Here is a 57,671-nt window from a genome sequence, read left to right as displayed (position 1 = left end):
TTGCAAAGGCAACAAATTTTGCACAGCCAAGTGAATCTTGGTCCTTGGTTAATTTCGCCAATTCTTTGATTTTTTCTCCCAAAAGTTTTACCGCATCAAGATTAATTCCAGATCTTGTTGAACCAACATTTACAGATGAACAAACATAATCAGTTGTAGATAAGGCATGAGGAATGGAATTTATCAAAATTTCGTCAGATTTTGTCATAGATTTGTGAACAAGGGCAGAAAATCCCCCAATAAAATCAACGCCAACTTCCTTAGCAACCTTATCCAAAACTTCTGCATAAGGCGTATAATCATCAATTTTTGAGCTTGCCGCAACCAAAGAAATTGGTGTTACAGAAATTCTATTATTAATTATAGGAACACCATAAATTTCTTGGGCAAGTTTTGTAGTTTTGATAAAATTTTCAGTTTCTTTCATCATCTTGTCATAAATTTTTTGGCATGATTTTTTATAATCACTATCTGCACAATCAAGAAGAGATATGCCCATGGTTATGGTTCTAATATCAAGGTGTTCTTGGTCGAGCATTTTTATAGTTTCAATAATTTGCTTTGTATCCATATTAAATCCTTGCCATCTTATCAAAAAGATCTTCGTTTTGAAGTCTTAGTTCAAGACCAATTTCTTCGCCCAATTTTGTCAAATCATCCTTTATTTTTTCAAAAGATTCGTTTGCATTAGTCAAATCAACGTTAATGATTCCCACAAAATTTTTCTCCATTATAGTTTGGTTAAAATCTAAAATATTCATATTATATTTATAAAGTAACTCACTTACCCTATACACTATCCCAGGTTTGTCGTTTCCAATTATGGTTAAAATTGCTTTCATAAAAATCTCCTTTTATTTTCTTACAAATATTTTAGCACATTAGCGAAAATATTGAAATTTATTTATAATTTTTGAAAATAATTTCAAAAAAATAAGGACTAAAAATAAAATCTAGAAAATTTTAACTTGCACTTTAAATTTTTTAAAAATTTATCGAAAGCAAATTTAAGATAAGATAATTTTGGACAAAAAAAATCCTGCTTTATGCAGGACTTTTTTTGAAAGATTCTAATTTTTGTTTTTTTATATTTTCGTGTTTATTTTTTACTTATTAATAGTTAAAGTTTGCAACTTCAAAGTATTCTTGTGGATGTTTACATGCTGGACAAAGTTTTGGAGCTTTTTTGCCTTCGTAGATATATCCACAGTTTAAACATTTCCATTTAACTGTTTCTTCTTTTTCAAATACTTTTCCACTTTCGATATTATCATGTAATTTTTGATATCTATCTCTGTGAGCTGCTTCAACTTTTGCGATTTGTTCCCAGCTTCTTGCGATTTCTTCAAATCCTTCTTCTCTTGCAACTTCTGCAAATTTTGGATACATATCTTCAGCTTCTTCGTTTTCTCCGCCGATCGCACCTTCAAGATTTGTTAATGTATCATGATATACAACTGGAAATGCTGTATATTCTGGATTTAATTCGATTGCATCTAATTTAAATTCTTCTTTTAAATATTTATAGAATACTTTAGCGTGTTCTTGTTCGTTTCTTGCTGTTTCTTCAAAAATTTCTTTGATTTGAACATATCCTTCTTTTTTAGCAATTTTAGCTGCTATTGTGTATCTCATTGTTGCTTGAGATTCACCTGCAAATGATGTAATTAAATTGCTAGCTGTTTTTGTTCCTTTTAATTCTGGCATATATGTACTTCCTTTCTACGTATTTTTTTACCGTTTCGTCTTTACACTTTATAGTATATCTTTTTATTTTAATTTGTCAAGAATGATTCTAAAGTTTTAATCATTCTAAATAGTGATTTTTATTATCATTATCAATTTAGAAATGTTTTCTATTATTGAGACTTTCTATTTTATTACTTTTAAAGTTTCGACTTATTTAGATTTCAAAATATTTTTGTAAGCAAACTATAAAATTATATTGCGCTATTTAAGGATTAAAGGTAAGCTTTTAGTTTTATAATTTTTTGCTTTTTAATTTTATTTAATTAATTATTTACTTTATTTATTAACTATATTAGCAAAATAAATTTCCCATATTATTCCTTTTTGGGTATAATTTATCCAAAGGAGGATTTGTAATGAAAATTGATTTTAATAATGTCGACTTATCAAATCTCAATTCTTATAAGGAAAAAAGTCTTGATGCTTTTTCTTCTTTAATGAACAAAGACGGAGAAGGCAATGACTTTTTGGGTTGGATTGATAGGCCAAATAACCTAGATATGGAAGAATATGAAAGAATTAAAAAAGCTAGCAAAAAAATCCAAAACAATTCTGATTGTTTGGTAACTATTGGTATAGGCGGATCTTATCTTGGTACTAAGGCGGTTGACTATGCTATGAAAGGATATTTTCCTAAAAATGATAAGACTGAATTAATTTATGCAGGTCATCAAATTTCTGGGGAATATTTGCATGAACTTCTTGATTATCTAAAGGAAAAAGAATTTTCTATTAATGTAATTTCAAAATCAGGTACTACTACTGAACCTGCTATTGCCTTTAGATTTGTTAAGGAGCTTTTGGAAGAAAAATATGGAAAAGAAGAGGCTAAAGAAAGGATATTTGTTACAACTGATAGGCAAAAGGGAGCTTTAAAAGATTTGGCTAATAAGGAAGGCTATGAAACTTTTGTAGTTCCTGATGATATTGGGGGAAGATTTTCTGTAATTTCTGCGGTTGGTCTTTTGCCTTTGTGTGTTGCCGGAATTGACATTGATAAATTTGTCGCTGGATTTAAAAAAGGAATTGAAAATTATACTGTAGATTCTTTTGAAGAAAATAAGGCTATTCAATATGCGGCTATTAGAAATATGTTAAATGAAGATGGCAAAGACCTTGAAGTTTTGGTAAATTATGAGCCAAAATTAAAATATGTTTCTGAATGGTGGAAGCAATTATTTGCTGAAAGTGAAGGAAAAGATGGTAAGGGAATTTTCCCAGTTTCTGTAAATAATACAACCGACCTTCACTCTGTTGGTCAAATGATTCAAGAAGGCAAGAGAAATTTATTTGAAACTGTTTTGAAAGTTCAAAATGCCAATAAGGACCTTACTATTATGGAAGATGAAGAAAATCTTGATGGTCTAAATTATCTTGCTGGCAAAAAAATGTCTTTTGTAAATGAAAAAGCAATGGAAGGGACAATAATTGCCCACGTTAAGGGAAATGTTCCAAATATCTTATTGACAATTGATGATGTTTCAGCTGAAAGTTTGGGAGAATTATTCTATTTCTTTGAAATAGTTGTTGGAGTAAGTGGATATATGCTAGGAGTAAATCCATTTAATCAACCAGGAGTTGAAGAATATAAATCTCAAATGTTCAAATTATTAGGAAAACCAGGATATTAAAAAAATTTAAAAATTTTATAATGTGTTTTACAAAAAAAGCTGTAGTAATCTACAGCTTTTTATATTATTATTTATCAGAATATTTCAATGCCCCACCCAAAATTCCATTTACAAAATCTCTTGATTCGTATATTTTGTAGTAGGTAAATTTTTTTTCTAGAAGGAGTTTTGCCCTTATCGTTAATTTATCTTGATTGTCATTGGACAATTTTTTTATATATGTTGCATGAACATTTGTGTCTTTGTTTTTTAAATTATCATATACATCGACATAGGAAATATTTGTTACATCAACCTCAACTTCCAATCCATCTTTCGTCCTTTTCTTACTTTTTACATCGACTTTTAAATTGGCAAAGTTGGCCTTCAAAAATTCTTCTTGTTCTTTCTTATCAGATGAATAAGATTTTTTCAAAATGTCCTCTACATTTGTAATCTTATCAAAATATTTTTCTTGTTTTTCATAATCCAAATTTTTAATTGAAGAAACAGCCCTTTTTATAGTCCTTTGTGGTGTATTTATAAATTTTTGATATAAAAACAATGGTATCATTAAAATTATAAAAACAAGTAAGAGCTTGATTAAGCTATCCCTTTGTTTTCTTTTTCTTCTATTTCGCCTCTTATCTTGGATTTTTTTATTATTGTATTTATTTGTGTTTTGTCTGTTTGGCTGGCTTTTTTCCAAAAAAGCCTCGCTTCTTTTTTTCCTTGTCATAATTTCCCCTAAATAATTTTCTTTTAAGCCTATATTATTATATAATCATAGTGGTGATACTATGAAAAAACAAAAAATAATAATAGCAGATCTTATAGCAATTATTTTTACCTTAATTACAATATACTTACCCTTATTTACAAATAAAATAACCTTTACACAAATATATTTTTTGTATATTTGCGCATATTTTTCAGTAATCTTTTCAAATCAAAAGGATAAAAAAGTTTTTTATTTTTTTATTCCCCTTTTGACACTAAGCCTTATACTTATTTTATTAGATAAAGTAGATATTTACAACATAAATGTAGTAAGAAAAAATTTTTTGACTATAATTAATAAAAATTACAAAATTTTACTAGGAATTTTTCTCTTATATATCATAGAAAGATGCTCAACTAAAATATTTGGCTCTTATTTTTCCATGGCAGTTGGAATAATAAGTCTAATTTTATTTTTGCTTATATATAACACAAAATATTTACAAGCTATCGAAAAATATCAAAAATACTTATTTTATATTTTTATTTATTTCTCCTTCGCAAGAATTCTTCCAGCAAAAGAAGTAAATAAGTACCTTTATATAATAACCCTATTGATATTTTTTATAGAAATCCTTGCCATAGACAAATATAAAATTTTTATAGGATTTCACATTTCAGTAGTTTTGATAATTTATTTAATACTAAAAACAAATATTTACGAAGTGAATTTTGAAAAATATTTTTTGAGCGGACTACTCTACCTATTCCCCTTTACGAAAATAATCCTAAATTCCTTCCTAAATCTAACAAGCCCACTGCTACAAATAGCAACAGGACTTGTGGTATTTTTCCTATCTCTTATTTTTTATCAAATAAGATTAGGTTTTTTAGATTATATATTTTTGGGAATCCATAAAAACAAAAAATAAGGGCATTCGCCCTTATTTTATATTTATTTTTTCTATTTTTTCTTTGTAATCACGTCTTAAAAAATATGCACAATATAGGCCTGCCAAAAATTCTGCTATTATAAATGAATACCAGATTTTATCAATATCTCCAGTTTTTTGTCCAATAAGATACATCAATGGCAACAAAATTATAAACTGTCTTAAAAATGGCTCAAAAAGTGCTATGCCTGCACTTGATAGGGATTGGAAAATTGATGCGCATACTATGGAAAATCCTACTGGCAAATATGAAATCGCAACAATTCTAATCATTGGTATTCCTATTTCTTTCATTTTATCTGTAGCTGAAAATAAATTTAAAATTGTCTCTGGAAATACCATAAATATTATCATACCAAAAATTATCATAAGGGTTGCCCACGTGATTGATAATTCTATTGATTTTTTTATTCTCTCTTTGTTTCCCGCCCCAAAATTGTAAGAAATTATCGGAACTATAGCGTTTGATATTCCCAAAACTGGCATAAATTCAAAACTTTGTAGTTTAAACATTACCCCATAAACTGCTATGGCTGATTGGCCAAATCCTGCAAGGATTGTATTTATAAAAAATGTTGCAAAGGATGTGATTGCATTCATCAAAGCTGCCGGAAGCCCTATTGAAAAAATTTCTTTAAAAATCAAATGGGACATTGAAAATCCTTTGAAAGTTAATTTTACTTCCTTATTTTTTACTAAATTTAATAAAAGTCCTATCAAAGCTCCCAAAATTTGCCCAGTAACTGTTGCAATAGCAGCACCTTTAACTTCAAGTCTTGGAAATCCAAAAAGTCCAAAAATAAAAATGGGATCTAAAATTATATTTATAACCGCCCCAATGACTTGGGTAACCATGGTATAAACTGTAAGCCCTGTTGATTGGAGAAGTTTTTCAAAAAATATTTGGAAAAATACCCCCAAAGAAAATAGGCAAACTATGTGAAGATAATCTATACCATAAGAAATAATTTTAGGATCATTTGTTTGCATTTTTATAAAAGGTTCAACAAAAAATATTGCAATAAAAACAAAAATCAAAGACATAAGTGCTGATAAAATTATTCCGTGAACCGCAACACTGCTCGCCTTTTTCTCATTTTTCATTCCCAAATACCTAGACAACAGTGCCGAAACACCAATGGATAATCCAACACTAAAGGCAATAATTATATTTTGAATTGGAAAAGAAATTGTTACAGCCGTAAGAGCTTTTTCTGATAATCTAGCTACAAAAATTGAATCGACAATATTATAAATTGCTTGAACAAGCATGGAAATTATAATTGGAAGACTCATTTCAAACAATAATTTTCCCTCAGGCATTTTCCCAAGTTTTTCTGATTTTACTTCTGCCATCAAAACTCCTTTCTTTAAACAAAAAAAACAGAAAAAATAACGGCAAAAGCCGCTATTTATTCTTCATTTTCAATTTGCTTTTCTCTTCTTATTATACTTTTTTCTACTGTTTTTCTTCTTTTTCTAGAATCATCTTGATCATTTATTAATGGATTTTGAGAAAAACTTAATCTTTCGTTAAAATCGTCAAGCAAGTCTTTATTAATATTATCTATTATAAAGCTATCTGACAATGCTTTTAGCATAAATTTTTTGTCTGGTCTTTTTTCATAGGATTCGCCAAATACCTTATCTTTTATAGCAAGCTCTATTAAATTTACACCTGAAAGATTTGTATAGTAGAAAGTTCTACCTTGTCTTACATTCATTTCCAAACAATAAATTTTTCCTGTCTTAGAATCTTTTTTGAAGTCAAAGTTAAATAAACCATAATAATCTATTTTTTCAACTATTTTTTTTGCAATTTCATAAAATTCTTCATCTTGATAGTCGATTTGAACAAGATGATTGCCAACCCACATATCTCTATGATCTGATAATAAATTTCTAGCTAAGGTCATTGAAACTTTTCCATCATTAGCTCTATATCCATTGAGGGAATATTCGCTTCCATCTACTCCATTTATATATTCTTGGACTATCATATTATGATCGTAGCCTTTTTCAAATATTTCCTTTAAAATATCTATTGCCTCTTGTTTTGATTTTATTTTATAACCCTTTTTCTTATTTTTAAGGTCTAAATCCAAAAATTGTGAATAATCATCAGCTTTTAAAAAAAGGTCGCCATCAAGATCCAACTGATCCAAATTATCCTTATTTATTAGTTGAGTTTTTGGATAAATGATATTGTTTTTATCTAATAACTTATAAAAATTTGATTTTTCTATAAGTTTTTCTCCCATTTCTTTGTTAGGGTATGGAATTTCGTAATCAAATTCTAATCTGTCAAGATTTTTTAAAAGCATTGACATATATTCTTCAGTTGGTACAAAAAAAACTAATTTTTCATCCTTGTGTTTCTTACCTATCTTATTTAAATGTTTTACAAAAACATCATCATCTGTTGAAAAATTCTTTTTTGTATTAATATCAGCAATCTTTGAATCGACAAAAGGTACTAATACTGCACTGCCAGCTACAATAGCTTTTTTTGAAAAAGCTTCATAGAAACTTCTTGCCACGGAGTAAGAATTGGAATCTGTTCCCAAGATTAAAGCATTAAATTTTTCCATTATTAATAAAAAACCTCCTAAATCATAAAGTTTTAAAATATTTTATTCAATATACAAAGAAAATAAGGGAAATAATCGTCATTAGACTTAAATCCAATGATTAAATTATAACCCTAATCTTCTAAAATATCTATTTAAAATATTGACTCTAAAGATTTATTATCTCTTTCTTCATCTAATTTTTCAATAAATTCTTCGAAAGATACGTCTTTTGTTTCTTCTCCATCCCTATTTCTTACTGTTAATTTTCCAGAATTTTCTTCGTTTTCACCTACTACTAGCATGTAGTTTGTTCTCATAAGTTGGGCTTGTCTTATTTTATATCCCACTCCCTCACTTCTGTGGTCAACTTCTACTCTGTAGCCAGCTTCTTTGATTTTTTTAGCCAAATCATCTGCGAAATCTGCAAATTTATCTGATACTGGAATGATTGCAATTTGTTTTGGATTTATCCAAAGTGGGAATCTTCCTGCAAATTGTTCTGTAACTGAACCAATAAATCTTTCGATTGATCCAAGAAGGGCTCTGTGAAGCATTACTGGTCTTTTCTTTTCGCCATTTTCGTCTATATATGTTAGGTCAAAGTTTTGTGGTAATTGGAAATCTAGTTGGATTGTTCCACATTGCCATGTTCTTTTTGCTGCATCTTCTAAGTGGAAGTCAATTTTTGGTCCGTAGAATGCCCCATCTTTTGGATTTATTGTATAATCAATTCCTCTTTCAATCAAAGCATCTTCTAGGGCTTTTTCTGCAAAATCCCATTCTTCAATTTTTCCCATAAAATCATCTGGTCTTGTTGATAATTCTATTTTATATTTAAAGCCAAATGTTGAATATAAAAGATCTGCAAGGTCGATCATTTTAAATACTTCATCTTTTACTTGGCTTGGAAGACAATAAACGTGAGCATCATCTTGAGTAAATGTTCTTACTCTGAAAAGTCCATGAAGGGCTCCTGACAATTCATGTCTGTGAACTTGACCATATTCTGCAAGTCTAATTGGAAGATCTCTGTATGAATGTGGTTCTTCTCCATAAACTAAAACTGATCCAGGGCAGTTCATTGGTTTAACTGCATAATTTTCCCCGTCAATTTTTGTAAAATACATATTTTCTTTGTAATGATCCCAGTGACCTGATCTGTGCCACAATTCTTCGTTCATAATAAGTGGAGTTTGAATTTCGCCGTAACCATTTTCAGCTAAAACATCTGTCCACCAATTTAAAAGCTCATGTCTTAAAATCATTCCGTTTTCTTTAAAGAATGGGAATCCTGGAGCTTCATCGTGGAAAGAAAATAAATTCATTTCTTTACCAATTTTTCTGTGGTCACGTCTTTTAGCTTCCTCTTGAAGTTCAATGTATTCATCTAATTGTTTTTTCTTTTCAAAGCTTATACCATAAATTCTTTGAAGCATTTTTCTATCAGAATCGCCTCTCCAATAAGCACCAGCTATAGAATTTAATTTGATTGCCTTGATTGATTTTGTTGAAAGAAGATGAGCTCCCTTGCAAAGATCAACAAATACATTATCGCCCATTTCATAAAGAGTAATAATTTCGTCTTCTGGCAAATCTTCAATTAATTCAACCTTGTATTCTTGGTTTTCTTTTTTGAAATATTCCAAAGCCTCATTTCTTGAAATTTCTTTTCTTACCATTTTCAAATCTTTTTTGGCAATTTCTTTCATTTTTTCTTCAATTTTTGGAAGATCTTCTGGAACAAATCTGTGTTCAAGATCTATATCATAATAAAATCCGCTTTCAATTGCAGGTCCAATTGCAAATTTTGCATCAGGCCAAATTTCTTTAATAGCAGCAGCCATCAAATGACTTGTTGTATGCCAAAAAATTTCTTTTCCTTCTTTGTCTTCAAATTTTATAACCTTAAAATCAGAATCTTCATTTATAGGTTCAGCATAGCCCATAACTTTTCCATTAACTACAGCACCCAAAGCTGATCTGAATAAGCCTTCGGAAATATCTTTTGTAACATCTCCAACACTTACGCCTTTCTCATATTCTTTTACACTTTCATCAGGTAATTTAATTTTTATCATTTTCTCACTCCTTAAAAATTTTTATCCACACTTTCTTAAATTTCAGAAAGATTTAGTAACAAATTTCAAATAAAGCACAACCATTAAATAAATTTATAAGATAGAATTTAAAATTTTTAAATAAAAAAGACACACCATCCCAAAGGACGATGTGTCGTGGTTCCACCTTAATTTATACTCATTAATGTTTTAAGGCAGGTCATGCCTTTCGTATTAGCGAAAATATCAGGGGTGGTCTTGGGGATAATCTTAATCAAAAGCTCTCAGCAAACACTTTTTCTCTGTAAAAAAAGTAAAATCCTTACTCTTCCCGTCATCTATCTATTTTTTCTTATAAATCTATGTTACTAGCAAAATATTTTTTTGCAAATTTATTTTTAAAAAATTTTATTTTTAAATTCTTTTAAAAATTTTTTCAGATTTTTTCAATAAAAACAAAATAATTTTCATTTGCCTATGAATTTTTATTTAAAAATTAAGAGAAAATTGTTAAAATTTTCTAATATGTGATATAATACTTATAAGAAATAAGAAAGGAATTATTATGGATTTTACACCTTCTCCAATTAAAAGAAAATTTATAAAAGATGAAGCCTATGACCTTATTTCAAAAAAAATCATTTCTGGCGAATTAAAACCTAAATCAAAAATTCGTATAAATGAATTGTCTGAGGCCCTGGGGATTTCTAGAACTCCTGTTAGAGAGGCTATTTTAAGGCTTGAAGATGAGGGGCTTATTTTGTCAAAGGCAAACAGATGGACAATGGTTGCTCCTATCGATGTTGATGAAACTTTAAATATTTATCCTATAATTTCTAGTTTGGAAAAACTTGCTTTGGAGCTTGGATTTGAAAATATTAATGATGAAATGATAGAAAATCTTGAATATATTAATGAAAATATTAAAAAAGTTCAAGACAAAAAAAATCATATAAAAATTTTAGAATTAGACCAAGCTTTTCACAAAGAAATTATTGATCTTGCACAAAACAAAGAAATCGAATCTTTGCTTGATGGTTTAAAAAGAAAAGTTTCTAGGGTGGATATTTATTTTTTTGAGGATGATAGCCACAAGATGTCAAGTTTTGATGAACACGCAGAAATTATCAAATTTTTGAAAAAAAGAGATTTGGATAAGGCTTTAAAGGCTGTTGAAAAAAACTGGGCAACCACTATGTCAAGTCTTGAAGATATTGATTTTTCAAATGATGAAGATGAAGAGCTGTTCTAAATTATTTGTTTCATTTTAACTAATTGATATGATTTAATTTTTATTGGATTTATGTTTTAAAATAATATGGAATTTTTAAATTTTACATATTGCCTTTTCTTATTTTTGTTTTAAATTTTTGTAAAATGGCTATAAATAGGATAGGAGGCTTGTATGAAAATTAATGGCGACAATTTAGTTTCTATATCCACTGCTAACAAAAATTTTTCAAAAATTGCAAGGCTTGCTGACAAAAAAGGTTCTGCTGTAATTTTGAAAAATAACAAGATTAAATATATTGTCCTTCCTTACAAGGAAGTTAAAAAAGAGGAAATTTTTCCTGATGAAAATATTGAGGATCTTGCTCAAAGACTAATTGAAAAAATCAAGGACGAATACAATATTCAATTAAAACTTGATATTGAAAATAATTAAAAAAATTAGAATTTTCTTAAATTTTTAGGAAAATTCTTTTTTTATAATGATAAAAGGAGTTTTTATGTTAAAATTTATGAAAAAATTCCCAGGAGGGCTTTTGCTTATTCCTATGTTGATTTCTGCAATTTTTTATACTTTTTTTCCAAATTTTTTTAATGTTGGTACAGTTTCTGGGACTTTTTTTACAAAAAATGGGATAAATTATATTCTCGGTTTGATTTGTTTTTTGTCTGCAACTTCTCTTGATTTGAAAAATTTGAAAAATATCATCAGAAAACAAGGCTCTATCCTTTTATTAAAATTCATTATTTCTCTTATTTTTGGAATTTTGTTTGTTAAATTTTTTGGACTTGATGGAATTTTTGGAATTTCTGCTCTTGCTTTTATCACTTGTATTTGTTCTTTAAATCCTGCTTTATATCTTGCTCTTTCTTATGATTATGGGGACAAGGATGATATTGCAGCTTTTTCTCTTGCAGAAATTTTGTGTATGCCCGCTTTTCCTATTTTGATTTTTTCAATTTCAAAAAGTTCTGTAATTGATTGGACCCCTCTTATTTCGATTTTAATTCCTTTGATTTTTGGTATAATTATTGGAAATTTTGACCGTCAAATGGCTGAATTTTTTTATCCTGCTATTAATATTTTGACTCCTTTTATGGGCTGGTCTTTTGGTTCTGGTATAAATTTAATTAGCGCTTTCAAGGCTAGTTTTCAAGGGATTTTTATAAGTATTTTATTTTATATTTTAACTTTGCCTATATTATTTTTCTATGAAAGAAAAATTTTAAAGGAGAATGGTATAACAAGTATAGGAATTTCATCTATTGCTGGTCTTTCAACTTCTGTTCCAGAAATTTTGGCTAATAGCGACCAAAGTCTTTCAGCTATTTCTCAAACTGCAACGGCTCAAATCGCTCTTGGTGTTTTACTTACAAGTTTTTTTACTCCTTTTATTATGGGAAAATTTGCAAATAAACTTATGTGTGATAATGAAAATTAAAGATAATTTCTATTTAAATTTTTAAGTGATATAATTATATAGAAAAATAAAATAGGTAGAGTAGGGTTAAGGCGTTAAGTGCTAGAAAATGGGATGTTGTTTCTAGACGAAAGATTTTAACCTGCATCCGCTACATCATTTCCTATGATGGCAGACTACCAAATAGGAGGAAAAATGAAAAATTTAAAGAACATCAGAACTTTGATTTTGCTATCTTTTTTTATGGCATTATCAATTGTAGTTTCAAGATTTTTTTCTATAACTACAGTAAGTCAAAAAGTTGGACTGGGTTTTATTGTAACGTCAGCTATGTGCTCGATTTTTAATCCATCACTTGCTGTTTTTGCATCAATAATTATTGATGTAATTTCAAATTTAATTTTCCCAACAGCTGGAGGATTTTATTTTCCCTTTGTTACAACAAAAATTGCCACAGCCCTAATCTATACTTTCTTTTTTTATAGAAAAGAAATCACAAGAAAAAATATTGTATTTGCTACGATTTTAAACTCTCTTATAACCAGTTTATTTTTAAATACCCTTTGGACTAGCCAACTTACTGGCAATCCATTTATGGCACAATTTGCTGTGAGAGTTCCGACGATGGCAATAAATTTCGTATTTCACACCATAGTTTTGTTAATAATTTTGCCAAAACTTGCAAAAATTTTAAGAATAGAGATAAAAAAATTGGGAGCACAACCAGAAAATGCTCCTTACTAGGAGAAATTTATGAAATTATTTAAAATAATAAGTTTAATATTGGCAATTGCCTTTATATTTTTTGGATTCAATATTTATTTTAAGAAAAAATATAATTTTATAAATAACTTTGAAAAAGATTATAAAAACGGATTAAAAGATGAAAAATATGCAAAAAAAGTAGGATTGATTGAATTAATATTAGGAATAAGTTTCTTTATATTATTCCTAAGTTTATAGAAATTTATGCAAAGATTAAAGCAAAAAAAGACAGGAAGCGCAATTCCTGTCTTTTTAAATGCATATAACTTGTTAACTTCTATACACTTTCATTATACAAGTTAAAATTAGAAAATCCATTTTGAAATTTCCTATTTTTTAAATAATTCTTGTGATAAAATATAAATGATGTTTTGCTAACATCTCCATAATTTAAAAAGGAGGTGAGTATTATGCATCTTAAAAATATATTAGTTTCAATTATTCTTAGCGTTATAGCAAATTTTATCTATGATTTTATTTGCAAATGGCTTGACGATAAGAATTAAGCAAAACATTAAGCCACAAAAAAAGACAGGAGTGCGATTCCTGTCTTTTTTAATGCATCTTATACATTAGTTTCTTTACACTTTCATTATACAAGCTAAGAATTTAAAATCAATTATTTTTTTAAATTTCCTATTATTTTTGAATTATATCCAAAGTTTCAGCGTCAAGTTCTACATCGTCTCCGCCAACAACGTCGATTTCGTAAACTGTTTTTCCTTCATCATTTACATCTAATTCATAGGATTTTACAAATCCCTTGTTGTTTTCAAGTGCTTTTTTAATAGCTTCTTTTGAATCTTTTATTTTTGTAAGATCGATAGCTTTTTTATCACTAGAATCATCTTCTTTGTCTTGTTCTTTTGACAAAATTTCTCCGCTATCAGCATCTATTTTTGCTTCATATTCATCATTTCCATTAAATCCTTTGATGTCATAAGCATATTTTCCATTATCTTCATCAAATTCAAGAGATGAAATTTCTATCTCATCCGCCTTAAATTCTTCTTTAAATTTTTTAACAGCATCATCAAGTGAGATTTTAAATTCTTTATCTTCAATTCCTGTTGTCATCTCATCTTTTTTGTCTTCAGCCTTGTCTTTAACTGAATTTACTTCTTCTGAAACTGCTGCTTTTGTATTGCTTACAGCATCTTTTGCGTCTTCCTTTGCATTTTTTGCATTTTCTCCAGAACAAGCTGAAAGTAAAAGAGCAAGGGCAAGAGCAGATGCTCCATATTTTAAATTTTTATTAAATTTCATTTTTTTCCTCCATATTTTAAAATTTATACAGTCTTAATATACTGCTTTTAAAAAATTAAACAAGTTTTGATATTTTTTTAATAATATTTATTTGCTTTTCTATTTTATTGATTTATATTTTAGAAAATAAAAAAGCAGGTCATTTTGACCTACTTAATTAATGATTGGGGATTATAAGATGTTTCATAATAGAATTTATCTGCTCTCGCATAAGAAATTGTATATTCTATCATTATATTTTCTATATCAAAACTTTCTCTTTGAATTTTTAAACAAGGACTCTGGCTTTTCATATTTAAAGCTTTTGCCTTTTCATTTTCTACGCTTGATACTGAAAAACTTTCCTTAACTTGGTAGATTTTTGTATTAAATAATTCATCAAATATATCATAAAGGGCTTTTTTTGATAATAATTGTTTATTTATTTTTGAAAATCTTTTGTAAGGAATAATTGTTGTTTCATACATCATTGCTATGTCATCAGCAAGCCTAAGCCTATCAAATTTAATTATCTTGTCATCTTTTTCCAATTTTAACAATTTTTTTAGCTCGCTATTTGCTTCTTTTATTTCAAAATTTATAACAATTGATTTTGGCTTTTTGCCATTTCTTTTTGTTTGTTCAGTAAAAGAATAATAATTTGAAAGATTTTGCCTATTTTGTTCTCTAACAAAAGTTCCTTTTCCTTGAATTTGATAAAGCATGCCAGAATTTACCAAAGAGCCAACTGCATTTCTTACAGTTGTTCTTGATACATTGTAGTCTTTACAAAGTTGCCTTTCTGATGGGAGCTTGTCTCCTTTTTCCATAAAGGAAATTTTTGTGATCAACTCATCTATGAGTTTTGAGTAAAGAGCTGACATAATTTTTTATTCTCCTTAATTTTTATAATCGTGGATTGTAACGCCCTTTACAACCCTGTTTACTGTGTGTGTTCTTGATGGATTATCTGGAGTATTTCCTACTCTAAGGCTGGTTACTAAGGCAATTATTTGTCCAATAATTATATAGGCAGGGCAAAGATATACATCATCTAATCCATCCTCTTCAAATATCAACTCATAATCCCTATCTAATTTTGAATTTGAAATTCCTATTATTTTTTTTGCTATTTTATCATTTGCTATTTCATCTAAAATATCTAAATCATATAATCTTGTGTAAGGATTTGATGAAACAAAAGAAATTACAAGAGTATTTTCATCAACAAATGATTTTGGACCGTGCCTAAATCCCATTGATGATTCCCAAATTGTTGCTACTTCTCCAGCTGTTAATTCTAGAATTTTTAATCTTGCTTCTTTTGTTAATTTTCCCAAAGGACCTGATCCAAGATATACAACCCTATTAAAATCAAAATTTACTAAATTTTCAATTTCTTCCAAGTTATTATAAATTTCTTTTCCAAGTTTTGAAATTTTTTCTACGATTTCTTTTTTATTTTGTGTTTTTGTATCAAAAATCAATAAAGTCGCAAGCAACATTGATGAAAATGAATTTGTCATAGCAAATCCTTTATCATTTGTTATTTCTGGTTCCAAAAATACATAAGAATTTTCATCATCTTTCAAAGCTTGAGCAAGTTTTCCTTCTTTTGCACAAGTTATAGGCAAATTATAAAAATCATCTACGATTTGCTTGCCCAGTTTTACAGCTGCAAGAGATTCTGGGGAATTCCCACTTCTTGCAAAAGAAACCAAAAGTGTTTTTTTATTTTTTTCAAAATGTAGGTAAGGAGCTGAAACCAAATCTGTTGTTGCAACTGATTCGAATTCAAATTCTCCATGAGTTTTCAAATAATCAAGGGCAATGTTTCCAACGTATTCACTTGTTCCTGCCCCTGTAAAAATAACCTTACAATCTTTGCCAACTTTTTTTAAAAAATTTTCTATATCATTTTTTCTTTTTTCGTATAAATTATAAACTTCAAGCCATGTATCTGCTTGATTTAAAATTTCTGTGTAAGTGTATTTAAAATCTTTTTCTTCCAACTTACTTTCATCTAAAAGCATTACGCCCTCCTTCATTGGTAGTAACCATCATATAAATAATATTATATCTTCTCTGGTACTTTATTCAAGACCAATTTAATTGATTTATTAATAATTATCTTAATTTATTTTTCAAATTTTTATTTTTCAATTTTTTCAAATATTGAAACAGCTGTTTCTTTTAAAACTTCATTTAAGCTTTGAATATTTTCTTTTCCTTGTTCTTTAAGCCATTGTTTTGATTTTTCTGTATCTTTTGCATATATATCAACGCAATCTTTCCATGTAGCTCTACCGCACAAAACTCCATTGAAATTTGAGCCTGCTTCTTTGGCAAAAACCAAAGTTTCTTTGAAAAGTTCTGCGCTTACTCCACCTGATAAGAATATAAATGGAATACTTGTTGCATCAGCTTGGTCTTTAAAAAATTTCTTAGCTTGGTCTTTGCTATAAACAAAATTTTCCCCATAGCCTTCTACAAAATTCATATTAACTGGTGTTTCTACTTTCAAAACATCGACCTTATACTTAGGATTATCAAATTCTTTCATAGCTTCAATTACTTTTTTTGGTCTAACTTTTGCATATTTTTCATCTTTTTCATTATCAAGTGTATAATCATAAGTTACAATTTCCAAAAAATATGGAAGTCCTAAGCCTTCTGCCTCATAGCCAACTCTTTCAACCCAAGCTTTTTTTACATCATTTATTTTCTCATCTTCGTCAACATCATAATACAAGAGAACTTTTAATGCGTTTGCTCCCATTTCTTTTGCCCTAAGTCCTGACATAAAATCAATTAATTTAGGAAGTCTGCCTACTTCATATTCATCATATCCAGTTTGCTCGTAGCTTATAATCAAACCCGCATTTTCATCTTTTGCATCAATAGCAGTTTTTCCATAAATTGGATCTAACAAAATTGATGATGAAAAAGGAGTAAGCTCTTTTGAAACTTGTCTTTTAAATTCAGAAATTCCTTCAACATTATTCAATGATTCATTTGCTTTATTCATCATTTTTTCCATAGAACCTCTTTGGTCTATGGCAAGAGCTGCTATTACTCCATCTTCATTTGCTAATTTTTTTAGATTTTCTAATTTTTCTTTTGAAATTTTCATATTAACTCCTTAATTTCTATTTTTTCTTTGTATTTATCAAAATCATTTATATTTATGTGGGCAATTTCCTCATTTAGAACATTCAAAAGTCCACAAGTCATTGATTTTTTTATAAAATCTTCATCATCTTCTTTATTAAAAATTGCAGATAAGGCTCCAGCCAAGGTCGAATCGCCACTTCCAACAGGATTTATAGCTTTAACCTTTGGAACTTTCGCTTTGTAAATTTTATTTTTTATTTTAAATATAGCCCCATCTTTTCCTTGAGAAATAATTACATAAGGAATATCTTTAAGTGGAGATTTTTCAAATATTTTTCTTATTTCCTCTTCATTTTTTGGAAAATCTTTTTCAATAATATCTTTTATTTCTGTTTCATTCGGCTTTATTAAATCAGGTTTGATTTTTCCTCTAACAATTTCTTTCAAAGTATTGCCAGATGTATCAAGCGATACAAATATTTTATTTTCTTTTGCAAATTTTATAATTTTTTGATAAAAACTTGCATCAAGACCTTTTGGCAAAGAACCAGATATATTTATTATTTCAATATTTTTTGATAATTTTTCAAGATGAGCCAAAAATTCTTTTTCCTTTTCCAAGCCAATCTTTGGACCTTTTTCTAGAATTTCTGTTTGCTTATTATCATGAATTATCGCAATACAATTTCTAGTTTCATCATCAAGTTTAATAAAATCATGGGATATTTTTCTTTCATCAAGCCTTTTTTCAATAAATTCCCCAAGTTTTCCACCAACAAAACCAGAATTTATTACATTTTCTCCCAATTCATTCAAAACATAAGAAACATGAATGCCCTTGCCACCTGCATCTTTATTTACAAGCTCAACCCTATTAACATCATCAATTTTGAGATTTTCAATATTATATGAAATATCAACAGAAGGATTTGCCGTTATACTTAAAATCAAATCATCTCTCCTTTTTCATAAAATTTTTTTGCCAAAATCAAAGAACCAATAGAAGGATTTGCAAAAGGCTCTACAATCTCCACCCTATCATCAGCATATTGTTCAATCTTATCAAGCAATCTTTGACCCAAATTAAAAACGCCACCAGAATATGAAACCTTAACAGCACCTTTAAAATCCAATTTTTTGATAAGAGTATTTATAACAAGGCTAGACTCTTTTGCAACATCATCCAAAAGATTTAAAGCATAAATATCATTTTCATCAATTGCCTTAGAAAAAATTTTAGAAAGACTTGCAAGCTCATCTCTTTGCATATTATTCGCCAAAGTAATTATTTCAAAATCATCAGAGATTTCCAATTCATTTTTCAATAGATCATAAATCGGACTTTTTTCATATCTACCATCAGAAATTTTTGTAAAAATATTTAAAATTTTAAGACCAATATAATATCCACTAGCCTCATCTCCAAGCAAAGGTCCCCAGCCACCACACATCATACTGTTTCCATTATTATCAACACCAAAACCAATTGAGCCAGTTCCAAGAACCAAATTAATACCAGCATTCGCATTCAAAGAGCCTGCCCAACCATTTAAACAATCATTTCCAACTTTGAAATTTTTAGAGCCCAAATTTTTTTCAAGACTTTCAAGAATAAAAGATTCATCTTCCTTAAATTGACCAAAGCCCGGCATAGCCAAAAAAGTAAAATCAATATCAGAAATTTCTATTCCAGCCTTTTTTACTAAAATTTCAATTCCATTTTTTAATCTTTTAAAAAATTCATCTCTAGAAATTTGCTTTAAGTGAATAGTTTTTTCCTTGTGCTCATATAATTTTTTATTAACTTCAAGAACAAAAGCCGTTTTTGTTCCACCGCCATCAATCCCCAAAAAAACTTCTCTCATATGATACCATCCTTTTTAAAAGTTTTTCATTGGTAACTACCATTGCTAATATTAGTATATATAAAATAAAGACCAAGGTCAAGGAAATAAATTTAAATTCAGGATTTAAAAATAATTTTTAATTATAAAAATCTCAAATTAAAATTTTCTAACCATTAAAAATTTTTATAATTTCTTTTTTTCAATTTATCGTTTTCTTTAATTTGAAAAATTTATTTTTCTTGTAAGAATAATTTTTGATTGGATTTTTATTATTGTAATTTGTTTTTTTATTAGTTTGCTTTGACTTTTTTATGCTTAAATTAGCTTTTAAAATTATTTTTTTAATTAATTCTTGACATATCAATTAATTTTATATAAAATAATGGTAATTACCAGATAAATATTTTGATTTATTTTTCTGGTTTTCTAGAAAATATCCTATTTTTATAAAATTTTTCTCACTTTAAAATTTTGGCAATTATATTTCAAATTTAGAGAATAATTTTTTTAAAATTCGGGAAAATGTTTCTAAAAATTTTTAAAATTATTTCGATAATTTAAGAAAGGAGGATTATGTTAGGTGAAATAGCAAGGACATCCTTGGTTTTATTGATTTTTATAGCTATTTTTGTACTAATCAGTCAAATATTAAGCCACAGAAATCTAAAAAAGAAAAAGAAATATTTTGAAAGCTTACACAAAAATCTTAAACCTGGCAAGGAAGTTATGTTGACTGATGGTATTTATGGAAAAATTGTTTCTTTGAAAGAAGATTATGCTATCATCAAAATTGCCAAGGATGTTGAAATTAAAGTTAGCCGTTACTCTATTAGTGAAATACTAAATTAATTTGAAAGGAAGTTTTATTATGCCTAATATTGTTCTAACTAGAATAGACAATAGACTATTACACGGACAAGTTGCTACTCAATGGACAAAGGTTATTGGCGCAAATCTTATTCTTGTTGCAAATGATGATGTAGCAAATAATAAAATGAGACAAAATCTTATGACTATGGCTGCTCCTAATGGTGTTGCTACTAGGTTTTGGACTCTTCAAAAGACAATTGATACTATACACAAGGCTGCTGATAGGCAAAAAATTTTCATAATATGTGAAAGCCCAAAAGACGTTCTAACACTTGTTGAAGGCGGTGTTCCTATTAAAGATCTTAATATAGGAAATATGCACATGGCTGAAGGCAAAAGACAAGTTGCAGGAGTTGTTGCTGTTGACGACAGCGACGTTGAGGCTTTTAAAAAACTTAAAGAAAAAGGTGTCAATCTAGAAATTAGAAAGGTACCTACTGAATCAGCAGAAGACATTAATAAATTATTTTCATAAAATATCTAGGAGGATTGTATGAACTTTAATATATTACAAATAATTTTAATTTTTCTAGTTACTTTTGTAGTAGCTATTGACCAATTCTCTTTCCTAGAATCATTATATCAACCTATAATTACAGGTCCTGTTATAGGAGCTATCTTGGGAGATATGCACACAGGACTTATAGTTGGGGCAACTTATCAATTAATGACAATAGGAAATATGCCTATAGGTGGAGCTCAACCTCCAAATGCAGTTATAGGCGGAATAGTTTCTGTTATTTTTGCCGTAACATCAGGTCTTGAACCTAATGCAGCAGTAGCTGCAGCAATTCCTTTTGCACTTTTAGGTCAATATGGTGTTACAATTATATTTACTTTGATGAGTCCAGTTATGGCAAAAGCTGATCAATATGCAAAAGATGCAGACCCTAAAGGAATCGAAAAAATCAATTATTTCGCAATGATTCTTTTGGGAAGTATTTTTGGTATTATAGTAGTTTTATTCTTTATAGCAGGATCTTCATTCGGTGCTAAACTTGCAGCTATGATTCCAGAAACTCTAATGCACGGTCTTGGAGTTGCTGGTGGTATGATGAAATTTGTAGGTTTTGCAGTTTTATTAAGACTTATGGTTTCAAGAGATCTTTGGGGATTTTTCTTTATCGGATTTGCCCTTGCAGTTATTGTAATGGCTAACGAATCCCTATCTGGTTCAGCTCTATTAATAATTTCATTAATAGGATTTGCACTTGCTTTCTGGGATTACCAAGTTCATGTAGGATTAAAAAATGTAAGTGCATCTGCAAATTTTGAAGGAGGAGAAGAAGATGGAATATAATGATATGAATTCTTATAAAGATACCAATCCTAGTCAAAAACTAGATCAAAAAACATTAAATAAGATGGTATGGAGATCATTATTTCTTCAAGCATCATTTAACTACGAAAGAATGCAAGCTGGTGGATGGTTATATTCAATTTTGCCAGGTCTTGAAAAAATTCACACAAATAAGGATGACCTTTCTAAATCAATGGCTCACAACCTAGAATTTTTTAATACCCATCCTTTCCTTATAACATTTGTTATGGGAATTATCCTTTCACTAGAAGAAAATAAAGTAGAAATTCCAACAATAAGAGCCGTAAGAGTTGCAGCCATGGGACCTTTGGGAGGAATAGGAGATGCCTTATTCTGGTTTACCCTTGTACCAATCGTTGCAGGTATTTCTTCAAACATGGCCTTGCAGGGCTCAATTGCAGGTCCTATACTTTTCTTTGTAGTATTTAATATATGCCAATTTGCTATAAGATTTTGGTTGATGAATTGGTCATATAGGATGGGCGAATCTGCCATTGATGTTTTGACGCAAAACGCTAAAGAATTTACTAGAGCAGCATCAATTCTTGGAGTATTGGTTGTAGGAGCTTTAGTAAGCGTATATGGCGATACTTCAATAGCACTTGAAGTAGATAATGGTACAACAAATGCACCTGTTCTAGTAGATACAGTTGTTAATAACGATGAGTTATCAGAATATGACGAATTATTATATAAAGACAAAGATAAAAAAGAATTAAATGATGGAGCAGTTATAAGAGATTTAGGAAATGGAAAATCCGAAATCGAATTTAACACTTACGAAGAACAACCTGTTAAAGTTAAAATTCAAGAAGTTTTAGATGGAATAATTCCAGATCTTGTACCCCTAGCTATAACTTTGTTGCTATTTTTCTTATTGACAAAGAAAAAATGGACTCCAATTAAATGTATTGCCTTCTTATTAATCCTCGGTGTAGCTGGTGCCTATATTGGAGTATTTTAATGGCTAATGCAGTTATAGCAACAAGTCATGCATCTCTTGCCAGCGGAGTTTATTCCGCTGTTAAGATGATTGCAGGAGAATTTGAAAATTTAAAAATACAAGAATTTAAAGAAAATGATAATCTTGATGAATTTGACCAAAAATTAAAAGAAAATTACAAATCATTAAAAGATTATGATAATGTTATAGTTCTTGCCGATCTTGCAGGAGGAACTCCATTTAATAGAGCTGTAATGACTTTGGGAGATCTTCCAAACGTAAGAGTTATAGCAGGTTTAAATTTTGCAAGTCTTTATCAAGCTTTAAATTCTTCTGGAAATCTTGATGATAGCGTTGAAGAAATAATTAATATCGGAAGAGAATCAGTAATACAATACAAAAACGAAAACGAAATTGAAGACGATAATTTTGAAGATGGAATATAAAAATTACATCAACTTTAATTAATATTTTAAAACCTAGTTATAATATTGTCTTAAAATTTTAATAAGCGCGTAAATTTATTAAAATATTTTCAAAAAAATAGGTGTTAGCAAAATAAATGCTAACACCTGTTTTTGTTTGTAGGAAGTTACTCTTAAAGAGGATTATCTTATTGATACTATTCTGTTTTTGTTATACAAATTATTAATTTAAAAATTCTTTTAGAAACTCCTCTAGATTTTCAGCTTGCATTGATTTTAATATTTTATCATTATTTGTTAAATATTCACTTAAAATCTTATAAAAGTTTTCTACTATTTCATTGTCTATTAATTCATTTATGTTTATTAAAATAACAATATTAACTTTTTGATTTTTCCATTTTATAGAATTTTTATTTATAAGTACAGATATAAAATTTTCATTGCATACTGAATTGAGAGGATGAGGGATTGCAACTTTATTTTCAAAACATGTAGAGGCTAATTCTTCTCTATCTATTAATTCTTTATAATAAATTTTGGAATCGATCCCCGTTCTTTTATTCACTTTTTTCGATAAAAAATCTAATATATCTTTGTGGTTACAATTTTCTTTAATATTAAAAAATAATTCTCTATCAAATAAACATTTAATGTTATCAAAAATATTTTTATTTTTCAGTATCCTTAATATTTGGCTAATATCTTTTTTATATAGGTATGCACTTACTTCTACAACTGGAATATCTGTATATAAATCCAAAGGAATAGTTGTTACTATTAAATTATATTTTTTTATATTAATTTCTTTTAATTTCAGATAATCGCTAGTATCTAGAATATTTATATATTTGGAAAATTCGTGTAAAAATCTATATTTTAAAACTTTTGCTGTAGCTTTGCCACTAGCACAAACCAAAAGAACATTCTTTTTATTTAAATTCTCCCTCTTTTCAGCAATAGCCGCACTAAAATGCAAGGCAATATATCCTAACTCATCTTCATCTATATTTATTTTGTATTTTTTTTGAATATAATATTTACTAATTTTTGCACATTCCAAAGCAATATGATCTTTTTTTATATCTTCTAATAGCGGATTTTTAAGTTTTATACCGATTTTTCCTCTTTCGATCATAGGCCCTAAATGTGCATTTAGCGATGACTTTAAATTTACATTATCAACTAAATTAATATTCATAGCTATTTTTATTTTTTCTAGAATATAATCTATTAATTTTTCTAATTTTAAATCATTGGTATTTATAGAATCTGTATTTGTTGATAAATTTATATCTATATAAAACAGTTCAGCTTCATTGAATTTTATCTTATAAAGCCTACAAATCTCATTATAAATTTCTAAGCTAACTTTACTAATTTCCTTGTTTTTAGATTTTATATTGTCATTATCTATCTCTTCAATCTCTCTTTTTTCACTAACTCTATATAAACTTATAATCAAATAAATTAGAAAATTATTATATTTTACAAGATTAGTAACAAAGTTATATTTTTTAAAAGTTTTGAAAACCATACTTTCAATAGAATGAATTGTGTCAATTGAAAAATCTGTGATTTTAGATAAAGTTTCGTAATCCTCTTTTGATATAAGACCATCAATGTTATTAGCCAAAAATTTTCTAATATTTATTTCTGATCCTATGATTTTCATTCCATAATGAGGTTTAGAAACTATTTTCAATCTGTAAGCAGATAATTTTTCTTTTAAAATTTTAAGGTCCATATTAAGTTGTGATTTGCTTATATAAAGTTCATCTAAAAAGTCATCTGATTTAATATAATCACATTTCATTATTAATTTAACTGCAATATAGTTTATTCTATAGTCTTGTGAATTCATTTCATCTTCTATAGCATATTTAGGCCATATATCTTGGATAAAAATAGAAAATTTTTCTTTATCATTTATTACAAATTTATATCCAACTCCAGATTTTGATTCAATATATGCTCCATTATCAAAAAGTAAATTATTAAGTTGCTTAATATCATCCCTAATTGTTTTTGAGCTATAATCTATCAAAGTCGCCAAATCTTTGGCAGTATATGGTTTAAAATCTTCGGTTAGAATTTCAAATATTTTTTTTATTCTACTTTCTCTCACATAACCACCTCAAAATTTTATAATCTCTACTTCTTTAAATAAATTATAGCATTAGCTAAATTAATTGAATATACAGATAAAGTTTACAAGCACCCTCCACTTATGGAAATGTTTTACAACGACAATTATAAATATTTATAATATCATATATTTAAACAATTAATAAAATTATTTTTTGTTAAAAACGATATCCGCGGTTTAAAATTTAGTTTTAAGAAAGGAATAATATGTCTAGAGAATATGTTACATTAAAAGAAATTTATCAACAACCGGAAATGTGGAAAAAAACTTTTGAAATCATTAAAGCACAAAAAGAAAAAATTTATAACTTTATAAATTTTTCAGAAAAAAAAGTAAGAGTTATTTTTACAGGTGGAGGAACATCAAACTATATAGGTGATGTAATAGCAAATTATTTAAACAAAACAAGCTATGGAAAATTTGAATTTTATTCATATCCATCTCCATCAATAATGTCAAATCCTAAAGACTATTTGATTGATGAGCCCACACTTTTAGTAAATTTTGCAAGAAGTGGGAATTCACCTGAATCGCTTGCAAGCGTCAATCTTGCAAATCAACTTATATCTGATATAAGACACTTGTTTATAACTTGTTCAAAAGACGGAAATTTAGCAAAAGATGCTAAAAACGAAAAAAATGCCCTTGCAGTAATTCTTGATGATAGAACAAATGATAAAGGCTTTGCGATGACAAGTTCTGCTACATCAATGCTTCTTGCTGCATTAATTATTTTTGATAAAAACTTTAATGAAAGCATCTTAGAAGAAATAATTAAACTTGGAAATAAATCTTTATCCTATGATGAAATTATAGAAAATATTGTAAAAGAAGATTTTAACAGAGTAGTCTATTTAGGAAGTGGAGCTTTATCATATATGACTACTGAAGCAAGCCTCAAAATTTTAGAATTAACAGCAGGAAAAATAGCAACTTTACACGATTCATCAGCAGGATTTAGACATGGTCCAAAATCATTTTTAGATGAAAAAACTATAGTTTTTAACTATATATCAAATGACGATTACACAGCAAAATACGATATAGATATTATTAATGAAATGAAGTCTGAAAAAATCGTTAAAAAACTTGTAGGAATAGGAAGCTCTAGGTTCAAAGAAAGTAACTTATCCTTTAATATAGAAAACAATATTCCAGATGCTTATTTGTCTATTGTATATTTAATTTTAGGTCAATTATTCGCCTATAAAACAGCTATAAAAATAGACAATGATGTAGACAATCCTTCAGAATCTGGAACAGTAAATAGAGTGGTAAAAGGTGTAATAGTCCATCCTTTTGAATAGTGAGGTATAAGTAAATATGCTTTTAGAAAAAGATTTAATATTTACTGAACAAAATTTTAATAATAGAATGGAGATTTTCAAGTTCTTAAACGAAAATTTAATTAATCTTGGATATGTAAAAGATAGTTTTTTAAAAGGTCTAGTAGATAGAGAAAAAAATTATCCAACTGGACTAAAAACTTCAGTATGTGGTATTGCAATTCCCCATACTGATTCTATCCATATAAAAGAAGAAAAACTCTCTATTCTTACTTTAAAAAATTCAGTAAGTTTTGAAAACATGGATGGGTCCGAAGATGTTGATGTGAAGATAGTTATTATGATGCTTATAAAAGGTGGAAATAACCAAATTGAAATGCTACAAAAACTATTTACACTTTTTACAGACTCAAAAAAAATAGAATATTTAAAGAATTTAGTTAGTGAGGAAGAAATAATAGATTTTTTTAACAAAGAAGGGATTAAATAGGTAATTTTATGAAAACAGTAGTTATAGCTTGTGGTGCAGGTGTTGCTACATCAACAATGGTAAAGATGAAAGTTGAAGATATTTTAAAAAAGAACAAAATTAAAGCTAATATTATTCAAACAAGACTTTCAGAATTACCTGGTTATGATAATAAGTCAGATCTTTTTATAACCACAATGAAAGTTGATCAAAAAAAATACAAAACTCAAGTTGTTCAAGGAAGCTCATTTTTATCAGGAATAAATCAAGATAAGACTGAAAAGGAAATAGTAGATGCTTTAAAATAATAAAATAAAAGGAGAAATTTATGGAATTTTTACAAAATGCATTGGCCTATATAGTGGATCTAGGATCATATATATTTGTTCCAATACTAATGATGTTATTAGGACTTATTTTTGGTCTTAAACTACTCGATGCAATTAAATCGGGAGCAACTGTAGGAATAGGATTAATTGGTGTTAGTATCGTAGGAGGCTTGGTAGCAGATTCTCTATCTCCTGTAATTGATGCTTTTGTTAAAAGATTTAACTTAAATCTTTCAGCAATTGATATAGGCGGAGGACCTGCAGCCGCAACAGGATTTGGTTTTTCTTTATCAGCAATAATTATACTTGTGATTGTAATTGTAAATATATTATTAGTCGCTGGAAAATTCACAAATACAGTAAATGTCGATATTTATAATTTCTGGTATTACTGTATCACAGCAGGATTTGTATATGGATTAACAAAAAGTGCAATATTTTCTATAATAGCAGCAGTAAGCCATGCTGTTTTAGGATATGTTTTTGCAGATCTAAACGCCAAAAAAACTGAAGAGGTTATAGGTATTGAGGGTGTTTCTATACCACATGGTTTCGCGGCAGCATCAGCACCTTTATTTATGCTACTTGATAAAATATACGATAAAATACCTTTCTTTGATTTTAAAGATGAAGATGAGTTTGAAGAGGAGAAAGATAACAAATTATTTTCTTTAATATCTACAGTCTTTGGAGATCCTCTATTCTTAGGTCTGTTGATGGGATTAATATTTGGAATTTCAGCTCAATATAATGTAAAGGGTATTCTAGATGTTTCAATAAAAACTGCCGCTATACTAAAATTATATCCAACAATGGTTAATTTAATCGTTCAAGGTCTTATGCCAATTTCTGGTCAAGCTCAATCCTTTTTTGCTAAAAATTTTAAGGGAAGAACTCTTAGCATAGGTCTTGACTCCGCTGTAACAATAGGTCACACATTAACACAAAGTGTTGGAGTTGTTATGATCCCAATTTTTATGATATTGGCAGCTGTTCTTCCAGGAAATAGAACCTTACCACTTGGTGAAGTTCCTTTTGCAGCTTTCTATGTTTGTTTTGCTACAATCGTTCATAGAGCAAACAAAAGAAGAACTTTCGTTTCAGGTATTTTATTTATTCCATTAGTTTTATGGATTTCCACTTGGGCTGCGCCATTATTTAATCAAATGTCTATAAAACAAGGATTAGATTTGGTAAGTCAAAATCAACAAGCAACTACTATGGCATTAGGTAACTTATTTATCTTCATTCCTACAAAACTTGCTTCTATGAAAGTAATAGGAATTGCTTTACTTCTAGGTATTGATGCTGTGGCTTTATATATAAACAAACAATACTTAAAGAAAAACAATTTGGTCTAGGAGGAAGAAATGTCAATTAATTTGGGAATTGTAGGAGCAGGAATTTATGGAACATATCATATATTAACTTTTAAAAGTTTAAAAGAAGTTAATAAATTAGTTATATGTGACATGGATAAAAAAACTTTGGAAAAAGCAAAAAACAAATATGGCTTAGATGGTTATCTTTCTGTAAAAGAAATGATAGAAAAAGAAAAACTTGATGCTATATCAATTTGTACTCCAGACCCATATCACTTTGAACCATTAAAAGATGCAATAAAAGCTGGAGTTAAACATATTTTTTGCGAAAAACCAGTAACTACAAGTGTAGAGCAAGCAAAAGAAATTGAAAAATTAGCAAAAGAAAATAATGTAAATATTTATATTGATTTTCATAAAAGATGGGATCCAGCATACAATGCAATAAGAAATAAGATATTAGCCGAAAATGATACAGTTATTAGAGGATATATGTCACTTGATGATGTAATAGATGTTCCAACTAAATGGTTTAATTGGGCAGATAAATCATCCCCAACCTGGTTTGTTGGAATCCATTGTATAGATTTGATGAGATATATAACAGGCTCTGAAGTTAAGTCAGTATATGCTAGAGGAACAAAAAAAATTTTAAAATCTAAAGATATAGATTCTTACGATTCTATATCTGCTATTCTAAATTTTGAGGACGGATCAAATTGGACTTTAGAAAATTCTTGGACTCTTCCAAATTCTTTTCCAAAATCAAATGATGGACAACTTATAATCCTTACAGAAAAGCAATATTTTAAAAATGAATCCTATAGAGGACTTAAAACTTATGATCAAAATAAAGAATCCTTGCCTAATTATATTTTTATGAATTTTGAGAAAAAGGAGGTTTCAGGTTTTGGTCTTGAGCCTATGATTGATTTCATTTACACTGTAGAATATGGAAAAAATTATAGATCCTTACTAGAAGATGGTATCAAGGCAACCCAAGTTGCAGAAGCTATTCATAAATCTATCGAAAGTGGAGAAGTTATAAACTTATAGATTTAAGTATAAAGTTATCCACTTTAAAATTGTTGTTTTCCAATTAAAATATCTCCCACATATCATAAAATTTATTATGATGTGCGGGAGATATTAATTTTTTTATTAAATTGAGTATTTTTTCTCCCCATTTAAATAGGTTGCTTTTAAATTTAAATCGTAATCTAATAATATAAAATCTGCATCGTAGCCTTGTTTTATTTTTCCGCATACATTATCTATTCCTACGGATTTTGCTGGTACTAATGATGCCATTTGTACTGCTTCAAATACATCTACTATATCCCAATTTACTACATTTTGAACTGCTTCTTTTAATTTTAAAATTGAGCCTGCTAATGATCCTGATTCTAATCTTGCTGTTCCATTTTCTACTTTTACTGGAAATTCTCCTAATTTATATGATCCTTCTGGCATTCCTCCTGCCATCATGCAATCTGTTATTAGGGCAATTTTGTCATAGCCTTTTTTATTTATTAAAATTTCTGCTGCTGCTGGATTTACGTGATGACCATCGCAAATTAATTCTGAAATCGCATCTGAATTCATAGCTGCTCCTACCATACCAGGATTTCTGTGATGAAGTCCGCTCATTCCGTTAAAAGTGTGAACAAATATATTTGCTCCATCTTCTACAGCTTTTATTGCTTCATCATAAGATGCATCGGAGTGGCCTAGGGCAACATAAACTCCCATGGCATTTGCTTTTTTTATAAATTCTTGTGATCCGGCTCTTTCTGGAGCAATGGCAATTTTATTTATAAGTCCATCTGATAATTCTTTCCATTTTTTCAATTTTTCTATATCAGGATCGGACATATATTTTTCATTTTGGGCTCCCTTATATTTTTCTGTAAAAAATGGGCCTTCCAAAAATATTCCCCTAACTTTTGCACCCTTTACATCCTTATATTCTTCTCCCACAACTTTTACAGCTTCATTTAATCTTTCAGTTGAATCTGTAAGAGTTGTTGGCAAAAATGATGTAACACCTGTTTCAAGCAAACCTTGAGAAATTATATCCAATGCTCCTTTTTTGGCATTCATTATATCCTCATTTTTGTAGCCGTGAATGTGGGTATCCACAAGTCCTGGAGCCAAAATTCCTTCCAAATAAGTAAAATTTTCTGGCTCATTTTTGGAAAGTGATTTTACCTTTCCATCTTCCACTTCTACAAATAAATCTTTTTCAATTTTGTCTTCTAGTATTACATAATCTGCTTTGTAAATCATAAATTCTCCTTTTCTTTTCTACTTTTACAATACCGAAATGAATAATTTTTTCAATTTATTTTTTTATAAGTTTTACAAAAAACTTTTCAAAAATATCATGAAATTTTTTTTGATAAATTTTGAAAAATATTTGTAAATTTTAAAATCAAATATTTAATATTTTTATTGCAAATCATTTGCATTTATTTTTTTTCTGTAGTAGAATTAAAAATATTATAATGCGAATCATTTGCAAGAAAGGAGATTATATGAAACACAAAAAAACAAATTTATTGGCGGTTTTTTTAATTTTTGGATTTATTTTTTTATTTGGGGGATGTCAAAAAGAAAATATTTCAAAAAAAGAAGATTCTTCTAATAAGAAATTAATTTATACAAGCTTTTTTCCTGTGGAGGAGCTTACAAAAAGAATTGTTGGCGATAAATTTATTGTCAAATCTATTATTGATAAAAGCCAAGAGCCTCATTCTTTTGAGCTAAAAACTGAAGATATTAAAAATATTATCAAGGCTGATTTGGTAATTTATAACGGAGCTTCTATGGAAACTTTCATTGATGATTTAAAAAATTCTTCTGATAATAAGGAAAAATTTGTTGATCTTTCTAAAAATTTAACTTTACTTTCTTCAGCAAAGGATGGAAAAGTTTCAAAGGATAAGGTAAATCCTCACACTTGGCTATCTATAAAAAATGCCATGACTGAGCTTGAGGATATTTATGAAAAAGTTGTTGAAATTGATCCTAAAAATAAAAATTTCTACAAGAAAAATCTTGATGAAAACATTGCAAAATTCAAGCAATTAGACAAAAAATTTGCTGATGAGCTTAAAAATGTTGATGAAAATAAGAGGTATTTTGTTGTTTCTCATGCTGCTTTTAATTATTTGGCTGATGATTATAATTTAAAACAAGTCGCAGTTACAGGAATATCTCCTGAGGATGAGCCTTCTGCTAAGCAACTTAAAACTATAGCTGATTTTGTGAAAAAACATGATATTTCTACAATATTTTTTGAAGGAAAGGCTACCCCAAAAGTTGCTGAAACTTTGGCAAAATCTACGAATACAAAAACGTCGACTTTATATACTATGGAAAATTTGACTAAAGAGGAAGCTGAAATGGGTTATTTGAAATTGATGGAAAAAAATTTAGAAGCCTTGAAAGAGTCTTTTTATGAATAAGTTTGCAATAGAGATTAATAATTTAAGTTTTTCTTATGAAAATGAAAATATTTTGGAAAATTTATCTATGCAGGTTGAAAAAGGAAAATTCGCCTTGATAATTGGTGAAAATGGCGCTGGAAAAACAACTCTTATCCGTTTAATTTTAAATCAATTAAAGGATTATAGGGGAGAGATTAAAATTTTTTCTGATTTGATAGAAAAGTCTAATCACTACAAAGATTTAGCTTACATTTCTCAAACTTCTGTTCAATCTTATAAACTTTTTCCAACAAATGTTAAGGAAGTTATTCAAAACCACATAAAATTTTTGAATAAATCTTACGATATTGATAAGCTCTTGAAAGATTTTGATTTGCTTGATGTGAAAAATCATGCTCTTTCTGATTTGTCTGGAGGACAAATCCAACGACTGGCTTTGATTTTAGCTTTTATAAAAGATGCAAAGCTGCTTATTTTGGATGAGCCTACGGCTGCTATAGATATGAAATTTTCTAGGGATTTTTATGAGCGTTTGAAAAATTTAACAAACAACGGAAAAACTATTTTGATGATTAGCCACGATTATAAACTTGCATCTATTTTTTCTGATGAAGTTTTTCATTTGTCTGATAAGAAAATTAGGAAAATCGACAAAAATAAATTAAAGGAAAGTTTGGGAGATTTTTATGTTTAATATTTTTGAATATGATTTTATGCAAAAGGCCTTTGTGGCTGGAGCTTTAATTGCTATTATCCTTCCTTGTATTGGTCAATTAGTTCTGATAAAAAGACTTTCGATGATTGGGGATACTCTATCCCATTCATCTTTGGCAGGTCTTAGCATAGGTCTTGCATTTGGCATAAGCCCAATTCTTTCGGCTATGATTTTTTGTATATTTGCTGCTTTTTCTATAGAAATTATTAGAAATAAATTAAAAAATTACCAAGAAGTTTCAACAGTAATTATACTAGCAGCATCAATTGGAATTGCTGGAATTATGGCTGATTTATCCGCAAGTGCAAATGCTATTTGTTCATATCTTTTTGGCTCAATTGTTACAATTTCTCAAGAAGAATTTTATTTGTTAATTGGTTTAAGTCTTTGCTTTTTAATAATTTATTTTCATTTTTACAATGATTTTTACCTTTTGCTTTTTGATCCAAATTCTTCTCAAATTTTGGGCCTTAGAGTTAAGCTATTGAATTTTACAATAAGTTTTTTGACAGCGATAGCTGTAGCAATTTCTGCAAAAACAATTGGCTCTTTGATAGTTTCCTCACTTTTGGTTATTCCATCAATTATGGCAATACAAATTTGCAAATCTTACAAAAATAGCTTAATCCTTTCCATAATTTTTTCCTTGGTTTTTGTATTTGCAGGACTTATGCTTTCTTATATTTTTAACCTAAGACCTGGTTCAGTTGTAGTTTTAATAGCGGTATTTAGTTTGATTTTAGTACTTTTAATAAAAAAATAGGAGATTATATGAAAAATAAAAAAATAATTGCCCTTGCTTTGGCAACATCTTTCGTTTTGACTTCATGTTTTAATAAAAATAACGAAAAAATCCAAGACAAAAAAGAAAAAAAAGCAAGCGTAAAAACAGAACAAAAAATAAAAGAAGACAATACTACAGAAGTTTTGGTCGATTCAGAAATTAAAAAAGATGACATAGTCAAAGTTGTAAAACACGGCGACCATTGGCATATTTTTACAAAAGACGGCAAAGAACACATCTCTTACAAAGATCCAAAAGATTTTGGAAAAGATGGAGGAGTTGATCTTGTAGATGTAGTCGATACAAACAAATTAAAAAACAAAAATGTTATTGCCATAAAAAAACATGGCGATCACTGGCACGTTTATACAAAAGATGGTGGCGAATATTTAACATACGAAAATCCATCAGGGCTTTTCCCAAATATAAAAATCGGAACATACACAGGAAACCATAGCACAAATCCTACAAGTCAAGCAAAAAACAAAACAAACAATTCGCAAAAACTATCAGGAGATAAGGTTGTAAAAATATTACAACACGGCGATCATTGGCATATCTATACAGCAAATGGAAACGAATATATTTCATATTCAAATCCAAGCACTTCTTATCCACACATAAAAATTGGAATATATACTGGAAATCATTCAAACCAAAATACCAAAACAAATAAAAAACTTGCAAATGCAGGAAACAATTCGAAAAACAATAGAAAAAATAAAAATAATAAAAACGAAAATTCATCAAGCAAGGAAAAAGATAGACTTGAGAAAATAAAAAATTTAAAATTAATTCCAATCTTAGGAAAGGGAACTATAAACAGGTATGACATAGTAAAAATTCTTGTTCACAATGACCACTACCACATTTATGATTCAAAAAATAGAGAGGCAATAACCTACACAAATCCAAAAGATTTATTCCCTAAGGCATACTTTGGCGAATATGGAAATAAAAATCATACAGAAAACAAAAAACCAGAAAAAAATAATCCTGAAGTTAAGCCACCAAAAGATAAAAAAGATGAAAATAAAGATGGAAAATGGCCAAAAGGAATTACCAAAATAATCGATCACAAAGATCACTGGCATTTGTACAGAGGCGATGAAGAAGTTGGAGTAGTAAAAGAAAATCCAAGACATATTTATCCAGACGCAGAATATATAGTAGAAAAAAACGAAAGCGATGATATTGCCGTATCAGACGATGAAATTTTCGAATATAAAGATATAAGAGCCGAATTAATAGAAGGAGTAATTCCATACCTTGAAGGCGACCTATCAAAATTTACACATTTTGGAAATCTTCCAGAAAATGAAGCAGTATATGGGTCAAACGGAGTAAGAGAAAATATTTTTTATTGGCATCATCAAAATCATTATCATGCAAAAACAATAAAACAAATCATCCAAATGCAAAAAGACAAAAAATTTGGTCCATACACAGCCAAAGATGTTGTAAAAACAATAAAATACAAAATAGAAAACCCAAACACAAACCTAGAATACAAATCAAAAATAAAAATCGAAGATATAAAAGAATTCTTGAAAAACCACTATAAAGTAGACTCATCAGATATTTTAAATATAGGAGATTCAATAGTTCAAGTATTCATACAAGATCAAACCCTAAACTTCTATACAAGAGATTTTGAAATGAAAAATGGAAAAATTACCTACAAAAAAGATTTACCAAAAGTTTCAATCAAAAAAGAAACAATAAAAGAAGAAAATAAAGAAGAAATTGAAACAAAAGAAATTACCGAAAATAAAAAAATAGAAAATATTGAAAAAAACGAAAATAGCAAAGAAGAAAAAAATAACAACAACGATAAGTCAAATAGCCCAGAAAACAAAAAGGAAAAAGACCAAACAAATACAAATCAATCAAAAGAGATAAATCCAACAGAAGAAATAAAAAAAGAAAATCCAACCACTAGCGAAAATAATCATTAAAATACTTAGAAAAATTTAAACTATAAAAATATAACACTTATCCAGATTGATTTTGTTAATACACTTGCACATATTTAAAATTCATAGCTATGACCCATAAAATGCCCTCTTTCTGCCAAATCCATCAAAGAGGGCAGACATTTATCAAGATAGCTAGTTTTTATTAACTATAAAAAATCATATAAATTTAATTTTTCCTAATCAACATTGAAAAGAAATAAAAAACAGGCTGATCTTAGCTTACTCCCAAATTATATGGGATAGGTCAAATCAACCTGTTTTTTAAAAATATTCTATGATTTTTTTCTTTCCTCTTCGATTTTTTCTATTCCCTTTAAAATTCTTTCAGCAATTTTATTTCTTGATTCACTCATCCTAAAGGAAACAACCCTTCTAAGAGCTTTTGGACTGTACATTTTTTTCTTTCTGTAGAAACTATCCACTCTTTGAGTCATTTTTTCTTGGAAGTTTTCTTCAATTTCATCTAATTCTTTTTGGAAGTTAGTTAAGTTTATTACTGTGAGAGTTAAATCTGATGAATGTATTCCAATCAAAATAAAAGGCAAAATTATTACAAAAATTTCCGGCAAGAGCAAATACAAATTCTCTGCCATAGGAATCAAATAATTCATAACCAAAATTCCAGCAAGACCAAAACCAACAGAAGTTGGCACAGAAGTTCTTCCATTTAAATTCAAAGGCACATCCGTATAATCCCACCATCTTGCATGAAATAATTTCTCAAGAATATAGGAAGTAGGATATTCCAAAATCATGGAAACAATAAAACCCACAACAAAAATTTGAAGCGAAGAAAGTCTTTCCAAGACTCCACCATTTACCAAATCATAAGCAAAAAGAGCAAAAATTGAACCAAAACCATAAATCGGACAAAGAGGTCCATACAAAAACCCCCTATTTTGCCATTTTTGATTTTGAGCAGTGCAATAAATACTTTCCCAAATCCAACCCAAAACGGAAAAGAAAAAATAAAAAACTATATACCTATTAATTACCATAAACCACCTATCCCTAATTCCTAAATCTTTTACTAATATTATAAGCGATTTAGCAAAAAAATAAAACGAAAGAAATTTTTTGAAATTTATTTTATAGTTTTATTATAAAAAAATATTAGAAACAATAAAAACCAAAACAAAAAACACTACTATTAATTTTAATTAGCAGTGTTTTGTAAACTTTTCACCTTATGATTTTTTTGGAATTTTTCGTCTACTTTATTAAATGTTTAATCCAAACTAAACTTAAAAACCCTTCTGTTTTCTCTCAAAAAATTTATAATTCCTATTAGCTCATTTTCGTTTTTATTGTGATATTGTACTTCTAATATCAGCTTATCATCTCTATAATTTATGGATTTTTCGCTGAATTTTATATTTTCTTTTTTGAAGTACTTATATATTTTTTCTATGCTCATAGGATTATCTAAAACTATATCTATGGTATAGGGCCTTTTTATAAAACTAAAGATCCCAAATTCTTCTTTTAAAAACAATTGTAAAATTAATATTAATATGCTTGAGCTTATTCCTATAATATACATTCCAGCGCCGATGCTCATGGCTATTATTGCTGTAGTCCATATTCCTGCCGCTGTGGTAAGTCCTGATATATAATCTTTTTTTATAAATATAAGACCTCCGCCGAGAAATCCTATACCTGATACTATTTGGGCTGCAATTCTTTCTGCATCGTAATGGCTTGAATCTGAAAAGCCATATTTTGAAACTATCATTGCAAGGGCTGCTCCCAAAGCTACTATTGTATGTGTTCTTATTCCTGCAAATTTTCCTTTAAATTCTCTCTCAAGACCTATTATTACACCAACTAAACAAGCTAAAAATAATCTTAATATTAGTATTTTTATAAATTCTAAGTCTTCCATTTAGCTTTTCCTACTTGTTTTCGAAAAAATCTTTTGTTTGTTTTCTTACTTCTTTTACTAAAACTAATAGGGCAAGGATATTTGGAATTATTACAAGTCCCATGGCTATATCTTGAATTGTCCAAACCATAGTTATTTTTCCTAAACAACCTACTATGCAAAGAAATGGATAAATGAATTTAACTTTGCTTGTAAATTTTTCTCCGTAGGCATAGGTAAATGATTTTGCGGCATTAAACCATTGTCCCATAAGGGTTGTAAAACAAAATATCAATAGTGCAAATATTGCTACATAAGATAGGGGTTTAAATACTGTTCCTATTGCACTAATTGCCATGTTTGATGCTTGTATTGTTTCTCCGTCTATTGGTATTTGTGATACTCCTATTGTTATTGCTGTAAGTGAGCAAATAATTATTGTATCTAAAAATACTTCTGTAACTCCAGTAATTCCTTCTTCTACTGGATGATCTACAATAGCTGTACCGTGAGCAAATGGTGCTGTTCCTTCTCCTGCTTCGTTTGAATACATTCCTCTTGCTATACCGTATTGCATAGCTCTTGCTATAACAAGTCCGCCTACACCACCTGCGGCAGCTTTGAAAGAAAATGCTCCATCAAAAATCGCCTTAAAAACTAAAGGAACGTTTTTAATATTTACAATTATAACTAATAAACATAATACAACATAAAGAATAGACATAATAGGTACAAGGCTTGTTGCAACTTTTGCTAATCTTTTAAGTCCTCCAATTGCTATCATAAATAATAAAATTGTCAAAATAATTCCTGTCAATAGATTATTGACTTTAAAATTATCTGCAAGGATTGTAGCAATTGTATTTGATTGAACAAGATTTGCTCCCATCATTTTTATAGTCATCAAAACTGCTATTACAATTCCTAAAGCTGGAGCTTTTAATCCATCTCTTATGTAATACATTGGACCTGATAAGATATTTCCGTCTTCGTCTTCTCCTCTATAAATTTGTGAAAGAACGATTTCTCCGTATTTTAGTGCCATTCCAAAAAATGCAGCAAGCCACATCCAAAATATAGCACCATATCCACCAGCAACAATTGCTGTCGCTACACCAACTACATTTCCTCCACCAATATTTCCAGCTAAAGTTACCATCATAGCTTGAAATGTAGACAAAGAACCTTCTCTTTTTTCAATATTTCTTTCCTTAAAACTTTTTACCAAAGTATTATGAATAATAAATTTAAAATGTCTAACTTGTACAAATCCTGTTGCTATTGAATAAAGTATACCAAGGCCTAACAATACAAATACAAGCCAATTTCCCCACAATATCTTATTAAATTTTTCTAAAAATAGTTCTAAATTCTGCATAAAATCTCCTTATTTATTATTTTAATAATTCATCAACCCTATCAGGGAAGTCAGTAATAAGACCATCAAAACCCATTTCAACAAAATCTTCCAAATTATAAGAAAGTTTTGAAGAAAGCCACGCATTTACAAAAATTCCTTCATCATGAAGCTTTGAAACAAGATCTTTGTCAACAGTATTTACCAAAGGATGAAAATAAAAAATTCCATTATCTTTTAAATATTTCACAGGATTAGCCAAAACAGATTCTTCCAAAAATCCTAATTTTAATGTGCTATCGATTTCCTTCATTTTAAGAACAGATTCATGATTAAAAGATGAAATAATTATCCTATCACAAACTTCATATTCTTTCATAAGCTCATATAATTTTTCTTCAATTCCATCATAAGCTATCAAGCCATTTTTAATTTCAATATTTGTAATAAGATTAGTATCCTTTACAAAATCAAAATATTCTCGAAGAGTAGGAATTTTCTCATCAATTCCGTCATATCCATAGGCTGCATTTAGTTTTTTTAATTCTTCTAAATTTAAATCCTTAACAAAAACGTCACAGCCACAAGTTCTCAGCAGATTTTCATCGTGTATTATAACCAAATGTCCATCTTTTGATAAATGAACATCAAGTTCAATGCCATCTGCTCCCGCATCTAGAGCTTTTCTAAAAGCAAGCATAGTATTTTCTGGATACTTTGCCTTAAAGCCCCTGTGTGCATAATTTAACATAAAACCTCCTTATAGACGCAAAAAGCCCAGAAACAAATCTGAGCTTTTCTCCATCATATAAAATTACTTTTGTATTATAGCATATTAGTTTTTATTTGACAATACTTTGTTATCAAAAATATAATAACATTATTCAAACACAAAAAAATAAATGAACCTATACAAAAGACTTCTTAGCCTTGTATAGGTTCACTTTTTATAATTTTATTTTAATCCGAAATTTTATCAGGATTTTTTATTTTTTTAATTCTTACAATTTTAATTCGAGTTTCTTCAATATATAAAATTTTAAATTCGTAATCTTTGTAGATTACCGCTTTTTCACAGCCTTCATCTGGAATAAAGCCAAGTTTATCGATTATAAAACCACCTACTGTGTCGTATTGGTCGTTTTCTTCATCAATATCTAGTCCCAAAAATTCATTTAAATCTTTTATTGATGTCGAACCTTTTACTATATAGGAACCTTTGGTTGAACTTCTAATATCTGGTAGGTCCTTGTCGAATGTATCGTCCATATCTCCAACAATTTCTTCAACCAAATCTTCCATAGTGACAAGTCCCGAAAATCCACCGTACTCATCTATCAAAATCGCCATGTGAGTGTGATCTTTTTGCATTTGAGAAAATAATTTATCAATTTCAATTTTTTCTGGCACAAAAAAGGCTGGTTTTATTAATTTTCTAATATCAACACTTGCAATTCCCACATCAAGTGCCTCTAAGAGATAATCTTTGGTATAAATTATCCCCAAAATATTATCGACTTCTTCATCGTAGACTGGAATTCTTGAATGTTTTAATTTAATAAATTCATCCAAGTATTTTCTTTCCCTATCTTTTATATCGATCATAAATACTTCAGGCCTTGCAGTCATTATCTCCTCTGCCCACACGTCGTCAAATTCCATAATCGAATGAATCATTTTTGATTCTAATGGTCTTAAAACTCCTTGGTCTTCTCCAACTTGGACAATGGATTTTATTTGCTCTGCCGTAACTTCTTTTTCAATAGCCTTAGACTCAATTCCAAAAATATTCATAATGATATTTGTAATTTTATTTATAAAACTTACAAAGGGCCTTGTCAAAAATAAAATCAATTTTGCAAATCCTCTTGTCTTTTTGGAAATAGTATAGGGATTTCTAATTCCAATTCTTTGAGGAATCATATTTGCAAAAATTCTTTTTATAACTACAAAAACAATTACCATAAGAATCATTATAAGCATTTGCATAAAATCTGATTCTCTATTTAAAAAATTTTTCAAAGAATCTTTTATATTTAATAAAAGAAAGGCAATTGTAATAATTGATAAAACTCCGTCTTGAAAATTTTGACTTTGCATAAGTCTTTGTTGGTCTTGAGATAAAATCAAAACATCTTTAGCTTTACTATCTCCATTTTCTACCATCTCTCTTAATTTTTGATGATTTAGGGAAGTTAAAGATGAAAAAATCATATTAACCAAGGCATTTAATAAAATAAGTGCCAAAACTATTAAAAAAATTATTAAATTCGCGTAGGGTCCTTCCGTATCCATTTGTTTCTCCTTCAAAATTTATTTATTAAAAGGACGCTTAACACGTCCCTTTTTTCTTTATTACTAAACTATGAAATTTTCTCTTTTCAAGACTTAGGCTTCGGATATAATATCTTTAACTTTCATAAGTCTTGAGATAGTTGCTCTCTCATTTTCTTCTAGCTTAGCTCTAATATATTTTATTGTTTCTTCCAAATCTGGAATTGTCCTATATTCTAGGGCGTTTACCCTTCTTCTTGTTCCTTCAATTTCATCTGCCATAAGTTGAGTTGATTTTTCAAGTTCTGCCAAAGTTAATAGTTTATCCATAACCTTATTTAATCCTTTTATGGCAAGGTCCAAATCAGCTGATGTTTGGGCAAGTCCGTAAGGATACATGGAGGCATTTTCGTTTCCTCCCTTGTCAATTTTAAATTCCATTTGTGGAATTCTTACACTCATGACATTTTTTACCTTTATATCAACCCCAATTTTTTGTGTTGGAAAACTTACTGCTTCTTCCAAAAATTCTGGGCTCATAAAAGATGATGCCATCAAAAATCCTTTTGATGAATCTTTCAAATCAGCTTCAACTTCTTCACGAAGTCTTTTATTTTCTCTGATTTTTTCAAGAAATTGTCTCATTAGCTCATCTTGTTTGTCTTTTAAAAGTTTATATCCTCTTTTGGATGTGGCAAGTCTTTTCTTTAGGGTATTTAAATTCATCCTGGTTGGAGTTACATTAAGCCTTGTCATAGCCTAAGACTCCTTTTTGTTTTCTTCTTTATCCAAATATTTATCGATTAATTCATCATCGATTCTCTTTAGTTCAGATTTTGGTATGATTTTTAATAATTCCCAACCAAGATTTAGGGTATCTTCTATAGACCTATTTGTGTAGAATCCTTGATTTATATATTTTTCTTCAAATTGTTTTGCAAATTCTGCAAAGGCAAGGTCAGCTTTTGAAAGGGCAGAATCTCCAAGGATTTTTTGAAGCTCTCTTGCGTCAACTCCAGATGCATAAGCTGCATAAATTTGGTTCATGGTATCTGCATGGTCTTCTCTTGTTTTTCCTTCACCAATTCCCTTATCCTTAAGCCTTGATAGGGAAGGAAGAATTGAAACTGGTGGGTTTACTCCTTGGTTATACAATTCGTTTGATAAAATAATTTGTCCTTCTGTGATATAGCCTGTCAAATCTGGGATTGGGTGGGTTATATCATTTTCTGGCATGGTTAAAATTGGAATTTGGGTAATTGTACCTGGTTTTCCTTTTAATTTTCCAGCTCTTTCATAAAGGGTTGCAAGGTCTGTATAAAGATATCCTGGGTAACCACGACGGCCTGGAACTTCTTTTCTTGCTGCTGAAACTTCACGAAGAGCTTCTGCATAGTTTGTCATATCTGTCATGATAACCAAAACTTGCATATTCTTTTCAAACGCCAAATATTCTGCTGCTGTAAGTGCCATTTTTGGTGTTGATAAACGTTCAATTGCAGGGTCATCTGCAAGGTTTATAAACATTACTGACCTATCCAAAGCTCCTGTTTTTTCAAAATCTTGTCTAAAAAATTGAGCTTCTTCAAATGTAATTCCTATAGCTGCAAAAACAACGGCAAAGTCTTCGCTATCATTTAAAACTTTTGCTTGTCTTGCAATTTGGGCTGCAAATTTATTGTGTGGAAGTCCTGAGCCTGAAAATATTGGAAGTTTTTGTCCACGAACAAGGGTATTTAATCCATCGATTGTTGATACTCCTGTTTGGATAAATTCTGATGGATAATCACGGCTTACAGGATTTATTGCAACTCCGTTTACATCTCTTTTTTCTTCAGGAATAATTGATGGGCCATCATCGATTGGTCTTCCTAGTCCATCAAAAGTTCTTCCTATCATATCTTCGCTTACGCCAAGTTCTAGTGGTCTACCTAAAAATCTTACTGATGTTGATTTTAAGTTAATTCCAGAAGATCCTTCAAAAAGTTGGACAACAGCATTGTTTTCGTCAATTTCTATTACTCTTCCTCTTCTTCTTTCTCCTGTTTGAAGTTCTATATCAACTAGCTCTTCATAATCAACTCCACTAACATCTTCGACAAGCATTAGGGGTCCAACTACTTCTGATACGCTTTTATATTCTTTTAGCATTATTCATCCTCCCCCTTTGCTACAGCTTCTTTGCATTCTTTGTCGATTTGTTCTTTAACTTGGTCGAATTCTTCCAAGTTTTCATCTTTTATCAATTTTAATCTTGTGATTTTTTCTTTTACTTCAAGCTCTTCAAGTCTATCAAGATTTGCCCCATCAGATAGAGCTTCTAGACTTTTGTCATAGAAATAAAGAATTGTATCAAGCATTAAATCTTGTTTTTCCATTGGACAGAAAGCATCTGTTTCGTGGAAGGCATTTTGTTGCAAGAAATCTTCTCTTAGTGATTTTGTTACATCAAGTTTTAACTTATCGTCATCACTTAGTCCATCACGACCGATTAGTCTTACAATTTCTTGTAGGGATGATTCTTGTTGAAGAAGACTCATTGCTCTCATCCTGTTTTTTGAGAATTTTTCATCAACAGTTTTATCTATATATGAATCCATCTTGTCTTGGTAGAGTGAGTAAGAATTTAGCCAGTTTATAGCTGGGAAGTGTCTTTGGTAAGACAAATCATAATCAAGTCCCCAGAATACTTTTACTATACGAAGGGTTGCTTGGGTTACAGGTTCAGATAAGTCTCCACCCGGAGGAGAAACTGCTCCTATTACTGAAAGTGATCCTTCTTTTTCTACTTGTCCGTTTACTATAACTTTTCCACTTCTTTCATAGAAATCTGCTATACGGCTTGCAAGATATGCTGGGAATCCTTCATCTCCTGGCATTTCTTCCAAACGTCCACTCATCTCACGAAGGGCCTCTGCCCATCTTGATGTAGAATCTGCCATTAGGGCAACTGAATATCCCATATCTCTGTAATATTCTGCCATGGTAATTCCTGTATAAACACTGGCTTCTCTGGCTGCTACTGGCATATTTGATGTGTTTGCTATAAGTACAGTTCTTTTCATGATTGATTCGCCAGTTTTTGGATCTATTAGTTCTGGAAATTCGTCAAGTACGTCGGTCATCTCGTTACCACGTTCTCCACAACCTACATAAATTACAACGTCAGCGTCGGCATATTTTGCAATTTGGTGTTGGATAACTGTTTTTCCTGATCCAAATGGTCCCGGAATTGATGCAGCTCCACCCTTTGCAACTGGGAAGAAAGTATCAATAACTCTTTGTCCTGTTATAAGTGGTGTGTCTGGATCAAGTTTTCTATTAAATGGTCTTGGAGATCTTACTGGCCATTTTTGAATCATATTTAATTCTTTATCGCCATTTTCTGTTTCAATTACAGCAACTGTTTGATCAACTGTAAATTCTCCATCCTTTATTTCTTTAACTTTTCCCTTTATTCCATTTGGCACCATAATTTTATGGTTAATTACTGAAGTTTCATCAACACTTCCTAGAATATCTCCAGGGATTACTTCTTCTCCAACTTCTTTTTCTGCTTTAAATTCCCATAATTTTTCTCTATTTAGTGGTGGGGCTGTAACTCCTCTTTTTAGGAATTCTCCTGCCAATAATTCAAGTTTTTCTAGTGGTCTTTGGATTCCGTCATACATTCTTTCAAGTAATCCAGGTCCAAGTTCAACTGATAGTGGAGCTCCTGTTGAAACTACTTCATCTCCAGGTCCAATTCCAGTTGTTTCTTCGTAAACTTGAATATTTGCAACATCCCCTCTCATCTCTATAATTTCTCCGATGAGCTTATCTTTTGAAACTTCGACCACATCATAGATATTAGCATCAGATAATCCCTTTGCTTCTACAAGTGGACCTGATACTCTTGTGATTTTACCTTTATTCAAATTTGGTCTCCTTTTAGTTCAAAATGTTAGCTCCAACAGCTTTTTCTACACTCTTATTTATATCTGCCATTCCAAGTCCAAGATCTTCTTTGTTGGATGGTATAAGTATAATTGCTGGAGTCATTTTTTCTCTGTATTTGTCTATAGTATCTTGGATTTTTGCTGCAAAATCTTCTGTAATAAATATTATGCCTACATCTTCTTGGGCAAGTTTATTTACAAGTTTTTTTGCATCTTCTCCATCTACTGCTGTATATACGTCAACTCCCAATGCCTTAAACATTAGGACAGAATCTTTATCTCCTATTACGGCTACCCTATACATACAAATCACGCAACCTTTCTTCCATAAATTCACGAGAAAGTGAATTTAGTTTGGCTGTTAGGATAATTCTCAAGTTTTTAATTTCCATTTCACGACTTATAAGATAACCCATAATTACTTCTGGACCATAACTTACTTTTTTGCTTTCTTTTGCAAAATCCATCAAGTGATTATCGATTATTTTTTCTATTTTTTGCATAGCCTTATACAAATCATCTTCTTCCAAAGCATTTTTTACTTGTGGGTAAATTTTTTCTTTGAAAAATAAATTTGAATATGAAGTTTTTTCTGCATTTAGTGAATCTCTAAAGAGATTTTTTTCAATGTTTCCTCCATCTATTAGGGCTTTTTCTAATAAGTCTACACTTTGGTCTTGACCTTTAATTCTTAAAAGTGTTTTTAAGTTTGTAAGGTCAATTCTTTCTTTGGTAAATTTTATTAAACTTTCGTATTCTAGATTTTCACTATCTTCTAAAAGTTTTTCATAAAAATCTTTATCCAAAGATAAGTCTATATCTTGAGGATCCTTATTTTCTTTATAAAGGTCTAGGGCTTTTTTTGCATAAGAAAAATACTTGTCATTTTGATTTATATCTTCTTTGAGATTTCTCTTTATTTTTACAAGGTCAATTTTTCCTATATCAATATAGATAGACTTGTAGTCCTCATCTTGAATAAGCTCTTTTAATAAAACTTTCAAATTATGAAAATTATATTTTTCTTCCAAATATTTTACCAAGTTTTCGTCAGGGCTTATTTTTATCATATCTTTGTATGAATTTAAAAGCATTTGAGATAGGGCTTTTTCATAATCTTCATTTCTATCTAATTTTTGTAAAAGCTCGCCATATTTTGTATCGTTTAAGGATGATATAGCCTCATTTAGGTTATCTGTATCTATTAGCCTTTTTAAATTTTCTGAAGTAAGGAGATTTTTTTCGTATACTCTTGTAGTAATGGATGGGCGGATAAATTTTTCTCTATCCATCTAAATCACCTCACTTAAATATTTCATCAACTATAATTTTTTCTAAAGAATCTTTTTCAAAGTTTACCAAAGACTTGTAGGTGTTATCGTAGGAAATTTTTCCGTTTTTTACAACAAATCCACCTTCTACGCTTTCATTTGATACTTTAAGCCCATTAAAATCTTCTTCTTTGAAATGAAATTTCATATCTTTTTGTAAAAGTATTTCGCCTTTTTCGATTTTTGAATCTTTGAGTCTATTTAGGACAAAATCTTTGTAAGAATTTGGTCCAAGTTTTTCTAATTTTTCAATTAATTTTTCTAAAACTTCTTCTACAACTTGATTTTTTGCTTCAATTTTTATATCTCTTGCCTGTCTATTTGCAGTTACTTTTGAATTTTCTTTTATTCTTTTTGCTTCTTTTTTGGCATTTTCTATAATTTTTGAAACTTCTTTTTGGGCTTTTTCTTCTGATTCTTTTATTATTTCTTCTTTTCTTTTTTGACCATTAGATAGGATATGATCGGCTTCTTTTTTGCCGTCTTCTTTTATTCTATCTAATAATAAATCAAGATTGTTCATAATAAAGCCTTATATATTGTTTACTAGAAGTAGGGAAATTACAAATCCTAAGATTGCATATAACTCAACCATTACTGCATAAACTATTCCTTGTACGAAATTATCTTCGTTTTTTGCAAGTATATTCATACCTGATACTGCTACTTTTGCTTGAGCTATTGCTGAGAAATATCCTACTACTCCAATTGGAAGAGCTGCGAAGATATAATAAAGTCCTTGTTGGAAATTAAGATCTCCACCTAATTTTCCTAAAATCATAAATCCTATTACAAAGCCGTAAAGTCCTTGTGTACCTGGTAAAAGTTGTAGTACAAGTGCCTTACCAAATTTTTGTGGTTCTTCTACAGTTAAGCCCGCAGCTGCTTCTCCTGTCATTCCTGTTCCTTTGGCAGATCCCATTCCTGATAAGAATACTGCTATAGCAACAGCAACTGCTCCCATTATCTTTCCACCATTTTCAACTAAAAAATCAACCATTGTATCCTCCTGTGATTATATTTATAAATTTACTATTTTCTATCATTTGTCTAAATTTCTTGCCGCCACCTTCATAGAACTTGTTAAACATTTCTACATAAACAAGTCTTAGGGAGTGAACGTATGCTGATAGGGTTGATAGGAATAAGTTAAATAATTGGAAAATTACAAAAACTATAATAGCTCCTATCTTTCCTAAAATTCCCGCTGGCCACAACATTCCTACAATCAAGTTTACTGAATAAGCTACAAATCCTCCTGAAAGAACAAGCGCCATAAGTCTTAAAAATGATACAAAATCTCCAATCCAAGAACTCATACCATATAAAGAATATAAACCTCCTGCAACTTTTCCTCCAACAGATTTATTTTCACGTCCTCCTGTAAGAACTATGCCTATCATACCTATAATCATTATTATTTTTGCAACATTTTTTCCTGACCCATCAAGTAAATATAAGGCTATAGCTCCACCTACTGCCATATACCACAATAATACATCAAATATTGCACCGAGTGGATCGCCATCACGAATTAGCATATAGGCTTTTACGCCCAAAGCTGTAAATAATGATATGCCACCGATTATAAGTGAAATAACCATTAGGGTGTTGAAATCTTTTTGTGTATCAATTAGACCTGGTAGTGGAATAATTCCTCCAAAAAATGAACCGAATATTAGTCCAAATACACATCCTGAAAGACCAACTCTTGTAAAAAGTCTTGCCATTTTGTCAGTTGACTCTGGCAAATCTTTGTATTTTCTAAGTAAAATTGTTCCAATAAAAAGTATTAATCCATATCCCAAATCTCCAAGCATAAAACCTGTAAATATTGTATAGAAAATTGAAACCAAAAGCGTTGGATCAACTTCGTTATATTTTGGTAATGAGTAGGTTTCTACTACTGATTCGTAAGGTTTGATAAGCTTATTGTTATCAAGAATTACAGGAACATCTGGATCATCTTTGTCTGCTTGTTTTATATCAAGTACAAAATCTTCTCCCAAAACTTCCTTCAAATCTTTTTTGAACTTGTCGCTTAGATTGTGAGGAATATAGCCTTCAACGAAGTCTATTCTTTTTGTTTTGATGAAAAATTCGCTACTTGCTTCTTTTTTTCTTAAATTTTCTAGATAAGTTTGGTAAAGGTAAAAATCTGGCAAGAATATTTTCATTTGCTTGATTTTTTCTTCACTGTCTTTGAGCTTTTTGTCTAAATTTTCAATTTCTTCTAGATTTAAAGCTATTTTTTCACTAACTTTCTTTTTGGTCTTAATATTTGCTTTTGAAAAACCATGATCTCTTAGAAATTCTCTAAAATCTTTTGCTTCTTCAAGACTTGATATGGCTATTAGATAATTTAGGCTATCTTTTTTGGAAAGATCTACAACTAGGGCAGTTTTAAAATCTTTTTTGACTAAATCTTGGTCAAAATCTTTATAAAACTGATCTGCAATTGAGCCAATTTCTACGAAAAATCTGTGTGAGTTTTCAATAGAATTTATATCCAAATCCAAAGCCTTAAAGCTTTCTAGTTCTTCATTTGCTGCTTTTAAATTTTTAATCTTATCTTGACTTTTATCCCTTATATCAATGTATTCTTTTAGTTGAGGATATATTTCATCAAACCTAAAATTTTCGCCTTCTTTATAGAGATTATCAAGACTCATGTCTTTTTTTGTTAGGGAAGATTTTTCTTCCTTATCCAAAGATTTCTCTATAGAATTTATTGCATATTCTAGCTTTGATCTTTTTTCATCAATTCTTGTAAGATTATCTTGGTTAGATACCTTTTTGAGGTAGTCTTCCTTTTCGTCGACCACAAGATCGTTAAAATGAACATAGTTAAACTTTTGTAAAATATCTAGAAGGCTTTTTCTATTATTTTCAAAAGAGAAAAGATTAAACTTATCCATTTTAACTATTGCCATTATTTACAATCCTTTCTGTTAAAAGATTTAAAAGCCCTTCAATTTTTCCCTCATCTTGGTCTAAAATATCTTTGCTTTCATCTTTTGCCTTGTCAATAAGTGGAATCTTTTCTTCGCTTGCTTCTTTCTTTGCATTTTCGATTAAATCATTAGCATCTTTTTTTGCCTTTTCGATTTTTTCTTTGTAAGAATTGCTTGCTTCGATTTTTGATGATTCAATTATTTCCTTGGCTTTTATTTTGGCATCGTCTACAAGTTTGTCAGCTGCAATTTCTGCATCTTTAACTTGATTTATTACATCGCTTGCCATCCTTCACCTCCTACTATATATAGTTTAATTATAGCATATTGACCATATAGATGTATATTACCCATTTTAATCAATTTTTATAGAAAAATTCGAAAAGATTAAATAATTATTTTCAAATAATTTTTTAAATACATTCTTTTGAATTTAAAATTTTCTATAAAATTTTGCTTTGTTTTTTATTCTATTTTAAAAATTTATTTTTTTTATGTACTTTGTTGACAAAAATTTCTGATTTTATATAATAAAATTGATAACAGTTATCAATAACTTTGAGGAGTTTTTATGAAATCTTTTAATAAATCAAAAATTTTTAATAAAAAAATTTTCAATATAATAAAAAATAATAGAAAAGCTCTGTACTTTTCTTTGTTTGTTTTTACATATTTTTCTATGGCTTTTAATTATTTAATAATTAAGGATTTTGTTTTATCCAAAATTTTGTGCATTTTTTTGGGGATTATGAGTCTATTTTTTTTAAATAAAACTTACATAATCCCCAAGAAATCTCAATTTATTTTAAAATCTATCCTTCTTATTTTTATAAGCTTGTCGTTTTTGTCTTTATTTTTGGTCTAGTTTTTGATTTAGTTTGTGGACAGAGTCAATGTATCTAATTGTTCCTGATGGAAGTCTTAATAATAGTGATTGGGTTTTTGCCATATTATTTTTTGTGTAGGATACGCCTTTTAGAAAAGTTCCATCGGTTATTCCTGTTGCTGCAAATAATACGTCATCGCCTTTTACCAAATCGTCTATTGTGTAAACTTTGTCGAAATCTACTCCCATTTTTAGGCATCTTTTTACTTGTTTTGAATCTGATGGGGCAAATACTCCTTGGAAATCTCCTCCCAAACATTTAAGGGCTGCGGCTGCTATAACACCTTCTGGTGCTCCGCCTATACCCATTATCAAATCAATTTTTCCATCTGATAATTCTGTGGCTATGGCTGTCAAAACATCACCGTCTTCTACCATAGAAATTCTAGCCCCTGCTTCTCTTATTTCTTCAACTAATTTTTCGTGTCTTGGTCTGTGCAAAACTGAAACTGTAATATCTGAAACTTTTTTGTTCAAAGCTTTTGCTACATTTTCTATATTTTCTTTGGTTGATTTTTTTATATCTATTACGCCTTTTGCCTTGCTTCCTGTGGCAATTTTATTCATATAAACATCTGGAGCATTTAGTAAGCAACCTTGTGGTGCAACTGCAATTACTGAGATTGAATTGCTAGTTCCATTTGCAAGAGATGCTGTTCCATCTATTGGGTCTACAGCTATATCTACAACATCATCTTGGCTCATATCGCCAATTTCTTCACCTATATATAACATAGGAGCTTCGTCGATTTCCCCTTCTCCGATTACAACCCTGCCGTTTATTCCCAAATAATTAAACATTGCTCTCATTTGGTCTACTGCAATATTGTCAGAATCGTTTTTCTTACCCTTGCCTAAATATTTTCCGCTTGCAAGAGCTGCTGCCTCTGTTACTCTACATAAGTTGATACCTAAATCTCTATTCATTTTTTCTCCTTTAAATTCTCTTGTTAAAGTCAATAGGAAATAAACCATTTCCTATATTTTTATCATACCAAGAAGTGGAACTTTTTTAAAGACCTTTTTAAAATTTTTAATTTTTTGTAAAAATCTTTTTATTTGTTTAATTTTTAAGGATTTATGATATAATCAATAGGTAAAATAAAATTTGGAGATCGTATGAAAAAAATTTTGATTGTTTTATTTATATTACTTTTTTCATCTTGCATAAATTTCGATGAAAGTATAAATAAATCTAATGACAGCACAATAAAAGAAAAAATATCAGCAAATAGTATTTCAAGCGAAAAAGAAAAAAAGAAAAGATTAGAATATAAGCACGAAAATATTGAAGGATTTCAAAGAGATAATTCCTTGTTCGTTGAAAGAATGATGGGAGATTATCCAAATGATATTTCCACTTCTTCCAATGAGCCTTATACAAAAGATGAGCTTAAAAATCTTGATTACGACAAAAATATTTTCTTGGAAGCTTTTAATATAAGGATACCAAACAGGTGCAAAGTTTATTCTAATACTTCTAATAAAAATACCTATGTGATTGATTTTCCAAAATCTGATGATTATGATATTTCAATTAATATAAAAAAATTATTAGAAGAAGGAAAAAAATCAGAAGACGAAATAAAAAATGAGCTTTATAAAATTTCTGACAAAGAAACATATAATTCGGAAATTGAAAATGCAAATGTAGTTCAAAAACCTGTAGGACTTGAAAGCGATTATAAGAAAACTTATTATTCAATTGTTGAAGATAATCAATTTTCTTACACAAATATATTTATGGCAACGCCTACAAATATTATTCAATTTCAAATTGTAGAAGATAAGGAAAAATCCCAAGCCTCTCCTTATATAATGGCAGATTTATTGTCGACAACCTATCCAGAAAGCGAAGATTTCAATATGGTTGCCAAATCATTCAAATCTTTTGACAAATATATAAATCTTTACGCAACAGAAAAAATTGATATGGGAGATTTTTCCTTTAATATTCCTCAAGATATGAAAAATATTCAAGAAAGCGACGCTTTGACCGTTTATGAAAATCAAGTTTCAGGAAAAACAATAAATCAAATTATAATTTCAAAAATAAAAAAAGATAAGGCAATTGATTTGAAAAATTCTTTTGCCCAAAGTCAGGGCAGTCAAATTCCACCAGCTTTTATAAGCCCAATGGGAGAAGTAAAAGAAGAAATGGTAAAAGAAAAATTGTTTTTAAAATCAAAAGTAAGAATTTATACCGAGCAATTTTCACTAGAAGGAGAAAAAATAGCCTTTGAAACCAAAGATTATTTTGTAAATATTATCCTTGCAGGTCCATTGAAAAATACAAATAAAACCCAACTTTTAAATGAAAATATTATAAATTCTTTGAAATTTGAATAAGAGAATTTTATGATAATTTTTCATAAATAAACTAAATGAAACTTAACCCATATCGATTATTAGTCGGTACGGGTTTTTTCTTTACTTTTTTTTGATAATGAATGATATTAATTTTTAAAAAACATCAATAATCTTACAATTTTTTCCAAATAATTATTGATAAACTTTCTCATTTTCTGGTAAAATATTAGGGGAGTTTCTATGAAAAAATTTAACTTTAATTTTAAAAATCTTTCAATACTTATACTTATTTTGATTTTTTGGCAATTTATTTATAAAATCGGATTTTTTTCGCCAATTTATTTGCCTGGGCCTTTTAAAGTTTTTGAAACTTTTTGTGCTATGCTTGTTGATGGTTCGATTTTTGCTAATCTTTTTGCAAGCCTTTTTAGAGTATTTGTTGGATATTTTTTGGCTTTTCTTGTAAGCTTTTTTTTGGCTTTGATTTTTTATTTAAAACCTAAAACCTACCCATATTTTTCAAATATTTTGAATTTTTTTAAGAGTATTCCGCCTCTTGGTCTTGTTCCCCTCTTGATTTTGTGGCTTGGAATTGGAGAAATCAGCAAAATCGCCATAGTTTTTTTGGCGTCATTTTTTCCTATTTTTTTAAATATTCAAAAGGGTTTTATGGTAGCAGAGCCTGATTTAATTGAAATGGCCCGTGCTTTTTCTTATAACAATAAGGAAATTTTTAAAAAAATTATCCTGCCATCAAGTTTGAAAGATATTTTTGTTGGCGCAAGAATTAGTCTTGGCTATGCTTATAGGTCAATTATTGCAGCGGAAATGATAGCCGCATCAAAAGGCCTTGGTTATCTTATAAATTTTTCAAGGCTTATGTCTAGGACTGATAAAGTTCTTGTTGGGATTTTTCTAATAGGCTTTGTTGGAATGATTTCTGACAAAATTTTTGTTAAATTTGCAAGCTTTTTTTTGAAGGGAGATCTTAAAAATGAATGGTATAAGTCTAATTGACCTCTGTAAAACTTATAATATCGACGATAAAAATATAAAGGCTTTGGATAAAATAAATTTAACTTTAAATCCCCAAAAAAGAAATATCCTAATAGGCCCTTCTGGTTGTGGAAAATCAACTTTAATCAAGGCTATTGGCGGGCTTTTGGAAATTGACTCTGGAAAAATTATTAAAAATGATATAAAAACTTCCATAGTTTTTCAAAATCCAAGGCTTTTGCCATGGCTAAATGTCAAAGAAAATATTCTATTTTCAAATCAAAATGAAAATCTTTGCAAAAAGTGGATTAAAATAATTGGCCTTGAAGGCTTTGAAAACGCCTACCCTTCTCAGCTTTCTGGAGGTATGAAAGCAAGAGTTTCCCTTGCTCGCGCTCTTATTTTTCCAAATAATTTTATGCTTTTGGATGAGCCTTTTGCATCTGTTGATGAGATTAGCAAAGAAAGGCTTGAAAAAGAATTAATTTCTTATATGAAAATCAAAGATTCTGGATTTTTATTTGTAAGCCACGATCTTGAAGAAGCTCTCAATTTAGGTCAAAGAATTATAGTAATGAAAAAGGGGAAAATAGTTTCTGATTTTAATCTTGAAGATAAAAAAATCTCCAAGGAAACTTTGAGAGAAAATTTTAAAAAAATAATAGGAGAAGAAAATGAAAAATAAATTTTTAAAAATTTTATCAATTTTTGCCTTAGTTTTTGCGATTACATCATGCTCAAACAAAGACAATGCATCAAACGAAAATATTTCAAATGCTAATATGTCAAATCCTTCATCAAATACCAAGGAAAAATTATCAATCGACGAATTAAATGTGACTTATGTAACATCGCCTTTAAATGTTCCATCAATTATCGAAAAAAATAAGGAAATTTTTGCAAAACATCTTCCAAATGTAAAAATTAATTACAAGGAAATCACAAGTGGCGCAGACCAAACAGCTGCTCTTGCAAGCGGAGATGTTGATTTGCTTTATGGACTTGGTGGTTCTTCTGCAATTCTTGCAAAAGCAAATGGTCAAGATTTGAAAGTTTTAAATATGTATTCAAAAGCACCAAAGGCATTTTCACTTTTTGCAAAAGATGATTCAATAAAAAATCCATCAGATTTAAAGGGCAAAAAAATCGGAGGCCCTGCAGGAACAAACTTACACCAAGAACTTTTAGCATATTTAGAAAAAGAAAAAATGAGCGAAAAAGACGTAGAATTTTCAAATATGTCAATTCCAGATGCAGCAGCTGCCCTTGATTCAGGAAATTTAGACGTAGCACTTTTGGGAGGACCTGCAGCTTATAAGGCAAAAGAAGCAGGACTTTATGAAATTACAAACGGAGAAGATTTAATAGATGCTATAATTTGTGTGGCAAGCTCAGAAAAATTTGCCAAAGATCATCCAGATGTAATAAAAGCAATAAATGATGCCCAAAAAGAAATAGCAGAATTTATGGAAAAAAATAAAGACCAAACAAAAGAAATTGTAAAAAAAGAATTAGACCTTGACGATAAAGCCTACGATTATATGTATCCAATGTACGATTTTTCAACAAAAATTACAGAAGAAGATAAAAAAGGCTTTGAAAGAACCAAAAAATTCATGCTAGATAATAAAATGATAGAAAAAGATTTTGATATTAATCTTTTATTTAAATAAAATTTTAAGACCTATAAACCATCTCGAAAAAATCGGGATGGTTTTTTTATAAAAAATTAAAGATATAATTTAAAATAAGGATAGATTTGCTCAACTTTACACGAATATATAGGCAAAGGAGGAAATAATGGATGATAAAAATTTAATAAAAGGAATTAAAAACAAAGATGAAAAATATTTGATTGAATTCATTAACCTTTATGGACCTATATTAAAAGGAGTTATTGTAAAAACCATAGGAAATAGAAGAAATATTTTAGACGAAATTTTAAACGATGCTCTCCTTGGAATTTGGGATAATATAAATTCTTATGATCCTACTAGGTCATCTTTTAAAAATTGGTGTGCAGGAGTTGCCAAATACAAGGCAATTGATGCCATTAGAAAAGAAGCAAAACACGACTGCCTTGATCTTGATGATGTTTCTGGTTTTATTTATGATAAAAATTTAGAAAATTATGATGAAAGCGAAAAAATTCTTGAAATGTTGTCAAAAAAAGACAGGGAGATTTTTAAAAAATTATTTATAGAAGGATATTCCTACGATGATTTAGAAAAAATCACAAAAATTCCAAAAGACAGACTCTACAACAAAGTAAGCCGTGCCAAAAAAACTTTAAGGAGCAAATTATGAAAAATATCTATGACAAAATAAATGATATGGATTTTGAAATTGAAAAAATCGAATTAAACGACTTTGAAAAAGAAAAATTAATAAAAACTGCAAAATCCTACAAAAAAAATCAAAAATCAAAAAAATTTTTGCCAATAGCAATTGCTTTAATCCTAGTAGCTGGACTTAATATTCCAATTGTAAAAGCAGAAGTTTCAAAATTTACAACAGACATAAAAGTAACTATGATGGAAGCCTTTGGTGCAAGTCCTGATTCCTACAAATATATGGTAGAAATTAATAAACCAGTAACAGTTGGAGAAGATTCATTTGTGATAGGAAATATAGCCTTTGAAGATAATAAAATATTTATAAATACCCTAAGAAATGGAAAAAATTTAGAGGAAACTACAAAAAACAATTCATATTTGTATAAGGTGGTAGTTGATGGAAAAACTTATAAAGCTATTGGCTCATCAGGAGGAGAAGGCCTATTAGAAGATAAAAAAACATCATCAGAAAATCTTATGATAAGTTTTGACAAATCTTTTCCAAAAAAAGATAAGGCGAGCATAGATTTATATTTTGCAGATGCAAATAAAAGCCAAATAATTTCAATAGAATCCCCAATGAATACAATAAACGAAGACAACAAAATTTTCGCTGAAAATTTAAAAATAAAAGGAACAAACGCCACGATTTCATTGATGAAAATAAATCCAATTACTCTTACAGCAACAATAAAAAATCTCGATCAAGCCTATGTTTATGAACTAAAAGGAGTTGACGAAAAAGGAAATAAAATTTCTTTAGATGAAAGAGTTGCAGATGAAAATTCAACAACTTTTATTTTCAACAATTATTTCTCAGACCTAAGCCTAGATGAAATAAAAGACGGAAGAAATTTTAATTTTACCCTAAGTCGTTCAAAAATTAGTGAAAATTCTGGAAAAGAAAGTGATGGAAACTTTGAAAAATTTGCAGAATTTTCATTAAATGCCAAATAAAATAAGGAAAAAAAAATCCTCAAATGAAATTAAATTCATTTTGAGGATTTTTTATTTTTATTTTGCCAATGATTTTTGCATTTTTATACTTCTTTTTCTTAATCTTAGGATTATATAAGCCAAATATATAAGCGTATATATAACCACTCCTACCATATTTTCTTTCCAATTCGAAGAATATAACACCATAACGTGGACATATATTCCTATGAAAAATGGATATGCCATTTTTTGCAAATTTTTCCAACTTTTAGCTTTCATTTTGCGACGAACTGTCTTAAAAGAAGTTACAAAAAGAGGAATCAGCATCAACAATAAAAATATTGTTATTATTGATGCTATTAATTGTCTTTGAGGCATAGAGCTAGGATTTGTAAAAAGAATTGGGAAATAACGCAAACCAAATATTATATTGTGGCTAAAAACTAATAAGCTTGCCATTATAGACATTTCTCCACGAATTGCCATCAATTTTTTTGAAAAATCATTATGTTTTGTAATAGTTCCTAAAAACATTACTATCATAAATGAAGCTGTAGCAAATATCCCCCTTGAAAATATCTTCATAAAATATTCATTAAACCAAGTAGGGAAATTTCTATCAAAGCCCATATTATAATAATAAACTACAAATCCTGTCCAAGCATATATTCCTAGATAAAATATGACAGGATATTTTTTAATCAAATCCTTAGTTAAACTATAAAAAATTATAGTAAACAAAATTCCAGTAATTAAAGTCATCTTATTCTCCTTTCTATTTTCATAAGCTTATTGTTCCTTTTGTGTAGGATTTTTACTTTCATCAATGATAATTTCCTCTTTATTTTTTTCTAAAGGGGGCAATTGAGAGTTTTTTGTGCTTTGAATTTTGAGAGAATCTTTTTCATTTTCACTATTTTCTTTTTCAGTTTTTTCTAACTCTTTATTACCAGAATCTTTATTCGATTCATTTTTATCAGGATATTTTTTCTCATTTACAGAAGGTTTTAAAGAAGGTTTTTCCTCTATTTTATTTTTAGAATTTTCCTTTTTCTTTATAGCCTTTTTGCTAGAAGATTTATCTTGACTATTTTCTTTTTTAACAGCTTTTTTCACTATTACCATCACGTAAGCTTCGCCTACTTCTTTTGTTCCTTT

59 protein-coding genes and 1 riboswitch (1 of these 60 running past the window's edge) are annotated in these 57,671 nt (G+C 29.1%); of the genes, 27 read left to right on the top strand and 32 right to left on the bottom strand.

What is annotated here, in order from left to right; genetic code table 11:
• The 3 genes from HMPREF2782_RS07480 to rbr all read right to left on the bottom strand — a co-directional run.
• On the bottom strand, positions 1-571 hold the 5' end (the start) of the coding sequence (locus HMPREF2782_RS07480; protein WP_070641953.1) for a PFL family protein. 785 nt of this gene lie to the left of the window's left edge; the window shows 571 of its 1,356 coding nt (coding positions 1-571); its start codon is at positions 569-571; the stop codon falls past the left edge of the window.
• Position 572: 1 nt separating this feature from the next.
• Positions 573-842: an ACT domain-containing protein gene (locus HMPREF2782_RS07475; RefSeq protein WP_004839516.1), complete on the bottom strand. Its 270-nt coding sequence runs from the start codon at positions 840-842 to the stop codon at positions 573-575.
• A 271-nt stretch (positions 843-1,113) separates the two neighbouring features.
• Complete coding sequence (gene rbr, locus HMPREF2782_RS07470) at positions 1,114-1,707, bottom strand: rubrerythrin (RefSeq protein ID WP_070641952.1); 594 nt, start codon at positions 1,705-1,707, stop codon at positions 1,114-1,116.
• A gap of 398 nt (positions 1,708-2,105) precedes the next feature.
• Between rbr and HMPREF2782_RS07465 the strand changes: the two genes are divergently transcribed.
• Positions 2,106-3,380, top strand: coding sequence for a glucose-6-phosphate isomerase (locus HMPREF2782_RS07465; RefSeq protein ID WP_070641950.1), 1,275 nt, complete (start codon positions 2,106-2,108; stop codon positions 3,378-3,380).
• Between the two features lie 67 nt (positions 3,381-3,447).
• Here HMPREF2782_RS07465 and HMPREF2782_RS07460 read toward each other — a convergent pair whose 3' ends face one another.
• Entirely contained in the window at positions 3,448-4,098 is a 651-nt protein-coding gene (locus HMPREF2782_RS07460) for a hypothetical protein (protein ID WP_070641948.1), read from the bottom strand.
• A gap of 61 nt (positions 4,099-4,159) precedes the next feature.
• Here HMPREF2782_RS07460 and HMPREF2782_RS07455 point away from each other — a divergent pair, with 61 nt between their 5' ends.
• A complete protein-coding gene (locus HMPREF2782_RS07455) occupies positions 4,160-5,011 on the top strand; it encodes a hypothetical protein (protein ID WP_070641946.1) in 852 nt (283 codons plus the stop codon).
• 12 nt (positions 5,012-5,023) lie between these two features.
• Here HMPREF2782_RS07455 and HMPREF2782_RS07450 read toward each other — a convergent pair whose 3' ends face one another.
• The 3 genes from HMPREF2782_RS07450 to thrS all read right to left on the bottom strand — a co-directional run bounded on the left by HMPREF2782_RS07450 (position 5,024) and on the right by thrS (position 9,683).
• The gene (locus HMPREF2782_RS07450; RefSeq protein ID WP_070641945.1) at positions 5,024-6,388 is read right to left on the bottom strand and encodes an MATE family efflux transporter; all 1,365 of its coding nucleotides are present in this window, start codon (positions 6,386-6,388) and stop codon (positions 5,024-5,026) included.
• 56 nt (positions 6,389-6,444) lie between these two features.
• A complete protein-coding gene (locus tag HMPREF2782_RS07445) occupies positions 6,445-7,623 on the bottom strand; it encodes a carboxylate--amine ligase (protein ID WP_070641944.1) in 1,179 nt (392 codons plus the stop codon).
• Between the two features lie 134 nt (positions 7,624-7,757).
• On the bottom strand, positions 7,758-9,683 hold the full coding sequence (gene thrS, locus HMPREF2782_RS07440) for a threonine--tRNA ligase (protein WP_070641942.1): 1,926 nt from the start codon (positions 9,681-9,683) through the stop codon (positions 7,758-7,760).
• A 544-nt stretch (positions 9,684-10,227) separates the two neighbouring features.
• Here thrS and HMPREF2782_RS07435 point away from each other — a divergent pair.
• The 5 genes from HMPREF2782_RS07435 to HMPREF2782_RS07415 all read left to right on the top strand — a co-directional run bounded on the left by HMPREF2782_RS07435 (position 10,228) and on the right by HMPREF2782_RS07415 (position 13,276).
• A complete protein-coding gene (locus tag HMPREF2782_RS07435) occupies positions 10,228-10,914 on the top strand; it encodes a GntR family transcriptional regulator (RefSeq protein ID WP_070641940.1) in 687 nt (228 codons plus the stop codon).
• Between the two features lie 153 nt (positions 10,915-11,067).
• Positions 11,068-11,328, top strand: coding sequence for a prevent-host-death protein (locus HMPREF2782_RS07430; RefSeq protein ID WP_004839526.1), 261 nt, complete (start codon positions 11,068-11,070; stop codon positions 11,326-11,328).
• Positions 11,329-11,392: 64 nt separating this feature from the next.
• Positions 11,393-12,334, top strand: coding sequence for a 2-keto-3-deoxygluconate permease (locus HMPREF2782_RS07425; RefSeq protein WP_070641939.1), 942 nt, complete (start codon positions 11,393-11,395; stop codon positions 12,332-12,334).
• Positions 12,335-12,388: 54 nt separating this feature from the next.
• Positions 12,389-12,469, top strand: a riboswitch (THF riboswitch).
• 39 nt (positions 12,470-12,508) lie between these two features.
• Complete coding sequence (locus HMPREF2782_RS07420) at positions 12,509-13,057, top strand: folate family ECF transporter S component (RefSeq protein ID WP_070641938.1); 549 nt, start codon at positions 12,509-12,511, stop codon at positions 13,055-13,057.
• A 9-nt stretch (positions 13,058-13,066) separates the two neighbouring features.
• Positions 13,067-13,276, top strand: a complete 210-nt coding sequence (locus tag HMPREF2782_RS07415) for a DUF3784 domain-containing protein (RefSeq protein WP_070641936.1) — start codon at positions 13,067-13,069, stop codon at positions 13,274-13,276.
• A 441-nt stretch (positions 13,277-13,717) separates the two neighbouring features.
• Here HMPREF2782_RS07415 and HMPREF2782_RS07410 read toward each other — a convergent pair whose 3' ends face one another.
• From HMPREF2782_RS07410 to HMPREF2782_RS07385, 6 genes are all read right to left on the bottom strand, one after another.
• Positions 13,718-14,344: a PepSY domain-containing protein gene (locus tag HMPREF2782_RS07410; protein ID WP_070641935.1), complete on the bottom strand. Its 627-nt coding sequence runs from the start codon at positions 14,342-14,344 to the stop codon at positions 13,718-13,720.
• 149 nt (positions 14,345-14,493) lie between these two features.
• Entirely contained in the window at positions 14,494-15,207 is a 714-nt protein-coding gene (locus HMPREF2782_RS07405; protein ID WP_070641933.1) for a GntR family transcriptional regulator, read from the bottom strand.
• 15 nt (positions 15,208-15,222) lie between these two features.
• On the bottom strand, positions 15,223-16,356 hold the full coding sequence (locus tag HMPREF2782_RS07400; protein WP_070641931.1) for an SIS domain-containing protein: 1,134 nt from the start codon (positions 16,354-16,356) through the stop codon (positions 15,223-15,225).
• Positions 16,357-16,475: 119 nt separating this feature from the next.
• Entirely contained in the window at positions 16,476-17,456 is a 981-nt protein-coding gene (locus HMPREF2782_RS07395; protein WP_070641929.1) for a tagatose 1,6-diphosphate aldolase, read from the bottom strand.
• Positions 17,453-18,388: a hexose kinase gene (locus HMPREF2782_RS07390; RefSeq protein ID WP_070641927.1), complete on the bottom strand. Its 936-nt coding sequence runs from the start codon at positions 18,386-18,388 to the stop codon at positions 17,453-17,455. The genes HMPREF2782_RS07395 and HMPREF2782_RS07390 overlap by 4 nt, the downstream gene beginning before the upstream one ends.
• Positions 18,385-19,302 carry an N-acetylglucosamine kinase gene (locus tag HMPREF2782_RS07385; protein WP_070641925.1) on the bottom strand — a complete coding sequence of 306 codons (918 nt, stop codon included), beginning with the start codon at positions 19,300-19,302 and terminating at the stop codon, positions 18,385-18,387. The genes HMPREF2782_RS07390 and HMPREF2782_RS07385 overlap by 4 nt, the downstream gene beginning before the upstream one ends.
• A gap of 555 nt (positions 19,303-19,857) precedes the next feature.
• On the opposite strand from HMPREF2782_RS07385, the gene yajC reads away from it, so the two are divergent.
• Genes yajC through HMPREF2782_RS07360 form a run of 5 tightly spaced genes read left to right on the top strand, consistent with a single transcriptional unit; the run spans position 19,858 to position 22,864 of the window.
• The gene (yajC, locus tag HMPREF2782_RS07380; protein ID WP_004839537.1) at positions 19,858-20,133 is read left to right on the top strand and encodes a preprotein translocase subunit YajC; all 276 of its coding nucleotides are present in this window, start codon (positions 19,858-19,860) and stop codon (positions 20,131-20,133) included.
• Between the two features lie 19 nt (positions 20,134-20,152).
• A complete protein-coding gene (gene agaV, locus HMPREF2782_RS07375; RefSeq protein WP_070641923.1) occupies positions 20,153-20,629 on the top strand; it encodes a PTS N-acetylgalactosamine transporter subunit IIB in 477 nt (158 codons plus the stop codon).
• Positions 20,630-20,647: 18 nt separating this feature from the next.
• The gene (locus tag HMPREF2782_RS07370) at positions 20,648-21,454 is read left to right on the top strand and encodes a PTS mannose/fructose/sorbose/N-acetylgalactosamine transporter subunit IIC (RefSeq protein WP_070641921.1); all 807 of its coding nucleotides are present in this window, start codon (positions 20,648-20,650) and stop codon (positions 21,452-21,454) included.
• Positions 21,444-22,439 carry a PTS system mannose/fructose/sorbose family transporter subunit IID gene (locus tag HMPREF2782_RS07365; RefSeq protein WP_019118794.1) on the top strand — a complete coding sequence of 332 codons (996 nt, stop codon included), beginning with the start codon at positions 21,444-21,446 and terminating at the stop codon, positions 22,437-22,439. Before HMPREF2782_RS07370 ends, HMPREF2782_RS07365 begins: the two co-directional genes overlap by 11 nt.
• A complete protein-coding gene (locus HMPREF2782_RS07360) occupies positions 22,439-22,864 on the top strand; it encodes a PTS sugar transporter subunit IIA (RefSeq protein ID WP_070641919.1) in 426 nt (141 codons plus the stop codon). Before HMPREF2782_RS07365 ends, HMPREF2782_RS07360 begins: the two co-directional genes overlap by 1 nt.
• A 202-nt stretch (positions 22,865-23,066) precedes the next feature.
• On the opposite strand, the gene HMPREF2782_RS07355 is transcribed toward HMPREF2782_RS07360, so the two are convergent.
• Positions 23,067-24,971, bottom strand: coding sequence for a BglG family transcription antiterminator (locus HMPREF2782_RS07355; RefSeq protein WP_070641918.1), 1,905 nt, complete (start codon positions 24,969-24,971; stop codon positions 23,067-23,069).
• Between the two features lie 227 nt (positions 24,972-25,198).
• Between HMPREF2782_RS07355 and HMPREF2782_RS07350 the strand changes: the two genes are divergently transcribed.
• The 5 genes from HMPREF2782_RS07350 to HMPREF2782_RS07330 are packed head-to-tail and all read left to right on the top strand — an operon-like array spanning position 25,199 to position 29,454.
• Positions 25,199-26,299, top strand: a complete 1,101-nt coding sequence (locus tag HMPREF2782_RS07350) for an SIS domain-containing protein (RefSeq protein WP_070641917.1) — start codon at positions 25,199-25,201, stop codon at positions 26,297-26,299.
• A gap of 16 nt (positions 26,300-26,315) precedes the next feature.
• On the top strand, positions 26,316-26,768 hold the full coding sequence (locus HMPREF2782_RS07345; protein WP_070605827.1) for a PTS sugar transporter subunit IIA: 453 nt from the start codon (positions 26,316-26,318) through the stop codon (positions 26,766-26,768).
• 8 nt (positions 26,769-26,776) lie between these two features.
• Positions 26,777-27,055 carry a PTS sugar transporter subunit IIB gene (locus tag HMPREF2782_RS07340; protein WP_070641916.1) on the top strand — a complete coding sequence of 93 codons (279 nt, stop codon included), beginning with the start codon at positions 26,777-26,779 and terminating at the stop codon, positions 27,053-27,055.
• A gap of 20 nt (positions 27,056-27,075) precedes the next feature.
• Complete coding sequence (locus tag HMPREF2782_RS07335; protein ID WP_070641914.1) at positions 27,076-28,437, top strand: PTS transporter subunit IIC; 1,362 nt, start codon at positions 27,076-27,078, stop codon at positions 28,435-28,437.
• Between the two features lie 9 nt (positions 28,438-28,446).
• Positions 28,447-29,454: a Gfo/Idh/MocA family protein gene (locus HMPREF2782_RS07330; protein WP_070641911.1), complete on the top strand. Its 1,008-nt coding sequence runs from the start codon at positions 28,447-28,449 to the stop codon at positions 29,452-29,454.
• Positions 29,455-29,559: 105 nt separating this feature from the next.
• Here HMPREF2782_RS07330 and nagA read toward each other — a convergent pair whose 3' ends face one another.
• Complete coding sequence (gene nagA / locus HMPREF2782_RS07325; protein WP_070641909.1) at positions 29,560-30,687, bottom strand: N-acetylglucosamine-6-phosphate deacetylase; 1,128 nt, start codon at positions 30,685-30,687, stop codon at positions 29,560-29,562.
• Between the two features lie 248 nt (positions 30,688-30,935).
• On the opposite strand from nagA, the gene HMPREF2782_RS07320 reads away from it, so the two are divergent.
• The 4 genes from HMPREF2782_RS07320 to HMPREF2782_RS07305 are packed head-to-tail and all read left to right on the top strand — an operon-like array spanning position 30,936 to position 35,307.
• Positions 30,936-31,868, top strand: a complete 933-nt coding sequence (locus HMPREF2782_RS07320) for a metal ABC transporter solute-binding protein, Zn/Mn family (RefSeq protein WP_070641906.1) — start codon at positions 30,936-30,938, stop codon at positions 31,866-31,868.
• The gene (locus HMPREF2782_RS07315; RefSeq protein WP_070641902.1) at positions 31,861-32,544 is read left to right on the top strand and encodes a metal ABC transporter ATP-binding protein; all 684 of its coding nucleotides are present in this window, start codon (positions 31,861-31,863) and stop codon (positions 32,542-32,544) included. Before HMPREF2782_RS07320 ends, HMPREF2782_RS07315 begins: the two co-directional genes overlap by 8 nt.
• Positions 32,537-33,328 carry a metal ABC transporter permease gene (locus tag HMPREF2782_RS07310; RefSeq protein ID WP_004839545.1) on the top strand — a complete coding sequence of 264 codons (792 nt, stop codon included), beginning with the start codon at positions 32,537-32,539 and terminating at the stop codon, positions 33,326-33,328. The genes HMPREF2782_RS07315 and HMPREF2782_RS07310 overlap by 8 nt, the downstream gene beginning before the upstream one ends.
• 8 nt (positions 33,329-33,336) lie before the next feature.
• Positions 33,337-35,307, top strand: a complete 1,971-nt coding sequence (locus HMPREF2782_RS07305) for a hypothetical protein (RefSeq protein WP_070641900.1) — start codon at positions 33,337-33,339, stop codon at positions 35,305-35,307.
• A gap of 293 nt (positions 35,308-35,600) precedes the next feature.
• Here the strand turns inward: HMPREF2782_RS07305 and HMPREF2782_RS07300 are convergent, their stop codons facing one another.
• From HMPREF2782_RS07300 to glpX, 15 genes are all read right to left on the bottom strand, one after another.
• Positions 35,601-36,326: a putative ABC transporter permease gene (locus HMPREF2782_RS07300; protein ID WP_070641897.1), complete on the bottom strand. Its 726-nt coding sequence runs from the start codon at positions 36,324-36,326 to the stop codon at positions 35,601-35,603.
• Positions 36,327-36,556: 230 nt separating this feature from the next.
• On the bottom strand, positions 36,557-37,213 hold the full coding sequence (locus HMPREF2782_RS07295; RefSeq protein ID WP_070641895.1) for an MgtC/SapB family protein: 657 nt from the start codon (positions 37,211-37,213) through the stop codon (positions 36,557-36,559).
• Positions 37,214-37,223: 10 nt separating this feature from the next.
• Positions 37,224-38,570 (bottom strand): alanine/glycine:cation symporter family protein, encoded by a 1,347-nt coding sequence (locus tag HMPREF2782_RS07290; RefSeq protein ID WP_004839557.1) that lies wholly within the window; start codon positions 38,568-38,570, stop codon positions 37,224-37,226.
• A gap of 16 nt (positions 38,571-38,586) precedes the next feature.
• The gene (locus HMPREF2782_RS07285) at positions 38,587-39,300 is read right to left on the bottom strand and encodes a glycerophosphodiester phosphodiesterase (protein WP_070641893.1); all 714 of its coding nucleotides are present in this window, start codon (positions 39,298-39,300) and stop codon (positions 38,587-38,589) included.
• Positions 39,301-39,509: 209 nt separating this feature from the next.
• On the bottom strand, positions 39,510-40,844 hold the full coding sequence (locus HMPREF2782_RS07280) for a hemolysin family protein (RefSeq protein WP_070641892.1): 1,335 nt from the start codon (positions 40,842-40,844) through the stop codon (positions 39,510-39,512).
• A gap of 93 nt (positions 40,845-40,937) precedes the next feature.
• Positions 40,938-41,579, bottom strand: coding sequence for a V-type ATP synthase subunit D (locus HMPREF2782_RS07275; protein ID WP_070641890.1), 642 nt, complete (start codon positions 41,577-41,579; stop codon positions 40,938-40,940).
• A 3-nt stretch (positions 41,580-41,582) separates the two neighbouring features.
• Positions 41,583-42,974, bottom strand: a complete 1,392-nt coding sequence (locus tag HMPREF2782_RS07270) for a V-type ATP synthase subunit B (RefSeq protein ID WP_070605839.1) — start codon at positions 42,972-42,974, stop codon at positions 41,583-41,585.
• On the bottom strand, positions 42,974-44,740 hold the full coding sequence (locus tag HMPREF2782_RS07265) for a V-type ATP synthase subunit A (RefSeq protein WP_070641888.1): 1,767 nt from the start codon (positions 44,738-44,740) through the stop codon (positions 42,974-42,976). Before HMPREF2782_RS07265 ends, HMPREF2782_RS07270 begins: the two co-directional genes overlap by 1 nt.
• Positions 44,741-44,753: 13 nt before the next feature.
• A complete protein-coding gene (locus HMPREF2782_RS07260) occupies positions 44,754-45,065 on the bottom strand; it encodes a V-type ATP synthase subunit F (protein ID WP_004839563.1) in 312 nt (103 codons plus the stop codon).
• The gene (locus tag HMPREF2782_RS07255) at positions 45,058-46,053 is read right to left on the bottom strand and encodes a V-type ATP synthase subunit C (RefSeq protein WP_070641887.1); all 996 of its coding nucleotides are present in this window, start codon (positions 46,051-46,053) and stop codon (positions 45,058-45,060) included. The genes HMPREF2782_RS07260 and HMPREF2782_RS07255 overlap by 8 nt, the downstream gene beginning before the upstream one ends.
• A gap of 10 nt (positions 46,054-46,063) precedes the next feature.
• Complete coding sequence (locus HMPREF2782_RS07250; RefSeq protein ID WP_004839565.1) at positions 46,064-46,615, bottom strand: V-type ATP synthase subunit E; 552 nt, start codon at positions 46,613-46,615, stop codon at positions 46,064-46,066.
• A gap of 9 nt (positions 46,616-46,624) precedes the next feature.
• A complete protein-coding gene (locus tag HMPREF2782_RS07245; protein ID WP_004839566.1) occupies positions 46,625-47,092 on the bottom strand; it encodes a V-type ATP synthase subunit K in 468 nt (155 codons plus the stop codon).
• The gene (locus HMPREF2782_RS07240) at positions 47,085-49,025 is read right to left on the bottom strand and encodes a V-type ATP synthase subunit I (protein ID WP_070641885.1); all 1,941 of its coding nucleotides are present in this window, start codon (positions 49,023-49,025) and stop codon (positions 47,085-47,087) included. The genes HMPREF2782_RS07245 and HMPREF2782_RS07240 overlap by 8 nt, the downstream gene beginning before the upstream one ends.
• A complete protein-coding gene (locus tag HMPREF2782_RS07235; RefSeq protein ID WP_070641884.1) occupies positions 49,012-49,335 on the bottom strand; it encodes a V-type ATP synthase subunit H in 324 nt (107 codons plus the stop codon). The genes HMPREF2782_RS07240 and HMPREF2782_RS07235 overlap by 14 nt, the downstream gene beginning before the upstream one ends.
• Positions 49,336-49,896: 561 nt before the next feature.
• Entirely contained in the window at positions 49,897-50,859 is a 963-nt protein-coding gene (gene glpX / locus HMPREF2782_RS07225; protein ID WP_070641879.1) for a class II fructose-bisphosphatase, read from the bottom strand.
• Positions 50,860-51,051: 192 nt separating this feature from the next.
• On the opposite strand from glpX, the gene HMPREF2782_RS07220 reads away from it, so the two are divergent.
• The 6 genes from HMPREF2782_RS07220 to HMPREF2782_RS07195 all read left to right on the top strand — a co-directional run bounded on the left by HMPREF2782_RS07220 (position 51,052) and on the right by HMPREF2782_RS07195 (position 56,531).
• On the top strand, positions 51,052-52,281 hold the full coding sequence (locus HMPREF2782_RS07220; RefSeq protein WP_070641878.1) for a hypothetical protein: 1,230 nt from the start codon (positions 51,052-51,054) through the stop codon (positions 52,279-52,281).
• A 201-nt stretch (positions 52,282-52,482) separates the two neighbouring features.
• Complete coding sequence (locus HMPREF2782_RS07215) at positions 52,483-53,259, top strand: ABC transporter permease (protein WP_070641876.1); 777 nt, start codon at positions 52,483-52,485, stop codon at positions 53,257-53,259.
• Positions 53,237-53,923: an ABC transporter ATP-binding protein gene (locus HMPREF2782_RS07210; protein ID WP_070641875.1), complete on the top strand. Its 687-nt coding sequence runs from the start codon at positions 53,237-53,239 to the stop codon at positions 53,921-53,923. Before HMPREF2782_RS07215 ends, HMPREF2782_RS07210 begins: the two co-directional genes overlap by 23 nt.
• Positions 53,913-54,911, top strand: coding sequence for an ABC transporter substrate-binding protein (locus HMPREF2782_RS07205; protein ID WP_070641874.1), 999 nt, complete (start codon positions 53,913-53,915; stop codon positions 54,909-54,911). Before HMPREF2782_RS07210 ends, HMPREF2782_RS07205 begins: the two co-directional genes overlap by 11 nt.
• 127 nt (positions 54,912-55,038) lie before the next feature.
• Positions 55,039-55,545 carry a sigma-70 family RNA polymerase sigma factor gene (locus HMPREF2782_RS07200; protein WP_070641873.1) on the top strand — a complete coding sequence of 169 codons (507 nt, stop codon included), beginning with the start codon at positions 55,039-55,041 and terminating at the stop codon, positions 55,543-55,545.
• Positions 55,542-56,531 carry a hypothetical protein gene (locus HMPREF2782_RS07195; protein WP_070641872.1) on the top strand — a complete coding sequence of 330 codons (990 nt, stop codon included), beginning with the start codon at positions 55,542-55,544 and terminating at the stop codon, positions 56,529-56,531. The genes HMPREF2782_RS07200 and HMPREF2782_RS07195 overlap by 4 nt, the downstream gene beginning before the upstream one ends.
• Before the next feature lie 57 nt (positions 56,532-56,588).
• Here HMPREF2782_RS07195 and HMPREF2782_RS07190 read toward each other — a convergent pair whose 3' ends face one another.
• Positions 56,589-57,275: a ferric reductase-like transmembrane domain-containing protein gene (locus HMPREF2782_RS07190; protein ID WP_070641870.1), complete on the bottom strand. Its 687-nt coding sequence runs from the start codon at positions 57,273-57,275 to the stop codon at positions 56,589-56,591.
• Between the two features lie 27 nt (positions 57,276-57,302).
• Positions 57,303-57,671 (bottom strand): hypothetical protein (locus HMPREF2782_RS07185; protein WP_148130028.1); only part of this gene is annotated, 369 nt, incomplete at its 5' end.

This window comes from Anaerococcus sp. HMSC068A02 (genome assembly GCF_001811125.1).
GTDB classification, from domain to species: Bacteria; Bacillota; Clostridia; order Tissierellales; family Peptoniphilaceae; genus Anaerococcus; species Anaerococcus vaginalis_C.
Note: the sequence above shows the minus strand (reverse complement) of the source record. Positions and strands in the feature narration are given on the sequence as shown.

Coding starts and splice junctions, on each gene's coding strand:
- HMPREF2782_RS07475 (WP_004839516.1), bottom strand. CDS start 842: ATGAAAGCAATTTTAACCATAATTGGAAACGACAAACCTGGGATAGTG.
- rbr (WP_070641952.1), bottom strand. CDS start 1,707: ATGCCAGAATTAAAAGGAACAAAAACAGCTAGCAATTTAATTACATCA.
- HMPREF2782_RS07465 (WP_070641950.1), top strand. CDS start 2,106: ATGAAAATTGATTTTAATAATGTCGACTTATCAAATCTCAATTCTTAT.
- HMPREF2782_RS07460 (WP_070641948.1), bottom strand. CDS start 4,098: ATGACAAGGAAAAAAAGAAGCGAGGCTTTTTTGGAAAAAAGCCAGCCA.
- HMPREF2782_RS07455 (WP_070641946.1), top strand. CDS start 4,160: ATGAAAAAACAAAAAATAATAATAGCAGATCTTATAGCAATTATTTTT.
- HMPREF2782_RS07450 (WP_070641945.1), bottom strand. CDS start 6,388: ATGGCAGAAGTAAAATCAGAAAAACTTGGGAAAATGCCTGAGGGAAAA.
- HMPREF2782_RS07445 (WP_070641944.1), bottom strand. CDS start 7,623: ATGGAAAAATTTAATGCTTTAATCTTGGGAACAGATTCCAATTCTTAC.
- thrS (WP_070641942.1), bottom strand. CDS start 9,683: ATGATAAAAATTAAATTACCTGATGAAAGTGTAAAAGAATATGAGAAA.
- HMPREF2782_RS07435 (WP_070641940.1), top strand. CDS start 10,228: ATGGATTTTACACCTTCTCCAATTAAAAGAAAATTTATAAAAGATGAA.
- HMPREF2782_RS07430 (WP_004839526.1), top strand. CDS start 11,068: ATGAAAATTAATGGCGACAATTTAGTTTCTATATCCACTGCTAACAAA.
- HMPREF2782_RS07425 (WP_070641939.1), top strand. CDS start 11,393: ATGTTAAAATTTATGAAAAAATTCCCAGGAGGGCTTTTGCTTATTCCT.
- HMPREF2782_RS07420 (WP_070641938.1), top strand. CDS start 12,509: ATGAAAAATTTAAAGAACATCAGAACTTTGATTTTGCTATCTTTTTTT.
- HMPREF2782_RS07415 (WP_070641936.1), top strand. CDS start 13,067: ATGAAATTATTTAAAATAATAAGTTTAATATTGGCAATTGCCTTTATA.
- HMPREF2782_RS07410 (WP_070641935.1), bottom strand. CDS start 14,344: ATGAAATTTAATAAAAATTTAAAATATGGAGCATCTGCTCTTGCCCTT.
- HMPREF2782_RS07405 (WP_070641933.1), bottom strand. CDS start 15,207: ATGTCAGCTCTTTACTCAAAACTCATAGATGAGTTGATCACAAAAATT.
- HMPREF2782_RS07400 (WP_070641931.1), bottom strand. CDS start 16,356: ATGCTTTTAGATGAAAGTAAGTTGGAAGAAAAAGATTTTAAATACACT.
- HMPREF2782_RS07395 (WP_070641929.1), bottom strand. CDS start 17,456: ATGAAAATTTCAAAAGAAAAATTAGAAAATCTAAAAAAATTAGCAAAT.
- HMPREF2782_RS07385 (WP_070641925.1), bottom strand. CDS start 19,302: ATGAGAGAAGTTTTTTTGGGGATTGATGGCGGTGGAACAAAAACGGCT.
- yajC (WP_004839537.1), top strand. CDS start 19,858: ATGTTAGGTGAAATAGCAAGGACATCCTTGGTTTTATTGATTTTTATA.
- agaV (WP_070641923.1), top strand. CDS start 20,153: ATGCCTAATATTGTTCTAACTAGAATAGACAATAGACTATTACACGGA.
- HMPREF2782_RS07370 (WP_070641921.1), top strand. CDS start 20,648: ATGAACTTTAATATATTACAAATAATTTTAATTTTTCTAGTTACTTTT.
- HMPREF2782_RS07365 (WP_019118794.1), top strand. CDS start 21,444: ATGGAATATAATGATATGAATTCTTATAAAGATACCAATCCTAGTCAA.
- HMPREF2782_RS07360 (WP_070641919.1), top strand. CDS start 22,439: ATGGCTAATGCAGTTATAGCAACAAGTCATGCATCTCTTGCCAGCGGA.
- HMPREF2782_RS07350 (WP_070641917.1), top strand. CDS start 25,199: ATGTCTAGAGAATATGTTACATTAAAAGAAATTTATCAACAACCGGAA.
- HMPREF2782_RS07345 (WP_070605827.1), top strand. CDS start 26,316: ATGCTTTTAGAAAAAGATTTAATATTTACTGAACAAAATTTTAATAAT.
- HMPREF2782_RS07340 (WP_070641916.1), top strand. CDS start 26,777: ATGAAAACAGTAGTTATAGCTTGTGGTGCAGGTGTTGCTACATCAACA.
- HMPREF2782_RS07335 (WP_070641914.1), top strand. CDS start 27,076: ATGGAATTTTTACAAAATGCATTGGCCTATATAGTGGATCTAGGATCA.
- HMPREF2782_RS07330 (WP_070641911.1), top strand. CDS start 28,447: ATGTCAATTAATTTGGGAATTGTAGGAGCAGGAATTTATGGAACATAT.
- nagA (WP_070641909.1), bottom strand. CDS start 30,687: ATGATTTACAAAGCAGATTATGTAATACTAGAAGACAAAATTGAAAAA.
- HMPREF2782_RS07320 (WP_070641906.1), top strand. CDS start 30,936: ATGAAACACAAAAAAACAAATTTATTGGCGGTTTTTTTAATTTTTGGA.
- HMPREF2782_RS07315 (WP_070641902.1), top strand. CDS start 31,861: ATGAATAAGTTTGCAATAGAGATTAATAATTTAAGTTTTTCTTATGAA.
- HMPREF2782_RS07310 (WP_004839545.1), top strand. CDS start 32,537: ATGTTTAATATTTTTGAATATGATTTTATGCAAAAGGCCTTTGTGGCT.
- HMPREF2782_RS07305 (WP_070641900.1), top strand. CDS start 33,337: ATGAAAAATAAAAAAATAATTGCCCTTGCTTTGGCAACATCTTTCGTT.
- HMPREF2782_RS07300 (WP_070641897.1), bottom strand. CDS start 36,326: ATGGTAATTAATAGGTATATAGTTTTTTATTTTTTCTTTTCCGTTTTG.
- HMPREF2782_RS07295 (WP_070641895.1), bottom strand. CDS start 37,213: ATGGAAGACTTAGAATTTATAAAAATACTAATATTAAGATTATTTTTA.
- HMPREF2782_RS07290 (WP_004839557.1), bottom strand. CDS start 38,570: ATGCAGAATTTAGAACTATTTTTAGAAAAATTTAATAAGATATTGTGG.
- HMPREF2782_RS07285 (WP_070641893.1), bottom strand. CDS start 39,300: ATGTTAAATTATGCACACAGGGGCTTTAAGGCAAAGTATCCAGAAAAT.
- HMPREF2782_RS07280 (WP_070641892.1), bottom strand. CDS start 40,844: ATGGATACGGAAGGACCCTACGCGAATTTAATAATTTTTTTAATAGTT.
- HMPREF2782_RS07275 (WP_070641890.1), bottom strand. CDS start 41,579: ATGACAAGGCTTAATGTAACTCCAACCAGGATGAATTTAAATACCCTA.
- HMPREF2782_RS07270 (WP_070605839.1), bottom strand. CDS start 42,974: ATGCTAAAAGAATATAAAAGCGTATCAGAAGTAGTTGGACCCCTAATG.
- HMPREF2782_RS07260 (WP_004839563.1), bottom strand. CDS start 45,065: ATGTATAGGGTAGCCGTAATAGGAGATAAAGATTCTGTCCTAATGTTT.
- HMPREF2782_RS07255 (WP_070641887.1), bottom strand. CDS start 46,053: ATGGATAGAGAAAAATTTATCCGCCCATCCATTACTACAAGAGTATAC.
- HMPREF2782_RS07250 (WP_004839565.1), bottom strand. CDS start 46,615: ATGAACAATCTTGATTTATTATTAGATAGAATAAAAGAAGACGGCAAA.
- HMPREF2782_RS07245 (WP_004839566.1), bottom strand. CDS start 47,092: ATGGTTGATTTTTTAGTTGAAAATGGTGGAAAGATAATGGGAGCAGTT.
- HMPREF2782_RS07240 (WP_070641885.1), bottom strand. CDS start 49,025: ATGGCAATAGTTAAAATGGATAAGTTTAATCTTTTCTCTTTTGAAAAT.
- HMPREF2782_RS07235 (WP_070641884.1), bottom strand. CDS start 49,335: ATGGCAAGCGATGTAATAAATCAAGTTAAAGATGCAGAAATTGCAGCT.
- glpX (WP_070641879.1), bottom strand. CDS start 50,859: ATGAATAGAGATTTAGGTATCAACTTATGTAGAGTAACAGAGGCAGCA.
- HMPREF2782_RS07220 (WP_070641878.1), top strand. CDS start 51,052: ATGAAAAAAATTTTGATTGTTTTATTTATATTACTTTTTTCATCTTGC.
- HMPREF2782_RS07215 (WP_070641876.1), top strand. CDS start 52,483: ATGAAAAAATTTAACTTTAATTTTAAAAATCTTTCAATACTTATACTT.
- HMPREF2782_RS07210 (WP_070641875.1), top strand. CDS start 53,237: ATGAATGGTATAAGTCTAATTGACCTCTGTAAAACTTATAATATCGAC.
- HMPREF2782_RS07205 (WP_070641874.1), top strand. CDS start 53,913: ATGAAAAATAAATTTTTAAAAATTTTATCAATTTTTGCCTTAGTTTTT.
- HMPREF2782_RS07200 (WP_070641873.1), top strand. CDS start 55,039: ATGGATGATAAAAATTTAATAAAAGGAATTAAAAACAAAGATGAAAAA.
- HMPREF2782_RS07195 (WP_070641872.1), top strand. CDS start 55,542: ATGAAAAATATCTATGACAAAATAAATGATATGGATTTTGAAATTGAA.
- HMPREF2782_RS07190 (WP_070641870.1), bottom strand. CDS start 57,275: ATGACTTTAATTACTGGAATTTTGTTTACTATAATTTTTTATAGTTTA.